Genomic DNA, 57,231 nt, shown 5'->3' on the forward strand with positions numbered 1-57,231 from the left:
CACTTCACAACCGGAGGCCCTCACCCCAGCACAAGCTCAGCCCCGTGTCGGGAAACAACGTCCCTGGACATCACAGCTAGTCGCGGTGCCTTAGGCGCAAGCGCGCCGTCGGCGCAAGAGGTGGACGGCCGGGAGGACGACGGCCAGGATGGGAGCACACGACGCCCCGCGCGGAGGAGGACTGCATGCTGTGGAGGAGACGCGCGCCCCAGGTGAGGGTGGAGGCGCCGGCGCAGCCGACCCCGCCGCCCGCCGCCCGGACGCTCTGGACCGACAGCCTGGGCACGTTGGCGACCCGCGCGATACAGATCATCGCGGTCGTCGTGCTCGCCGCGGGTGTGATCTGGGGTCTGCGCAACCTGACGCTCGTCGTGATCCCGGTCCTGTTGGCGCTCATCTTCGCCAGCGCGTTCGAGCCCGTCATGTCCAGGCTGCGCAGCCGGCTGCCGGCCGTGCTCGCCACCATCATCGTCCTGCTCGCGATCGTGCTCGCGCTGGGTGCGGTCGGATGGCTCATCGTCTGGGCCGTGCGAGACCAGTGGGACGAGCTGTACACGCAGGCCCAGGACGGCGTCATGCAGGTGCTCGAATGGGTCAACACCCTTCCCTTCGCGCCGACGCAGGAGCAGATCGACGAGTGGCTGGGCGCGCTCACCGACTTCCTGACCAGCGCACAGTTCGGCAGCGGCGCCGTCGCCGGAGTCAGCGCCGTGGCGAGCTTCGTCACCGGCTTCGTGCTGATGGTGGTCGTGCTCTTCTTCTTCCTCAAGGACGGCCCCGCGATCTGGGAGTTCCTGCGCCGCCCCTTCACGGGCGAGTGGTACGACCGGGCCACCCGCGCGGGTCGCAAGACGGTCGACACGCTCGGCTCGTATGTCCGGGGCACGGCGACGGTTGCGGCGGTCGACGCGATCGGCATCGGCATCGGCCTCTGGATCCTGCAGGTGCCTCTGTGGCCCGCCCTGGCGGTGCTGGTGTTCCTGCTCGCGTTCATCCCCATCGTCGGCGCGACCCTCGCCGGGACGCTCGCCGCGCTCGTCGCGCTGGTCGCGAGCGGTCCGGTCATCGCCCTCGTCGTGGTCGGCATCGTGATCGCGGTGAACCAGCTCGAGGGCAACCTGCTCCAGCCCGTCGTGATGGGCAGGGCGCTCAAGCTGAACGCCCTGGTCGTCCTGATCGCCCTGACGATCGGCACCGTGCTCAGCGGCGTCATCGGGGCCGTGCTCGCGGTGCCGCTCACCGCGGTCGCCTGGGGCATCGTGCAGGTCTGGGACGGCCCCGACCGCCCCGCCCGCTGGGCGCGGCGCAAGGACTCCGCCCGCGCCTGAGGACGATCCGCCGTCCGCCCTGAGCGATCCGGTGGATACCCGGGAGGGGGAGGGCACCGCCCCCCGCAAGCCCCTTGCCGCCCGCCCGGCACTGCGGTCGCATGGAGGCATGACGCTCTTCGGATACCACTGTTCCCACGAGCAGATCGCGCCGTCCCGCCTGCTCCGGCACGTCGTCCGCGCACACGAGGCGGGATTCGATGCCGCCATGAGCTCGGATCACCTGGCGCCGTGGACCCCGCAGCAGGGGCACAGCGGGCACGCGTGGACCTGGCTCGGCGCCGCGCTGGCCGCCACGCCGCTGCCGTTCGGGGTCGTGACCGCTCCCGGGTATCTCACCCACCCGGTCACGACCGCGCATGCGATCGCCACGCTCGGCGAGATGTTCCCCGGACGGTTCTGGGCGGCGCTCGGGTCGGGCGAGGCGCTCAACGAGCACGTCACGGGCGAGCCCTGGCCCGAGAAGGAGGCGCGGGAGGTGAGGCTGCGGGAGTGCGCCGAGGTGATCCGCGCGCTGCTCTCGGGAGAGGAGGTCACGCACGACGGCGAGGTGCGTGTGAGCCGCGCCAAGCTGTGGTCGCTGCCGGAGCAGGCCCCGCCGCTCGTCGCGGCGGCCGTCTCCCCGCAGTCCGCCGCCCGGCATGCCGAATGGGCGGACGGGCTGATCACCGTCGGCTCGGACCCGCGCGCGCTGCGGGAGGTCGTCCACGCGTACCGCGAGGCGGGCGGACGCGGTCCGCTGCGCCTGCAGGTGCACCTCGCCTGGGGGCGGGACGACCGGCAATCGCTCGAGATGGCGCGTCGCGACTGGCCGAACGGGGCGCTGCCGCCGCACCAGACGTGGGACATCCCGACGCCCGAGGACTTCCTCACGCACACCGCCGACATCACGGACGAGGACCTGAGGGCCGCCATGATCGTCTCGGGCGACCCGTCCGTGCACCGCGACCGCATCGCGGAGCTCGCCGACGTCGGGTTCGACGAGGTCATGCTGCACCAGGTGGGTGCAGACGCCGATGCCCAGGAGTCGTTCATCGACACGTTCGGCGAACGCGTCCTCCCCGAGCTGAGGAGCGTCGCATGAGCCGCCCCGCACCGATCGACACGGCCGACCTCTGGTGGCGGCACGCCGTCTACTACTGCCTGGATGTCGAGATCTTTCAGGACTCCGACGGCGACGGCGTGGGCGACATCCCCGGCCTCATCTCGCGCGTGCCCTACCTGGCTGACCTCGGCATCACGTGCCTGTGGCTCATGCCGTTCTTCCCGACCGAGCACAAGGACGACGGCTACGACGTCACCGACTACTTCACGGTCGATCCGCGGGTCGGCTCGCTGGGGGACCTCGTCGAGCTCATCCGCGTCGCCCGGTCGCACGGCATCCGCATCATCATCGACTTCGTCATGAACCACACGTCGGACAAGCACCCGTGGTTCGAGCAGGCCCGTCGGTCGAAGGACGACCCGAAGCGGCACTGGTACGTGTGGCGCGACGAGCCGCCCGAGGATCCGCATCCGCCGTTCTTCCCGGACCAGGAGGACAGCACGTGGTCGCTCGACGAGAAGACCGGCCAGTACTACCTCCACCACTTCCTGCGCTACCAGCCCGACCTCAACGTGGAGCACCCGCAGGTGCGGCGGGAGATCGAGAAGAACCTGGGTCTGTGGCTGGAGATCGGGGTCGCCGGCTTCCGCTTCGACTCGGTGCCGTTCCTGTTCAGCAGCAGCCCGACCGAATCGGGGGCGGGTGACGAGGACGGCGAGGTCGCCGAGTACGACGGCCTGGAGCACCTCGCCCGCGTGCGCGGCTTCGTGTCGCGACGCAGCGGGGAGGCCGTGCTGCTCGGTGAGGTCAACGTCACGCACGAGCGGCAGATGGACTGGTTCGGCGACCCCAACGAGGGCCTGCACCTGCAGTTCGACTTCCCCTCCATGCAGCGCCTGTACCTCGCGCTGGCGCGCGGCGAGGCCGCCCCGCTCGCCGAGATGCTGCGCTCGCGCCCGCCCGCGGACGCGTCGCACCAGTGGGCGAGCTTCGTGCGCAACCACGACGAGCTCACGCTCGACCAGCTCTCGGACGAGGAGCGGGACGAGGTCTTCGAGGCGTTCGCCCCCGACGAGGACATGCGCGTGTACGGCCGCGGCATCCGTCGCCGCCTGCCCCCGATGCTCGGCGACGAGCGCGCGGTGCGCATGGTCTACGCGTTCATGTTCTCGCTGCCGGACGCCCCCGTCCTGTTCTACGGCGAGGAGATCGGGATGGGCGAGAACCTGGACCTGCACGGACGCCTTGCCGTTCGCACCCCGATGCAGTGGTCGCGCGAGGGCGGGTTCTCCACCGCGCCGCCCGAGGACTGGGTGCGCGCCGAGGTGCAGGGCGAGTACGGCCGGGAGCACGTGAACGTCGCGGACCAGCGCGCCGACCCGGGATCGCTCTGGTCCCACATCCGCCGGCTGAGCCGCCTCTATCGCGACACGCCCCAGCAGGCGTGGTCGAGCCTCGAGATGCTCGACGGCGGACCCGCGGGGCTGCTCTCCCACGTGTGCCGCGGCGCGGAGTGGTCGATGCTGGCGCTGCACGACCTGTCGGGCGAGGGCGGGACCGTGCGGGTCACGCTCGACGCTGACCGGTCCGCCGATGCGTTCCTGACCGACCGGCTCACGGGCGAGCGCATCGACGCGTCGGCGTCGGTCACGTTCGACCTCGAGCCGTACGGATGGCGCTGGCTGCTGCTGGACCCGGCCGACGCGGGCGTCCGTATCGGCTGACGCCTGTCCCACACGCGCGAACGCCCCGCGGCCCCTTCCGGAGCCGGGGGGCGTTCGCGCGCGGGGATCAGGCGCGGGTCACCTGGATGACCGCGGGGCGCGGCCCGCCCCACTTGCCGCCCGCGAGGCTGCCCGGGGTCACGTAGTCGGGGAAGAACGAGTGCTGCGCGTCCCACGATCCGTCCTCGCCCGGGTGCTGCACGGCGACGAAGACGCTGCCGTCAGTGTCGTGGATCACGGGGCCGCAGGTCTCCGCCTCGCGCGGCACGGAGAGGAACTGCTGCACGCGCCCGCGCTCGGGGCCCTCGAGCGGCACGCGGAACAGGCCGTCGTTGTAGCCGATCGTGCCCGGGGCGCCGTCGGTGGAGATCCACAGGTCGCCCGCCGAGTCGAACGCGACGTTGTCGGGGCACGAGATCGGCGAGACGCGGTCGGCCGGGAAGCCGGCGAAGTACGTGTACGCGTTGGTCGCGGGATCGCCGCACAGCAGCAGGATGCTCCATCCGAAGGTCGTGGCGCGCGCGTCGCCGCCCGCCTCGGTGATCTCGATCACGTGGCCGTCGCGATTGTCGTTGCGCGGGTTGGCCTCCGTCGCGCCCTCGTTCGAGCCGGTGCCGCGGGCGGTGTTGTTGGTGCACGCGACGTACACGCGGCCCGTGCGCGGGTTGGGCTCGACGTCCTCGCAGCGATCCATCTTCGTGGCGCCGACGGCGTCGGCGGCCAGGCGGGTGTGCACCAGCACCTCCTCGACCGTGAAGCCGGGGACCGCGCTGGCTCCGTCGATCATGAGCGGCACCCACTCGCCCGTGCCGTCGAACTTCCCGTCCGACGGCAGCGCGCCCGTGCCGGTGATCTCCTCGATGGGAGAGTCGCCGGAGAAGCGCGCGACGTACAGCGATCCGGCCGATAGCAGGGTCTTGTTGTGCGCGCGCGCCTTCGCGCTCTTTCCGGAGCGGAACGTGTCCTTCGACACGAACTTGTACAGGTAGTCGAAGCGCTCGTCGTCGCCCATGTACGCCGCCACGTGACCCGTCCGGCCGACGATGACGTTGGCACCCTCGTGCTTCATGCGCCCGAGCGCGGTGTGCTTCACGGGCGGCTCGTCCGGGTGGTCGGGATCGACCTCGACGATCCACCCGAAGCGGTTCGGCTCGTTCTCGTAGCCGGGCCGGCGCGCGTCGAAGCGGGGGTCGACAGCCTCCCAGCCGTAGCTCGACTCCGAGGGGCTCAGGCCGTAGCGGCGCTCGGAGGCCGAGGTCCCGGCCGAGCGGAAGTAGCCGTTGAAGTTCTCCTCGCCCGACAGCACCGTGCCCCACGGCGTCGTGCCGCCGGCGCAGTTCCCGAGGGTGCCGCGCACCCAGCGGCCCGTCGGGTCCTCGACCGTCCGCAGCAGGTCGGATCCGGCGGCGGGACCGTCGAGAGCCATGGGGGTGTCGGCCGTGATGCGGCGGTTGCGGCGGCCGCCCACGACGTAGGTCCACGGCTCGCCCCTGTGGCGGCGCTCGAGCTCGACGACCGCCATGCCGTGGGCCGCCTTCGTCACGCGCAGCTGCTCGAGCCGCTCCTCCTCGCTCCGGGCGGGCGGGAACATGATCCCGAAGTTCGTGTACTCCTGGTTCGCCACGAGCACGGCGCGCTTGCCGTTCGGCTCCACGATGATGTCGAGGTAGTCGTTGTTGTATCCGAACTGCCGCGCCTGCTTCTCGGCGGTCTGGCGCTCGGGGTCGAAGACGTCTGCGGGATCGAACAGCGGATCGCCCCAGCGGATGACCGGATGCCAGCGGAAGCCCGCCGGCACCGTGACCTCGTCGACGTCCGCGGGCACGGGCGCGATGGGCTGGAATCCGAAGGCCCGCCCGCCGCCCTTGCCGACCGCCTGCGCCGTGGTGGCGGACGCGGAGTCCGCCCCGCCGACGACGGTGCCCGCGATCACGAGGGCGCCCGCGGCGGCACCGCCGGCCAGCACCGCGCGGCGGCTGAGCGCGGCGCTCGCGATGTCGCGGAAGTACGGATTGTCGGAGGTGTTCGGGACAGGGTGGAAACAGGCGTTGTCGCACTTGTAAAGGCAGGTCACAGGGCTGCGCTTGCCGTGTGTGCGTCCCGCCATGAGGAGGTTCAGCAGGGGGCGGCGTCCCGGTCGGGACGCGTCTTCGTGAATCTGCGTGCTCATGCGTCCACGTTGCGCCCGCGCCGGTGAGATCCGAGCGACCGGCAGGTGAACGGCGCGTGACCGGCGGCGTGTCACGGTGGGGAGAACTCCCCACCCCCACACGCGGCGCACGCGGACAGTCAGCGGCTGACGACGCGACGTACGAAGTCGCGCGGCGTCATCATGAGCCGCCCGTTCCACGCGGGGCCGAGGTCAAGGAGGTGCCGGTCGCGGCTGACGACGATGAGCGCGTCCACGCTCGGGTCCGCGGCCAGGGACAGGATGTGGTTGTCCTCGTGATCGCCGATCGCGCGATCTCGGACATCGGGGTCGAGCACGGCCCCGCCGGAGAAGGCACACATCTCCGCGATCGCCTCCGCGAATCGCACCGTGGTTCGGGAGGATTGTCCGGCCGCCATCATCACGCGGGCGACGTTGCGCAGGATGTGGGGAGAAGCGTAGAGACGGAAGGTCCCTGCAAACGCCAGCGAGACCGCGTCGGCGGCGGCGTTGTCCGTCGTCGGGGGGATCTCGGGCAGCAGCGGCCAGGAGCCGTCGCCCGCGAGGATGTAGTCGAGGTAGACGTTGATGTCGAAGACGACGGGAGTGCCAGGCTGGATCACGACTGGTCGCGGGTGAGGGCGCTCTCGATCAGCGCAGTGACCTCATCCGGGGAGTAGATGCGGCCATCCCGCTCGGAGCGCGCCGTGTCGCGGAGCGCGTGCAGCTGTTCCAGCCGGAGGCGGGCCTGGAACTCGCGAACCGCGAGCCGTAGGAACTCGCTACGGTTGCCGTGCGCGAAGTGCGTCACGACCTCGTCGAGCGCCGGACGCAGCTCGTCATCGACGGCGATTCCCACAGTCTTGGCGGCCATCTTTCCTCCGGTTGATTATTCGTAGGCAAGTCTATCGTCTCGGGACGTAAGCGCTCCAGGGGGTCCGCGCGCACATCCCGTGCGATCAGGGGTCGACCGCGGCCGCGTGAGTCCGGCGAGCTCCTCCACGCCCGTCGACAGATCGGCGATGCCGCCGGGACGCATCCGGGGATCCAGGAAGCGCAGGCGCATCCACTCCGGCGAGTCGATGAGACCCAGGGAGGGACGCCCGGTGATCGCCGAGTGGAAGGCCTCGACCAGGCTCTCCGTGTGCGGTGGCGCGGCGGTCAGCCCTCCAGCGCGGCCGTGACCACCGCGCGGGCCTCGTCCTGTACCTGGCGGAGGTGCTCCTCGCCGCGCAGCGACTCCGCGTAGAGCTTGTAGACGTCCTCGGTGCCGGAGGGGCGGGCGGCGAACCACGCGCTCGCGGTCTGCACCTTGAGGCCGCCGATCGCCGCGTCGTTGCCGGGCGCGTGCGAGAGCTTGGCGGTGATCTCCTCGCCCGCGAGCGTGGAGGCGGTCACGGCATCCGGTCCGAGTTTCGCGAGCGCTGCTTTCTGCTCGGGCGTCGCCGCGGCGTCCACGCGCTGGTAGGCGGGTGCACCGTACTCGGCCTCGAGCTCGGCATACCGCTGTGACGGCGTCTTGCCCGTGACGGCGAGGATCTCGGCGGCCAGCAGGCACAGCAGGATGCCGTCCTTGTCGGTCGTCCAGACGGTCCCGTCCTTGCGCAGGAAAGAGGCCCCGGCCGACTCCTCGCCGCCGAACGCGACCGAGCCGTCCAGCAGCCCCGGCACGAACCACTTGAAGCCCACGGGCACCTCGAGCAGGCGGCGACCGAGCGCCGCCGTGACCTTGTCGATCATCATCGACGACACCAGCGTCTTGCCCACGGCGGCGTCGGCGGCCCAGCCGGGGCGGTGCGAGAAGAGGTAGTCGACCGCGACCGCGAGGTAGTGGTTCGGGTTCATGAGCCCGGCATCGGGGGTCACGATGCCGTGCCGGTCGGCGTCGGCGTCGTTCCCGGTGAGGAGGTCGAACTCGGCGCGCCGGGCGACGAGTGCCGCCATCGCCGAGGGCGAGGACGGGTCCATGCGGATCTTCTCGTCCCAGTCCAGCGTCATGAACCGCCATGTCGGATCCACGTCCGGGTTCACCACGGTGAGGTCGAGGCCGTAGAGCTCGGCGATCAGCGCCCAGTACTCGACCGACGCGCCGCCCAGCGGGTCCGCACCGATCCGCACGCCCGCGGCCCGGATGGCGTCGATGTCGATGATCGAGGCGAGGTCGCGCACGTAGGCGTCTCGGAAGTCGTGGGTGGCCAGCGCGTCGGCGTCGAGGTCCGCGAAGCGTACGCGTCGCACGCCCTCCAGCCCCGCCTCCATGAGGTCGTTGGCGCGGGCCGCGATCCACGAGGTCGCATCGGTGTCGGCAGGGCCGCCGTGCGGAGGGTTGTACTTGAAGCCGCCGTCGGAGGGCGGGTTGTGGCTCGGCGTGACGACGATGCCGTCGGCGCGCTCGGGGGCCGCAGCGTCGAGGCCGCGGTTGTGCGTGAGGATCGCGTGGCTGAGCGCCGGCGTCGGCACCCACGAGTCGCGCGCGTCGATGCGCACGTCCACCCCGTTGCCCACGAGCACCTCGATCGCGTTGCGCTCCGCGGGCAGCGAGAGGGCGTGCGTGTCGCGGCCGAGGAACAGCGGGCCCCGGATGCCCTGGGCCGTGCGGTAGTCGACGATCGCCTGCGTCGTGGCGAGGATGTGGTGCTCGTTGAAGCTGCCGTTGAGGCTCGAGCCGCGGTGGCCGCTCGTGCCGAACGAGACCCGCTCGGCCGGCTTCGACGGGTCGGGCGTCCGGTCGTAGTACGCGCCGATCAGCGCGTCGACGTCGGTGAGATCGGTTGCTTCGGCGGGAAGTCCGGCTCGGCTCGTCATGCCGACAGTGTGCCACGCCGACGCCCGATTCTCGTGCGAGGGGCACCCGGCGACGAGGCTCCCGGGCCGAAGCCCGCACCGCATCGGCGGTCTCGGGCGGAGGATCCCGCCATGGCGTCGGCGCCCGCGGGCGGCTAGCGTGGAGGCACTGGCGCGAGGGCGCGCCGGATCGGACGGCGCCGTCCCGCGAGGAAAGACACGATGCATCCCGGAGTAACCGCGCAAGCGAACAGCGGAGCGGGCGTGCGCGCCCTCCAGACCCGGACCCTCACGGCATGACCTCGGTCACGATCTTCGGCGCGGCGGGAGGCATCGGAGCGAGCATCGCGAGCGAGCTGGTCGGGCAGCGGCTGTTCGACGAGTTGCGGCTCGTCGACCCTCGCGTGAATGTGCTGGAGGCGGATCGCATCGATCTGATCGAGGCCGCGCTCGTGGCGGGTGGCCCGGCGCTGCGCGTCGTCGTCGACGACGGCACAGCGTCGCCCGAGGCGCCGAGCGAGCTGGTGATCTGCGCCGCGACGCGCGGCGAGCGGCTGGGCGAGTCGCGCAGCGCCGCGGCGGCGGCCAACTGGGCGCTGCTGCGCTCGCTCGCGCCCGCGCTGGCGGCAGCGGCCGGCGACACCGGCCTCATCCTGCTCGTCACGAACCCCGTCGACGCGATGGCCGCGTTGCTGTCGCGTGAGCCCGGGATCGGCGGACCGGGTCGCGTGCTGGGGTACTCCCTGAACGACACCACGCGGCTGCGCGCCGCCATCGGCCGCGAGCTCAGCGTGGACCCCGCGCGCGTGGACGCGCTCGCGCTGGGACTGCACGGCGAGCAGGTCGTCCCCCTCTTCAGCCGCGTGCGCGTGGACGATGAGCCGGTCGCGCTCGACGCCGGGCAGCGGGCGCGCATCGTCGCGGACTTCGAGGGCTGGTTCGGGCGCTGGCACCGGCTCGACAGCGGACGCACGTCCGCGCGCGCGACGGCCGCGGGCGTCGCCGAGCTCGTCCGGCGGCTGCGGGACGGCCGGTCGTTCCCGACCTCGACGGCCACGGATCCCGTGGCCTCCCTGCCGGGCGGGTCCTTCGTCGCCCTGCCCGTCACGGTGGCGGGAGGATCGGCCGTGCCCGACGATCTCGACTGCGACGAGGACGAGCACGCGGCGCTGGCCGAGGCCGCGCTCACCGTCAAGCGGCTCGTGGCCGAGCTGACCGCCGAGGCCGCGAGCGGACCGGTGAGCGGCGCGGTCGAGGAACTCGGCGCGCTCTAAGCTGGTGGGCATGCCGTCGGATGCCGCTTCTCGTCGCACGTACAGCTATCTCGGCCCCGCCGGTACCTTCACGGAGGCGGCGCTCGAGCAGGTGCCGGAGGCGAGGGGCCAGATCTGGCGCCCCGTCCACAACGTGGGGGAGGCGCTCGCCGACGTCGCGGAGGGGCGCAGCGATGCCGCGATGATCGCGATCGAGAACTCGATCGACGGCGGCGTGTCGACGGCGCAGGACGCGCTCGCGCGGATCCCGAACCTCCGCATCGTGGGCGAGTATCTCGTGCCGGTGAGTTTCGTCCTGGTCGGCAAGCCCGGTCAGCGTCTCGAGGACGTGCAGCTGGTGAGCGCGCACCCGGTCGCGTACGCCCAGTGCCATCGCTGGCTCGTCGAGCACCTGCCCGGCCACCAGCACGTCCCCGCCGCGAGCAACGTCGCCAGCGCGGTCGGGATCCTCGACGGCTCGAGCTCGGCGGAGGCCGCGATCGCGCCGCCCGGAATCACGGCCCACCATCACGTGGACGTGCTCGCGGAGAACATCGGCGACAACACGAACGCCGTCACGAGGTTCGTCCTCGTGACGGGACCCGGCGTGCCCCCGGCCCCCACGGGCGCCGACAAGACGAGCGTCATCGTCGAGCTGCCGGAGGACCGCGCCGGCACGCTGCTGGAGCTGCTCGAGCAGTTCTCGACGCGCGGGATCAACCTGAGCCTGATCCAGTCCCGTCCGATCGGCGACGCGCTCGGCCGCTACCGCTTTGTGATCGACGCGGACGGCCACATCCGGGACGAGCGGATGGCCGATGCGCTGATGGGCCTGCGCCGCTTCAGCCCCAACGTCGTGTACCTCGGCTCCTACCCGCGGGCCGATCGCGCGATCGTCCACTACTCGAACCGCTACTCCGACGAGGTCTTCGTCGAGGCCCGCGACTGGGTGAGGGGCCTGCTTTCGGGCGAACCGGACGCCTGAGGGGCGGCTTACGAGGTCTTCTCCGTGAGCCGAGGCGGCCGAACCGCAAACACCGGGCCGCCGGATTGCGTCTTCCGGCGCGAGACACGCTGCCCGCGCCCCCGCGTTCGTAGAGTGGTGGCGACATGATGCCCGAGATCACCCCACCGACGGTTCCGGCCACCCGTGAGGTGCGGGCCCTGGACCTGGCGCAGATCCGCTCGACACTCGGAGACGCGTCGGACGCGGCGTACGCGAAGATCACGGATCGTCTCGACGAGAACTGCATGCGCTTCCTCGCGCACTCGCCGTTCTGCTGCCTGTCGACGTCGGACGCCGCGGGCAACTGCGACTGCTCGCCGCGGGGCGATTACCCGGGCTTCGTCCGGCCGCTGGACCCGCAGACGCTCGTGATCCCCGAGCGGCCCGGCAACAGGATCGCGGACTCGATGCGCAATATCGTCGAGAACGGCCACGTTGGACTGCTCTGCTTCGTCCCGGGCATGACGGAGACGCTGCGGATCAACGGTGCGGCGTTCGTCACGGACGATGCGCGGATCCTGTCGATGCTGGAGCAGGATCACTCGGTCCCCGACCTGGCCATCGTGATCCGCACCGAGCAGGTGTACCTGCACTGCGGCCGAGCCCTGCTGCGGGCCGGCCTCTGGGACCCCGAGATGCAGGACCTGGCGCTGGAGGTCCCGGACGCGGGCCGGATCTGGGCGAGCACGTCCGGTCTCGACGAGGCGGTTGGCGACACGATCAACCGCAGCGTGAACGCCGCCTATCGGGAGCTGTACTGAATGCGCGGCAGGGACGGCATGCTGCCCCTGATCGTCCGGGAGATCGCTCCCCAGACCCCGTCGATCGTCAGCATCCGACTAGAGGACCCGGCGGGAGCGCCACTGCCTGCATGGGAAGCCGGAGCGCACATCGACGTGCAGCTGGTGACGCGCCACGAGCGCCAGTACTCGCTCTGCGGTGACCCCGCCGACGCGAGCGGGTACCGCATCGCCGTCCTTCGGGAGGAGCTCTCGCGCGGCGCCTCGCACTACATCCACTCCTTCCTCCGGGTCGGTGCGCGGGTGTACGTGCGCTCGCCGCGGAACATGTTCCCGCTCGCGGACGCGCGGTCGTACCTGCTGCTGGCGGGCGGCATCGGGATCACCCCGATGCTCGCGATGGCGCGCGAGCTGGCCGCCCGGAACGCGGACTGGCGGCTGCTCTATCTGGTGCGCACGCGCAACGACGTCGCGTTCGCCGAGGAGCTGGCGGGGTTCGGCGAGCGCGTGCAGGTCCATGTCAGTGGCGAGTCGTCGCGCATCGACATCGCGGAAGTGCTCGGGAGCCTCGCCGCGGGCACAGACGTCTATGCCTGCGGGCCGGCGCGCCTGGTGGACGCGCTCGAAGAGCGGGCGGCACTGCTCCCACGAGGGTCGGCACTGCACGTGGAACGGTTCGAGCCCGCCCTGCGTCAGTTCCGTCCGAACGTCCCCTTCACGCTCGTCTGCGCAGCCTCGGACGTCACGGTCGAAGTGCCTGCGGAATCGAGCATGCTCCACGCCCTCGGCGGCGCCGGGATCGAGCTCCCCGCGTCCTGCCTCCGCGGGGTGTGCGGCTCCTGTGCCGTCCCGCTGCTGGAGGGACAGGCCGAGCACCGCGATTCCCTCGGTGCCGACGACGCCAGCGGCATCGTCTATCCGTGCGTCTCCCGCGCCCTCGGCCCCACCCTCGTCATCGACGCCTGATCCGCGCGTCCGGTCGTCGCCCTCGTAACGACCTCCTCTCGAAGAACCGAAACTCCTGGGCGGCGGTACGAGCCTTCCCGACATCGGCGGCTGGCGTTTCCTGGGAGGCCGCGTCAGTCAGGAGGGGAACTTGGGTCCTCTGCCGTAGCGCACCCCCGGTCCACGGGCCTGTCCTTCCAGCTTGACGATGACCGCGCGGGCTTGCAGATCGCGGAGCATGTCGCGTGCGGGGAACATCTCGAGGTCGAAGAGACGTCGGAGCGTCTGGTTGGTGATGTACCCGTACTCGCGGATATGCTCGATGACCTTGTCGTCGGCGTCGTCGGCATTGCGGCGATGGTACGTCACGGCCAGGCCGAGTCCAGTGAGCGTCGAGCTGGCGAGCACGTAGTTGGGGAATGCCCTGCTTGCGGTTCTCCGCGTCGGTTCCAGAAGCCCGCTGGCTCGCATCCGTTCCAGAGTGCTCTGCGCCTCAGCGACGGATCTCTGCAGGAGTGGCGCGATGGCCTCGGCCTGAGCAGCTCGTTGGTTGCAGAGTGCGTCGAGGACCAGCAGCACTTCGATATCGCCGGCGAGCGCGTCAGGGAGGTGCCCATTCACATAACGCGCGAAAGCGTCGTTGCCCGCGCCCCCGGGAACCCGTGCTTCCACGGCCTGGCCGGAATCAGTGAACGTCGGCGGCTTCTTCCCTGCCCGCAGAAGATAGCGGTAGGCGCGGTCGATGCCCTGACCTGCACGTTCGGCCACATGCAGTGCGGTCACCGTCTCGAGAAGCAGGCGGTTCCGCGGAGTTGAGGGATGGCTGAGAATGTTCTCTGCCGTCACGCCGAAGACGAGGCCGCCGGGGCTGACGATACGCAGTTGCTCAGGAGACTGCTCGATATCGGCGCTTCCGGCGACCTCGAAGTCGCGGTGGACGAAAGCATTGACGACGAGTTCTCGCACGGCCTCTTGCGGGTAGTCCTGGAGTTGCAACTGCACACCGCCTGCGAGATTGAGAGGGCGCATCTGTCGTCGTGCCTCGATCGCATTGATGAGCTGCTCGATCGCGGCGAGGATGGGTCGCCTGCCCCGGAAGCGGTCGACCGCCTCGGCGCCGGGAGAGGGGCGGTACTGATAGGAGTATCCGTAGGCGGGAAGCAGTTCGCGGATGTCGTCCTCGTGCCCGGCGATGAGCAGCCCGGCACGGTTGAGTTGTCCATCGGAGGTGAGGAGCCTGAGGTCCGTGAGAATGGCCTGGTCGCTCTGGTCCGCCAGCTCTCGGCGGTCGGCGGCTCGCAGCAGCCGTCGCACGCGCACCATCTCCTCCTCGGACACGCGCCGGGCACCGGACGGCTGCTCCGACCAGTCATACAGACCTCGTGCCGCGAGTGCCTGGCGCTGCTGCTCCGGCGGAAACGGCTGGCACTGAGTGCCGATGCGTCGGGTCGAGGTCCCCTTGGCGTTGGCATAGAAGGTCGCCCCCGCCGGGACGGTGATCTCGATGAGTCGTTTGCCGTCGACGGTGTGCTCGGTGATGGGCACGGAGAGGCCGGGGCGGGTGCGCTCATAGATGCCGAGGACGATGCTCCGACTGTCGAGGCGTGAGGAGACGCCGCTGATGGCAGCCGCGCCGGCTACGTTGTCGGCGATGCCGAGAACGATCGAGCCACCGTTCGCGTTCGCGAAGCAGACGACCGCATCTGCGATGACTTCGAGCGTCTTCTTGACATTCGGGTCTTCTTGTTTGAAGTCCAGCGCCTCGTTCTCAAGTTGCCCCCCTGTGGCGCCGGCTTTGAGCGCTGTGATGATGTCAGCGAGGTTCAGCACAAGATTGATCTTAGTTTGATTGAGCGCAATTATGAAGCGCCCCCTCAGACTCTTGCAAACTCATGATCGTGCGTGTGATAGCAACCCCGTCCGTGTGACAGTTCGGATGCGGTGCCTCGGCCGAAGGCTCGGCATGCAAGAATCCCGGCGCTTCGATGCCGTTCGCGGTGCGGTGCGGAAGCTGTCACGGTCCTCCCCTACGCTCTGCGCAGAGGGTTGCCGTCCGCCGGACCGAAGAGCAGGATCAGCTCCGCGGGCTCCGCGGACTCGTTCTTCACGCCGTGGGGCACTCCTTGCGGGGCGTACACGGCGTCGCCGGGGCGCAGTATCGAGCGCTCGCCGGCGAGCGTCACGACGACCTCGCCGGTGACGACGATGTACATCTCGTCCTGGCTCACCACGGAGCAGCTTCTGGGGTCGCCCTCAAGATGGAAGTGCTCACCCTCCTCGGCGCCCGCCTCGAGGCGGTACAGCATGGCGGACGTGGGCAGCTCGGTGGTGTGGCGGAAGTACCACTCCACGCCGATGCGGCCCTCGCCGTCGTAGAGCTTCCAGTCGTAGTGGCCCTCGCCGCGCCGCTGGATCTGCATGTCGTCTCCTTCCGCTCTTCCCGCAGGCGGGCGGTGTCACTCGATCGCGGCGGCGGCACCGCCGCCGGTCGTCGGCCGCGCCGCCGCCGCGAGCGCGTCGGCGAAGGTGAACGAGGAGATGTCGTCGCTGGTGGTGCCGTCCACGGCGCGCTCGGCGACGATCCGCCCGATTGCGGGCGTGAACTTGAAGGCGTGCCCGGCGCCGAGGGCGAGGATCACGTCGGGGTGCTCGTCGAGGGGCCCCAGGACGAACCGGCGGTCCGGGGTGAGCGCGTACTGGCACGTGACGGTGCGCAGCACCTCGCCGCTGTCCGGGATCGTCGTGCCCATGAACGATGACAGCTCCGCGAGCAGCTCCCCGGAGGGGACGAACGTGCGCTGCTCCGGCGTCATGTAGTTGTTGCCGACGTCGCGGGCGGCCTTGATCGTCGGCTCGCCGTAGGTCGGGAAGCCGTAGAAGCACGACTCGTCCTCCCAGATCCACACGGGGAAGGCGGACGGATCGAACGCGTCGGGGTCCTTCGGCTTGAAGTACGTCACCTGCTCCTGCATCGTCACGAGCGGGATGTGCGCTCCCAGAGGCTCGAGCAGTGCGTTCGTCCAGGCGTCGGTCGCGAGGATCACCTTGCCGGCGCGGACGTCGCCGTCCGGGGTGTGCACGACGACGCCCCGGTCGTCGGGGGTGATCCGCTCGACGGGGGTGCGGGGTCGGATCACAGCGCCGTGCACGCGCGCCTGCATCTGGAACGCGGTCACCGACCGGGCGGCGTGGACGATCCCGGAGTCGGGGGTGTAGACGGTCTCCACGCCCTCGGGGATCGAGAACTGCGGCCACCGGTCGTGCACCTCGGCGGGTGAGAGCAGCTCATACGGAATGCCGACGTCTCCGAGGCTGTGGGCGAAGTCGTCGGCCGAGTACGGGCCGTCCTCCGGGATGAAGACGAGGCCGCCGGTGATGCTCGTGAACCGCTCGCCCGCGACCTCCTCGAACTCGGCCCAGTCGCGGTAGGCCGACTCGGCCAGGCGCACGTACGCGGCGTTGCCGTACGACGTGCGGATGATGCGGGACGTGTCGTGCGAGGCGCCGCGGACGTGCCCGAGCTCGAACTGCTCGAACGCGACGACGTTCACCCCCTTGCGGGCGAGGTGGTAGGCGGCGGCGCTGCCGAGCGCGCCCATTCCGACGACGGCGACGTCGAATGTCTCCATGTGCTGAATCGCTCTTCTTCCGGTTGTGCGGTGGGACGACGGACTGCGGCGTCAGCACTCGACGGCAGGGGCGGGACAGGTGCGGGACGCCTCGTCGCGTCGGGCACTGGGAGCTGTAGTCCGGTTGTTGGCCCATTATTGGGAGGCCCGTTCCCCGCTCTGTTACAGTCCGCATCACGGGCAATCACGTCGACGGGGGATTGCTCGTTCTGGGAACCGAGGAACGAGGTGAGCGGGATGACGATGCGCGTCGCGGCGGGCCTGAGGATCGTCCGTGCGGTGGCCGAGCGACCGGACCCCACTGCCCCGGTGTCCGTCGGCGAGCTGGCGCGCCGCCTCGGGCTGCCGCTCAGCGGGGCGTCCCGACTGTGCGCGGAGCTCCACCGCCTCGGGTTCCTCGAGCGCGGGGACGCGTACGGCTCCTATCGGATCGGGGATGCGGCGATCGCCCTGTCGGGCCTGGCCGCGCGGCCCGTGGCGCAGACGGTGCGCGCCGCGTTGACGATCGCCGGGCAGACGACCGGTGAGACGGTCTGCCTGGCGGCGCGTGCAGAGGGCGGTATGAGGATCGTCGCCGCGGTCGTCTCGCCCTGGACGCTCTTTTCCGCGGCCGAGGTCGGCGAGCTCGTGCACGATCCCGAGAGTGCCATCGTGCGCGCCGCGCAGGGCACGGGCGGCGATGAGGACGACCCCCGGCACTTCCGGTCGACGATCGGACGCAGCGTCGAACTCGCCACGCCCGTGTTCGACCCCGCCGGCGAGTGCCTCGCGGTGCTCGCCGTGAGGCTGCCCGTGAACCGCGCCCGCCGCGGCGTCCCGGCGGCGCGCCGAGCGCTCGCCGCAGCGCGCCGCGCGCTCGAGCGGCGCGTCGAAGACGTGCTCGGCTCCGTCGGCGATCCTGCCCCCCGCGCCGCGGCGGGAGGGGACGCGCAGGGCGCTCCGTCGGCTCTGCAAGCGGCGATGCGTATGCTCCGGCACCTCGCCGAGGGCCCCGACGGCCTCGCCGGTATCGCCCGCGCGGCCGGAGTGCGGCGCGACCGCGCCCAGCGCATCGTGGACTCCTGCCGCGCGGTGGGCGTCGTCATGGACGACATCGATCGCGGCGGCTACCGGCTCGCTTGGGGCATTCACGGATGGCATCGTGCGGCCGCGGCGCCGATCATGGCGACGCGAGGCGCGCCCCTGGTGGCCGCGGCCGCCGATGCGACGGGGGCGTGCGCATTCATCACCGTCCTGAAGGGCATGCGCAGCGTCACGCTCGTCGAAGAGCTCGAGATCCAGGGCGAGGGGCTGCGGATGACCCCGTGGCTCGGACGGCCCTGTCCCCTCATGAGCGCGGACGGGGGGCCGACGCTCGTCATGGACTTCGGGGTCGACGAGGTCGCACCGCTCCTTCCGCGGCGCGAGCCACAGGCGGAGCGGGACGAGTTCCTCGCCCGGATGCGGCAGGTGACGCAGGACGGGGTGATCGCCAAGGAGTCCTTCGAGGAGGCGGGGCTGCTGTCGGTCTCCGCGCCGATCCGGGACTCCAGCGGGAGCGTGGCGGCCGCGGCGTGCATCGTCGCCGCGACCGACCAGGCGCGCTCGCGCGTCCGAGCGCTCAGACAGGCCGCGCTGGAGCTCGCCGCGGGCGTGACGGCCCTTCTCGGAGGTCCGGACGCCGACGGGACCCCCGCGGCCGCGACCTGATTCCTCAGCCGCCCCAGACGCGCTCGCCGGCGATCCAGGTCTCCAGCACCGCGGTCTCGCCGATCTGCTCGGACGGCACCGTGAAGACGTCCCGGTCGAGCACCGCGAAGCTGCCCTCGTACCCCACCTCGATCCGACCCACGCGGCCGATGTCGGTCAGGCTCGCCGCGCGGTCGGTGTAGAGCAGCAGCGCCTGCGCGGCAGACACGGAGGCGCCCTGTCCGATGTCGGCGCCGTTGTACGCGCGCCGGCGCACCGCGGCCTCGACCGACACGAACACGTTGTCGGCCTCGCCCCACGCCGTCGCCGGGCAGTCCGAGGACAGTGCGAGCGCCGGCAGCTCGTGGTACAGCGAGCGGATCGGGTACGCGTGGTCGCGCAGCTCCGGGCGGAGGTTGCGCTCGTAGCCGTCGTACTCGGCGTAGAGGAACACCGTGTGCGTGGCCACGCCGAACCTCATCCGGGCGGCGCGAAGGCGGGCGATCGTCGCGGGAGCCAGGAGGGTCGCGTGCTCGATGCGGATCGAGGGGGTCTCCTCGAGCCACGGCTCCTGGTGCTCGAACAGGTCGAGCACCTGCGCGATCGCCCTGTCGCCCATGGCGTGCACCGCGAGCTGCACGCGGTTGCGCCGCGCCCATTCGCCGGCGGCGAGCGCGTCCTCGTCACTGAGGGTGCGGAGGCCGTGGTCGTCGTCCGAGCCCGGGTAGGGCCGGCACACCCACGCCGTGCGGTTTGAGTAGGCGCCGTCCATGATCACCTTCAGCCCGGACACGCGCGCTCGGCCCGTGCGGTCCTCGTCGGTGAGGTCGGCCGGCGGATCGGCCGGATCCCATCCGTAGAAGAGCCCGGCGCGGGGCATCGCGGCGCCGTCCTCGGCGGCCCGATAGGTGCTCAGCGGGTCGGCGATCCGCGTCGCCAGCAGATCGCAGACGCCCACGATGCCCCGGGACAGGAGCCGCTGGCCGACCTGCCGGAGCCGCGCGGCGCGCTCGGCCGGTCCCGCCTCCGGGATGTGCGAGGCCACGGCCTGCGCCGCAGCGATCTCGGTGAGGACCCCCGTGGGCGCGCCGTCGGCGTCGCGTTCGAAGCGCGCGCCCGGCGGATCCGGGGTGGTCGCGGTGATCCCCGCGATCTCGAGCGCTCGCGAGTTGCAGACGGCGGAGTGGCGGTCGCAGCGCCAGACCAGCACGGGCTGCGTCGTGGAGACCGCGTCGAGGTCCCGCGCCGTCGGCGCCCGCCCCTCCGGGTACTTCGTCTCGTCATAGCCGTTCCCGACGATCCAGGCGTCGCGATCCGAGCCGAGGGCCTCGTGCGTGCGCAGGGCGTCGATGAGTTGCGGCAGCGACGTGACGGCCGGCGGAAGGCAGTCCACGGCGTCGATCGTCGTCGTCATGAGCGCCGGGTGCACGTGCATGTCGAGCAATCCCGGCACCACGACGCGTCCGCCGAGGTCGTGCGCGGCGGCGCCGTCGACCCCGGACGCGTCGCCGACCCAGTCGATGACGCCGTCCGTGACGCGGAACGCGCTGACGAAGTCGGTCTCGCCGCGCCCCGTGAAGACGCGTCCGCCCGTGAAGATCCGTGATGTCATGCGGGTGCTCCTTCGTGCTCAGCCGACCGGCGCGAGCGAGCCGCACATGCCGAACAGATCCTTGGGGTCGTCCGGCTCGGCCACGAGGTCGATGTCGTCGACGAACGGCGTGCCGGCGACCGCATCGCGAACATAGCGCAGCGCGGACAGATCTTCGATCGCGAAGCCGACCGAGTCGAACAGCGTGATCTGCTCGGCGGAGGTGCGCCCGGTGGCCCGGCCCGTCAGCACCTCCCACAGCTCCGTGACGGGGAACTCCGGGCCCCGGGCCTGGATCTCCCCCTCGATGCGGGTCTGGGGCGTGTACTCGACGAAGACGCTGGAGCGGTCGAGGATGGCGGGATCGAGCTCGGTCTTGCCGGGGCAGTCGCCGCCGATCGCGTTCAGATGCATCCCGGGTGCGACGTCCGCGTCGCGCAGCACGGTGGCGAGTGCCTTGTCGGCCGTGCAGGTCGTGACGATGTCGGCGCCCTCGCACGCCTCCCCGGCGTCGCCGGCGACCGTGATCCGGAAGCCGAGCGGCGCGAGGTTGCGGACGAACTTCGCGATCGCGTCGGGATCGACGTCGTAGACGGTCAGGTCGCTGAGCCCGAGGGCGCCGCGCATCGCGATGGCCTGGAACTCGGATTGGCTGCCCGCGCCGATCATCGCCATCCGCGTCGAGTCGGGTCGGGCGAGCGCGCGCGCCGCCAGCGCCGACGTGGCAGCGGTCCGCAGGGCGGTCAGCACGGTCATCTCGGCGAGGAACGTGGGGTAGCCGTTGTGCACATCGGCCAGCACGCCGAACGCCGTGACCGTCTGGTAGCCCCGCGCGGGGTTGGAGGGATGGCCGTTCACGTACTTGAACCCGTAGGTCTCCCGGTCGCTCGCGGGCATGAGCTCGATCACGCCGAACGGGGTATGGCTGGCGATACGCGGGGTCTTCTCGAACTGCTCCCATCGCGCGAAGTCGTCGGCGAGGTACTCGACGATCCCGGCGATCACCCGTTCCGTTCCGCTCTGCGCCAGCCAGCGCACCATATTGTTCACACCCACGAAAGCCGTCATTCCTGTCACGTTAGGACTGGGCGATATGTGCAGACAATCATCCAGATGCCCAAGTTGTGGGTCTCGAGTGCGCATTGTGCTCTAACCTGGTGCGCATATGGACGGAATCAAGCTGGATGAGCTGGATCGCGCGCTGCTGGCGGCGCTGCGCGCGGACGGCCGTGCGCCCGTCGCCGTGCTCGCCCGCGAGCTGAAGGTGACGCGGGCCACGGTCACGAGCCGCATCGACCGGCTGATCTCGTCCGGCGTCATCGTCGGCTTCACGGTGCGGGTGCGCGACGAAGTCGATCCGCTCGAGATCCGGGCGATCTCTCTCATCGAGGTCGAGGGACGCAACACGGACGCCGTCATCCGGCGGCTGCGCGGGCTCCCCGAGATCACCGCGCTTCATTCGACGAACGGCGGCTGGGACCTCGTGGCCGAGTTGCGCGCGGCGTCGCTGGGCGACTTCGACCGCGTGCTCGGGCGCATCCGCTCGATCGACGGCGTCGTCAACAGCGAGACGAGTCTGCTCCTGAGCTCCGTCCTGCGGTGATGCGCGGGGAGGCGCTCGCGCTCATCTCCGAGTGGACAGCAGGCGCACGCGACAGGCCAGCTCGACGGCGAAGCGGTGATCCGGGTCCGACAGGTCGAGCTGCAGCGCCTGCTCGGCACGGCGCACGCGGTAGTTCACGGCGTTGGGGTGCAGGTTGAGGGCCTCGGCCGCGCGTGCGAGGGAGTTGCGGTTGCTGAGGTAGGCCTGCAGCGTGCGCACCGCGACCTCGGAACGCTCGGGGCCGAGCGCGTCGAGCGGGGCGAGGACGTCGTCGAGCAGCTGCCGGCTGAGCGGCGAGGCGTAGAAGTCGAGGAGGACTCGGCGCAGGCCCGTGACGTCGGTGGCCTCGATGGACCCGGTGCGTCCGCTGGCGATCGCCGTCTCGACGGCGATGCGCGCCTCGGCGGCCGACTGCCGGAGTCCGGATGCGCCCAGCTGCGGCGTGCCGAGGCCGAGGGTGCACAGCCAGTCGGAGCCGCCCAGGGCGGCGACGTGGTGGATGAGCTGCGAGCCCACCTCGCGCAGGCGGCGCTGATGGTCCCCGGCGCCGAGCTGCTCCGACGAGACCAGCACGAGGTCGTCGTGCATCGAGGCGAAGTGCCACAGCTCGCTGCGTGGCTCCACCAGCTGGAGCGCGAAGAGCTCGAGCGCCGCGACCATCGTGCGCGGCGGCCGATGCGACGGGTCGGCACGGTGCGACACGCGCAGCCAGCCGACCACGTGGGAGAGCTGCAGCGGCAGGCCGAGGCGGGTGGCGTCCGCTGCGAACGCGTCGACGCGCGAGGAGTCGGCGAGGATCAGCTCGACGATGAGATCCGCGCGGGACTGCGTCGGCGCGAACCGCTCGTTCAGGTCGCGCTGCATGGCCCGCGAGACGAGCGAGGCGATCACGGGCGTCGCGAGAGCCACGGCCGCGTCGGAACTGTCGGCCTGCAGGCGCCCGACGGCGGTCTCGCCGATGCACACGGCGTCGGGATCGGTCCAGCGCGCGCCCGGATCGGGCACGATCGTCAGTGAGACGCCCAGTGCCTCGCCGGCGGCGGCGAGGATCTGCTCGCCGCTGCCGTCGCGCTCCTGCATGGCGATGGCCCCGGCGCGATCGATCGCGTATTCCGCGCGGGCGAGTGCCCCGATGGCGTCGCCGCGGACGATGCGGTCGATGCCCATCGCGATGTCCGGTGGGGAGCCGCTCGTGCAGGTCAGCACGCGCATCCGGGCCCGCTCGGCGAGCGCTCGGGCGGTCTCGGCGAGCACGAGCTCGCCGATGAACAGCAGACCGCTGAAGTCGCGGGCGATCGCCTGGCGGATGGCGACGTCGACCTGATAGGGCGACGGCGGATTCCCGTCGCGCGTCGTGGCGATGACGAGGCTTCCCGGCGGAGCGGCGAGCGCGTCGATCGGGGCCATGACGACGCGCTGCAGGGCCGGCCCGACGGGCGGCCCCGCGAGCAGGGACAACCCGAGGTGCTTGGCGGAGCCGAGCAGTTCACGCACATCCGACTGGGGCATGAGCACAGTATGCAGCGAGACCCTGTGCTGAGGGAACATTGAGCCGCCTGGTCCCCATCCCTACTCTCGATGCATGCCACACGACGCGTCCCCTCCCACCGCCCCCGACCGGCGCTCGACGCCGGTCGTCACGGCCGACGACATCCCGGCGCTCGCCGTGGGCGCGGCCGTCTTCGGGACGGGGGGCGGCGGCGCGGTCCACACCGTCCGGTACGCGGCGCAGTACGCACTCGAGGAGCACGGACCCGTCCCGCTGCTGTCGGTCTCCGACCTGACCGACGACGACCTCGTCATCTCGATGTCGGGCGTCGGCGCCCCCTTCGCGGGCATCGAGATGCTGCCGGCCGATCACCAGCCGGAGACGCTTCGCGACGAGGTCGAGATCCTCGCCGGTCGTCCGGTGACGGCCGTCCTGGCGACCGAGATCGGCGGGAGCAACGGAGTCGGCCCGGCCGCCTGGGCGGCCCGGCTCGGCGTGGCCCTGCTCGACGCCGACACGATGGGACGGGCCTTCCCCGAGGCGACGATGACGTCGACGAACGTCGCCGGACTCCCGCGGGGCCCCGTCGTCATGAGCGACGTCGTCGGCAACGTGTCGGTACTGCGCACCGTCTCGCCCGGTTGGCTCGAGCGTCACGTGCGCGCGAACGTCGTCGCCAGCGGCGCGATCGCGCTGGGCGCGAGCTACCTGACGGCCTCGGACGCCCGAGGCGCCCTCATCGAGGGCTCGGTCAGCCGTGCCATCTCCGTGGGACGCAGGCTCCTCGGCTCGACCGACCCCGTCGACGACCTCGCCGACGAACTCGGGGCGCGCGTGCTCGTGGCCGGCAAGGTGATCGACGTGGAGCGGCGCAACGAGGGCGGCTTCACCCGCGGCTCCGTGACGATCGCCGGCGTCGGGGAGGACCGGGACCGGCTCGTGCGAGTGGAGATCCAGAACGAGAACCTCGTGGTGCTCGAGGACGGCCGGGTGCTCGTGAGCGTGCCCGACCTCATCACGATCGTCGACAGCGAGACGGGCGAGGCCATCTCGACGGAGCTGCTGCGGTTCGGGCAGCGGGTGTCGGTGCTCGCCTGGGCATGCGACCCGCTGTGGCGCACACCCCGGGGGCTGGAGCTGACCGGGCCGCGCGCGTTCGGCTACGAGATCGACTACACACCTTTCAGCGCCGAGAAGGAGACCGTTCGATGAGCCGCCGGGACCTGTCCGTGGGCATCGACGTCGGCGGCACGAACACCGATGCCGTCGTGCTCGATGACGAACGCCGCGTGATCGCGTGGACGAAGCAGCCCACCACGGCGGACGTCACCGGTGGCATCCGCGCGAGCCTGAGCGACGTGCTCGGGCAGCTGGGCGAGGAGCGCCATCGCGTGTCCCGCATCATGCTCGGGACGACGCACGCAACCAACGCGATCGTGCGTCGCCGGGACCTGTCGCGCGTGGCGGTGCTTCGGCTGGGCGCCCCCGCGTCGACGGCCTACCCGCCGCTCGTCGGCTGGCCCAGCGCTCTGCGCGAGGCGGCGCTCGCCGGCTCCGCGGTGCTCCCCGGCGGTCATCTCGTCGACGGCTACCCCATCGGACGGATCGACGCGGACGGCATCCGCCGTTTCCTCGACGGGCTGGAGCGGATCGATGCCGTGGCCATCTCGGGCATCTTCAGCCCCTCGTTCCCCGACCAGGAGCTCGAAGCAGAGGCGATCGTGCATCAGCACCTCGGGGTCGACGTGCCGGTCTCGCTCAGCCACGACATCGGCGAGCTCGGCCTGCTCGAGCGCGAGAACGCGACGGTCCTCAACGCCTCGCTGTACGGCGTCGCCCGCGACGTGACGCGGGCCCTGCTCACCGCGGTCGACGAGGAGCGCCTCGACGCCGAGACGTTCTTCGCGCAGAACGACGGCACGCTGATGGCCGTCGAGTACGCCGCCCGCTACCCCGTCTTGACGATCGGTTCGGGTCCCGCCAACTCGATCCGCGGCGCCGCCGCGCTCTCCGGCCTGGACGGGGCGATCGTCGTCGACGTCGGCGGAACGACGAGCGACCTCGGCGTGCTCGTCGACGGCTTCCCGCGCGAGTCCACCATGCCCCGCGAGATCGGCGGCGTGCGCACCAACTTCCGAATGCCCGACGTGCTCAGCATCGGCATCGGCGGCGGCACCATCGTCGACCTCGACGCCGGCGTCCCCGTGCCCGACTCGGTGGGCTACCGCCTCACGTCCGAGGCGCTGGTCTTCGGCGGCACGACGGCCACGCTCACCGACGCGGCCGTCGCGGCCGCGGAGCTCGAGATCCCCGGTCGCAGCCTGCCGCCGCTCGACAACGCGACCCGCCGCGGCCTGAGCTCCGCGCTCGCCCGCGCGCGCGAGCGGATCGAGGCCGCCGTCGAGCGGATGTCGCTCGGGCGCGGCCTTCCCCTTGTCGTCGTGGGCGGCGGTGGCTTCCTCGTCCCGGACGACCTCCCGGGCGTCGCCACGGTGCATCGCCCCGAGCAGGCGGGCGTCGCGAACGCGGTGGGCGCCGCGATCGCGCTCGCCGGCGGTCGCGCGGACCAGTTCGCCGACCTCGCGGACCGCGCGGCGGCGACCGAGGCGGCGTCCGCCGCGGCGCTGGACAGGGCGATCCAGGCCGGCGCCGACCCGCTGCACGTCGCCGTCGTCGACGTGCAGGAGACCCCCGTCTCGTACACGACCAAGCCGGCACTGCGCGTGTCGGTGAAGGCGGCCGGCCCGCTCGCGAGCATCGGCCGAGCTCCATCCCCGCATCATCTACCCGAAAGAGAGGCATCATGATCACTCGCAGGAAGGCGGTGACGATGGCTGCCGCCGGTATGATCGGCGCGCTGGTCCTCACCGCGTGCAGCGGCGGAGACTCCCCGAACGACCCCGGCAACGACGCCGGGTACGTGTCGGGCGGTACTTTCCGTCACGCCGTGTTCCCCGAGGTCGGCAGCATCAACCCGATGACCGCCGCGCAACCGCAGGAGATCCAGGTGATCACCTACGCCTACGAATCCCTCCTCTACACCGACGGAGAGGGCGAGCAGCTGCCGTGGCTCGCCGAGTCGTGGGAGCTGGGCGACGAAGGCACCTCCGTGACGTTCCAGCTCAAGGACGGCGTGACGTTCCACGACGGCTCCGCGTTCGACGCGAGCGTCGCCGCCGAGAACATCAACTACCACGCGAACCCGGACAACGCGACCACGCTCGGCGACGTGCTCCCCGCCGGCCTCGAGGCGAGCGGCGACGGACTCACGCTCGAGGTCACCACGGATGTCGCCGACCCGTTCCTCGCGAACATCGTCGGCAGCATCCGCATGGTCGGCGCCGCCGGTCTGTCGGACCCCGCCCCGCTGGAGACGGCCTCGAACGGCACCGGGCTGTACGCGCTCACGAGCGTTCAGGCCGACCGTTACATGTTCGAGCGGCGCGACGACTACACGTGGGGTCCCGACGGTCTCACGTCCGAGACGGAGGGCCTTCCCGACGCCCTCGAGATCAGCGTCGTCACAGACACCTCGACGCGGGCCAACCTGCTCATCTCGGGCGACCTCAACGCCGCGGCGGTGGAGGGCCCCGACCAGGACCGCCTCGACGGCGCCGGCTACGAGTTCGTCGGCACGATCAACCCGATCGGTCAGATGCTCTTCAACGAGCGCGAGGACCGCCCCACGCACGACCCGCTGGTCCGCGAGGCGCTGATTCTGGGCTTCAACCACGAGGACGCGCGCGAGGTCGTGACGGGCGGCCGGCCGATCGACCTGACGTCGTGGATCACCGAGGCACCCTTCACCTGCTTCAACGAGGAGCCGGTCTGGGAGCGCCCCTCGGCCGACCCCGCCCGCGCCGCCGAGCTGCTCGACGAGGCAGGGTGGACGGAGGGCTCCGACGGGATGCGCTCCAAGGACGGCGAGCAGCTGTCGATCAACTTCATCTACGACGCGACGTCCGCGGCGCACGCCTCCGCCGCGGAGCTCGTCGCGGAGGACTGGGCTGAGCTCGGGATCGTCACGAATCTGATCGCGATGGACGGCGCCGCATGGTCCGAGTACCTGTATGAGACGTTCGACTACGACACCGGATGGATCCAGATCGGCGTGGGCAGCCCGGTCACGCAGAACCTCTTCTACGGCGGGGCATGGCCGGAGGAGGGCGGCCTGAACTTCATGGGCGTCCGCGACGAGGAGTACCTCGCGCTCGCCGAGCAGGCCGGCGCGGCCGCGGATGCCGAGGAGGCGTGCGGCTACTGGGAGCAGGCCGAGAAGCTCGTCGTCGAGAACTTCCACACCTTCCTGCTCGCGGGCACGATCCGGCCGACGTACATGTCGGGCACGACCTTCGAGATCACCGACTACATCCAGCCGGTGACGATCCGCATGACCGAGTGAGCCACGCGCGATGACAACGACGGACACACGGCTGGACGGACTCGTCCAGGACGGGCCCCCAGCGGGTCGGCTGCAGCGGCTCCGGCAGCTGCGGGGACGGCTCTCGCCCCGCGCCGACTTCGCGATCCGCAGGATCGGGCGGCTCGTCGTCAGCCTGGCCGTCGTGGTCCTCGCCGCGTTCTTCCTCGTCCACCTGGTGCCGGGCGATCCCGTCCGGGCGGCACTGGGGCCCACCGCTCCCGCCTCCCTGGTGGAGGCCACGCGGGTGGCTCTGGGGCTCGACCAGTCCGTCCCGCAGCAGCTCCTGAACTACCTCTCGGGGCTGCTGCGGGGCGACCTGGGCACGTCGATCCAGAGCGGACGTTCGGTGGGCGACACGATCGCCGCCCGCTTCCCCACGACGCTGACCCTCGCGGCCCTCGGCTTCGTGGTCGCCGTGATCGGCGCGCTGCCCATCGGCATGGGGGCGGCGCTCGCCGCGCGCACCGGCCGGGGACGCACGATCAACAGCGGTGTCGCCGGGTTCCTCGGCGTGCTCATCGCGATTCCGGACTTCGTGCTCTCGGTCGGCCTGATCTCGCTCTTCAGCATGTGGCTGGGGCTCTTCCCTCCCGCGGGCTGGGGCGAGGGGCGCAACGCGGTGCTGCCCGTTCTCGGACTGTCGCTCGGCGCGATGGCATACCTGGCCCGGATCGTGCAGGTCGAGATGATCAAGGTGCTCGACTCCACGTACATCGCCACCGCCCGAGCCAAGCGTCTCCCGCAGCGCGTGATCCTGCTCCGCCACGCGCTGCCCAACATCATCACCGCCACGCTGACGGTGGGCGGCCTGCTGCTGTCGGGCCTCGTCGCGGGAACGGTGATCATCGAGACGGTGTTCGCCGTCCCGGGCGCGGGCAACACCCTGGTCTCCGCGGTGGGCAGCAAGGACTACCCGATGATCCAGGGCATGGTCCTGGTCTACGCGTTCCTGGTTCTCGCGGTGAACCTCGTCGTGGATCTGATCCTCATCACCCTCGACCCCCGAACGACGATCGCAGAAGGGTGAGCGCGCCATCATGACGACCTCGGTCCCCGGTCTCCTGGACGCCCCGCTCGTCGCGGAGCCCCCGTCGAAGCGTCGCCTTCGATCCCGCTGGATCAGCGCATCCGGCATCGCCGCTCTGATCGGCATCGCGGTGCTGCTGACCATCGCGGTCGTCGGCCCCGCGATCTGGACGGAGGCGGCCACGGCGCGCAACATCGCCGAGCGATGGGCTCAGGCGGGCGCCGAGCATCCCTTCGGCACAGACGACATCGGGCGCGACATCTTCGCGCGAGTGATGGTGGCCACGCGCACATCCCTGCTGTTGACCGCGGGCGCGACCGCCATGCTCATCAGCGGCGGACTCATCATCGGCCTCACCGCCGCGATGCTCCCGCGCCGCCCGCGCCGGGCGTTGATCTGGGTGATGGACATGCTCCTGGCGTTCCCGTGGCTGCTGCTCGTGCTGTTCTTCACCGTGATCTGGGACGCGTCGGCGACCGGCGCGATGCTGGCCATCGGCCTCGCCGGGATCCCGAACGTGACGCGGCTCGTCTACAACATGGCCTCGTCCGTGACCGAGCGCGACTACGTGCGCGCCGCCCGCGTCGTCGGTGTCGGGCCCCTGGGGATCATGGCGAAGCACGTGCTGCCGAACATCGCCAACCCGCTGCTGGTGCAGTCCGCCGCCGCAGCGAGCACCACTCTCCTGGCTTTCGCCGGTCTGTCGTTCCTCGGCCTCGGCGTCCAGGCGCCCGAGTACGACTGGGGCCGCCTGCTGAACGAGGGACTCGCGCATCTCTACACGAACCCCATGGCGGCGCTCGGCCCCGGTCTTGCCGTGGTGTTCGCCGGCCTCGTGTTCACGATGATCGCCGAGACGGTCGGCGATCAGCCGGGGCAGGGCCTGCGGGCGTTCGCGCAGTCGAGCCGGATCGCCGTGCTCGCGCGTCGCCGTGTCCAGGCGCCGGCGTCCCCGGCGCCCCGCGGGGACGGCGGCTCTCCCCTCGCCGAGGTGCGCGGGCTGCGCGTGTCGTTTCCCGACGGGCAGGGAGGCGTCGTCGAGCGCGTGCACGGCGTGGACCTGCACGTCGCCCCGGGCGAGGTGGTCGGAATCGTGGGGGAGTCGGGCTCGGGCAAGTCGCTCACGGCCATGGCCATGGCCGGCCTGCTCGACGCGCCGGCGATCGTCGAGGCGGAGACTCGCCGCTTCGACGACATCGACCTCGACTCGAAGCTCAGCCTCGCGGAGCGCCGACGCCTCGGTGTGGAGCTCGGAGTCATCTTCCAGGACCCGCTCACGTCGCTCAACCCGGCGCTGACGATCGGTCGGCAGCTCACGGAGGTGCCCCGACAGCATCTGGGCATGAGCAGGACGCAGGCGCGGCAGCGCGCGGTGGAGGGGCTGGACGCCGTGGGCATCGCCGAGCCCGAGACGAGGCTCGGCGACTACCCGCACCAGTTCTCGGGCGGGATGCGACAGCGCGCGATGATCGGCATGGCGCTCACCGGCCGGCCCCGCCTCATCATCGCCGACGAGCCGACGACGGCGCTCGACGTGACCGTGCAGCGCCAGGTGCTCAGCGTGCTGAGGCGCGCGCAGGAGGCCACCGGCGCCGGCATCGTGTTCATCTCCCACGACATCGCCCTCGTCTCCGGCTTCTGCGACCGCGTGGTCGTGATGAAGGACGGAGAGGTCGTGGAGGAGCTGGATGCCCGCACCATCAAGCAGCAGGCGTCGCATCCGTACACCCAGGGGCTGATCGCGTGCCTGCCCGACATGAGCTCCGATCGCACGCAGCCCCTTCCGGTGATCGGAGACCACCTGCGGGCCCGCGAGCTCGCGGAGGGCGGCGGTGACGAGGAGGAGGGGCCCGCGGCGGACCGCGCCGAGCGGGGCGGCACCCGACGGAACAGAGCGGAGGCGGTCCTGTGAGCGGCGCGCTGGAGATCGAGGACCTGCGGATCCGGTACGGCGCCCGGGAGGTGGTCTCCGGCGTCTCGCTCGAGATCCCGCCCGGCACCACGCTCGGGCTGGTGGGCGAGTCGGGCTCGGGGAAGTCGACGATCGCCAACGCGGCCGTGGGGCTGACGGCCGTCTCCGGGGGTGACATCCGGGTCCACGGGACCAGCACCGTGGGCCGCGGCCGACAGGCCACGGCGGCCCGCCGCCGGATCCAGATGGTCTTCCAGGACCCGTTCTCCTCTCTCGACCCGCAGATGCCGGTCGGCGCGTCGATCGCGGAGGGTCTCAGGGCCACCGGTCGACGTCTGTCGCGAGCGGCCCGCCGGGAGCGCGTCGCCGAGCTGCTGCGTCAGGTGGACCTCGATCCGGCGCGCGCGGATCAGCTGCCGCGAGCGTTCTCGGGCGGTCAGAGACAGCGGATCACGATCGCGCGGGCCCTCGCCGGAGAGCCGGAGATCCTCATCGCGGACGAGGTCACGAGCGCCCTGGACGTCTCCGTGCAGTCGACCGTGCTGAACCTGCTGCGCGGCCTGCAGCGGCAGCTGGGGCTGACGATGCTCTTCATCTCGCACAACCTCGCCGTCGTCCGCTACATCAGCGACGACATCGCGGTGATGCGGCACGGGCGGCTCGTCGAGCGCGGGGAGACGGAGTCGCTGCTGCGCGACCCCGCCGATCCCTATACGCGCGAACTCCTCGCAGCCGTGCCCGTGCTGGGGCGCCCCTTCGAGACGGTCTAGGGAGTGTCTGGCGCGTGCTGATCGTCACGCAGCACGGCCGGCACGTGACAGACACCACCTGGGCGCAGGTCCGAACGACGTCCCGCGGACTTCACACCTCAGCGGGGGCCGGCTCACCGGCCTCACGTCGCAGCGTCTCGGGGAGGAACGCGATCCCGACGAGCCCGATCACACTGAGGACGACCAGGTACGCGGCGACCAGCCACGGGGTGCCGCCTCCGGCCTGCACGAGCCACGTGGCGACGAACGGTGCGGTGCCGCCGACGAGTGCCGCGGGAATCTCGCGGCAGATCGCGATGCCGGTCCAGCGCGTCGACGTGGTGAAGACTTCTGCGAGCATGGCGGCCGAGACGCCGATCGTCGCGCCCTGAACCACCGCGAGACCGAGCACGAGGCCGACGCCCACCAGCAGCGACGACTCGGTGAGGAACAGCAGGAACATCGGGTATGCGAAGAGGATTCCGAACACCGCGGCGAACACGAGTACCGGCTTACGTCCGATCCGATCGGCGATGAGGCCCGCGCCCAGGGTCACCGGGATCGTCAGCACCTCTGCGGCGATCAGGCCGATCAGGGCGTGCGTCGGATCGACCGTGAGCGTCTGCGTCGTGTAGTTGATCGCGAAGGTCTGGACGATGTACACCCACGGCAGCGCGAAGACGAACAGGGCCATTCCGGGCACGAGGACCCGCCAATGCCGGCGCACGGCTTCCGCGAGGGGAGCGCGCGCAACCGTTCCGGCGCTCTCGGCCGCCTCGAACGCGGCCGTCTCCTTGACGCGCAACCGGAAGTACAGGGCGAACAGCACGATCACGACACTCGCGACGAACGGGATCCGCCAGCCGAAAGCAAGGAACTCCTCCTCGGACATGGCGCCGCGCAACGCGGCGAAGGCACCGGTCGCGATCGCCATGCCGACGTACACGGCGGCACCGGGGAATCCGGCGGTGAAGGCGCGTCCCCGGGTGCCCGACGACTCGCTCGCCATGGTCATCGCCCCGGCGAACTCGGCGCCTGCCCCGGCCCCCTGGAACAAGCGCAGCACCACGAGCAGCACGGGCGCCCACAGGCCGATCGCCTCCGCGGTGGGCAGAAGCCCGATGATGGTGGTCGCCACACCCATGATCAGCAGCGTGACGAGCAGCGTGGTCTTGCGGCCGACCCGGTCGCCGAAGTGGGCGAACACGAGGCCGCCGAGGGGACGGGCGGCGAACCCCACCGCGAAGGTGGCGAACGAGCCCAGCATGCCGGCGACCCCGGAGTCTCCGAAGAACAAGGGGGCGAAGACGAGGGCGCTCGCGAGCCCGTAGAGCGTGAAGTCATACCATTCGATGACCGTTCCCACGCTGCTGCCGATGACTGCGCGGCGCCGGTGGTCGCGCGAGTCGAGTCCGTTGCGGTCGATGTCGATCGCGGGTTCCATGAACACTCCTTCGTGTCGGGGATCACCGTGAGCAACGCCCTCCGGGCGGGCACGGCCGAGGTGGAAGCCTGCTCGTGTCGCGGTGCCGAGGCCACGGTAGTTCCGTGATCGCTGCAGAGGTCATGTGGTTTCCGCACACGGTCGGCGCGAGTTGATGAGTCTTTGCCACATGACGCATGCTGGAACGGGCGTAGCGACGCGCCGACCACGCCGAAGGGACTGAAGGAATGAGCGATGAGGCTCGGATGGCGGTGAGCGCGCTGCTCGACGCGGTCGCCACGGACACGGAGCCTCGCGTCGAGCAGGTGATGTCGGCGCTCGGGGCCCTGGGCATCGCGGGCTCCGACGCGGAGGCGATCGCCGGACACGCCTTCCGCCTGCGCGCCGACGCGGCACGCCTCCGGCGGCGCTCGCGCGAGCTGGGCGAGCTCTATTCCAGTGCCCGCGAGCTCGCGGAGCTTCGCGACTCGTCGGCCGTGCTGGACCGGCTCGTGACGCGCGCGCACGGCATGCTCGGCGGCGACATCGCGTACCTGTCCGAGTTCGACAGCGCCCGGCGCGACCTGCGCGTGCGCACCACGGCCGGATCCGTCAGCTCCGTGTTCAAGTCGCTCCGCGTGCCTCCCGGCCGGGGCCTCGCGAGCGAGGTCGTGGAGACGCGACAGCCGCAGTGGGCCACTCGGTACGATCAGTACCGCTCGGATCGTCACGAGCCGGGAATCGACGACGCCGTCGCCGCCGAGGGCATCGTGTCGCTCCTCGGGGTGCCGATGCTCGGCGACGGCGAGGTGCTGGGCGTGGTGTTCGTCGCGTACAGGGACGAACACGAGTTCGCGCCGGACGAGGTCGCACTCCTCTCGGCCCTCGCCGACCACGCCGCCGTCGTGCTGCAGACCGCGCGCATGCTGCGCACGCTGCAGCGATCCGAGGACGAGACGCGCGAGGCCCTCGCGGCGCTGCGCGATCACGTCGCGGAACGCGAGCGCGCAAGTCTCGTGCACCGTGAGCTCGTGCAGGCGGTCCTGGCCGGAGGGGGATATGCACCCGTGGTCCAGACCCTGGCCGAGGCGTTGCACCGCCCCGTGGCGATCGTCGACGAACGCCGTGTGCTGCTGGCCGCGGCGGGTCTGCCGCTGTCGCCCGCGATGTCCGATCCGGGTGAGGCGGTGCGGGAGGCGATCGATCGCAGCCGGCGGTCGGCGCAGTGCGTCCCGGTCGAGGATCCCGGGGTGTCCGCGGTCGCGGCGCTTGCCGCAGGGGCGCAGTACTTCGGGGCGATCCTGCTGGGGCCGGGGCCGACGCTCGGTGCGGTCGACCTGCGCACGGTCGAGCGCGCCGCGCAGGTGGGCGCGCTGTTGGCCCTGCAGCAGGAGGCCGTCGCCCTCACCGAACGGCGGACGAGGACCGATCTGGTCACGGACCTCCTGGACGACGTCCCGGAGCGCCGCGCGGACGTCGAGCGCCGTGCGCGACGCGCGGGCATCGTCGTCGACGAGCTCGACACCCTCGTGCTGTTCGCGGTCGAGGGGGAGCACCGGGCATCGGCGGCCCGCGTCGTTGCCGACGCCCTCCGCGAGAGCGCGCTGACGGGTGAGTATCGCGGGTATGTGATCGCCGTGCTCGCACGGGCCGATATCGATCTGGTGGGTCTTCGCGCCCACGTGGCGCAGGCGACGGGGAGTACCGTGCTCGCGGTGCGCGCCGACGGGTGCGCCGGGGCGCTGGGCGCGCGCTTCGCCGAGGCGGCGCGCACCGCACGGCTGGCGGCTGCGCTGGGCGCGCACGAGAGCGTCGTGACGGTGCAGGAGTACCTGCCGTACTCGGCGGTGCTCGACGCGGACGGCCCCGGGATCGGGGGTTTCCTGGACGCGCTCATCGGTCCGGTGCGGCGCTACGACGCCGACCGCGGGACGGATCTGCTCGGCACGCTGCGCGCGTTCGTGCGCAGCGGCGCGAGCCCGACCCGGACGGCCAGAATGCTCCGCTTCCACCCCAACACGATCCTGCAACGCCTCGAGCGGCTCGATTCCGTCCTGGGGCCGGGCTGGAGGGAGGAGGAGCGACTGTTCCGGCTCGGACTCGCGGTGCGCCTCGACGAGATGCGCGAACGCCTCACGGCCGCTCCCGGTCGCTCCGACGGATGATCGTCACACTGATCCGCGTTCGACGTGGGCGAAAGCTCCATAGGCCGCGGGCGGGGGCGGTTCCTAGTGTGGCTGTGGGCGTCGCCGCGCGCTGCATGCGCGGGCGCCGACGAACTGCTCGAGGAGGATCAGTGGTGGTCAACAGTCGTCTGTCCGGATTGCGCGACAGGGAGCCCGCCGATCGGCGTCGCCTCGTGGCCGAGAGCGCGGGAATCGACGAGGACGTCCTCGCGCCGCTGGAACCGGCCGACGGGCTCACCGTGGCACAGGCGGACCACCTCATCGAGAACGTCATCGGCGTGATCGGGATCCCGGTCGGGGTCGCGACGAACTTCACGATCGACGACCGCGACTATCTGATCCCCATGGCGACGGAGGAGCCGAGTGTCGTCGCCGCGGCCTCCAACGCCGCCCGCATGGCACGCGGCCACGGCGGGTTCCGCACCTCCACCACGGGAACCGTGATGATCGCGCAGATCCAGGTGGTCGATGTCGTCGACCCCGAGGGCGCGCGGGCGCGGATCCTGGAGGCGCGGGAGGAGCTGCTCGCGATGGCGAACGCGCAGGACCCCGTGCTGGTGAGCCTGGGCGGAGGAGCGATCGACGTGTCCGTGAGGGTGCTCGCCACCGCCACGGGCGCGCACGTCGTCGCGCACCTCCACGTCGATGTGCGCGACGCGATGGGAGCCAACGCCGTGAACACCATGGCGGAGGCCGTCGCGCCGCGGGTGTCGGAGATCTCCGGCGGTCGTGCGCTCCTGCGCATCCTCAGCAACAAGGCCGATCTGCGGATCACCCGTGCGCGAGCCGTCTTCGATGCCGAGCTGCTGGGCGGCGCCGAGGTCGTCCGCGACATCGCCCACGCCTCCGCCTTCGCCACGGCGGATCCGTACCGGGCGGCGACGCACAACAAGGGCATCATGAACGGCATCACCGCCGTCGTGCTGGCCACCGGCAACGACACCCGCGCGGTCGAGTCGGGGGCGCATTCCCACGCCGTACGGGACGGCCGGTACTCGGCGCTGTCGAGGTTCGAGGTCGGGGCCGACGGGCATCTGGTGGGCACGCTCGAGCTGCCCCTCGCCGTCGGCCTGGTCGGCGGGGCGACCCGCGCGCACCCCGTCGCGCAGGCGGCCGTGAAGCTGCTCGGCGTGCAGACGGCGACGGAGCTCGCGGCAGTGATCGCCGCCGTCGGCCTCGCTCAGAACCTCGCCGCCCTGCGAGCACTCGCGGCGGAAGGCATCCAGCGCGGTCACATGGCGCTCCATGCCCGTACGATCGCGGCCTCGGCCGGGGCGAGATCCGACGAGATCGGTCAGGTCGCCCAGCGCATCGTCGCGGACGGCCGCATCCGGATCGAGCACGCCCAGGCGGTCCTGGAGGAACTGCGGTCCGCACGATGACCGATCCGATCGGGGGGACCAGGCCCGCGGACGCGCTGCCCGACACGTGGCACCCCGCGCCGCAGCCCGTGCGTGACGCGTCGTTGCCCGCCCGCGTGCGGGTGTATGAAGTCGGGCCCCGAGACGGGCTCCAGGCCGAGCCGGAGATCCTGCCGGCCGCCGTGAAGGCGGAGTTCTGCCGCCGGCTGCTCGACGCGGGCGTCAGCGCGCTGGAGGTGACCAGCTTCGTTCCGCCGCGCTGGGTCCCCCAGCTCGCCGACGCCGAGGAGGTCGTCGCGCAGGTCGGCGACGTGCCGGGTCGTCGGCTCGTGTCGCTCGTGCCGAACCTGCGCGGCCTCGAGCGGGCGCTCGCCGCGGGCGTGACCGAGGTCGCGGTGGTGGTCAGCGCCACCGAGAGCTTCGCGCGCGCGAACCTGAACAACACGGTGCGCGGCGCGATCGACGCCGCCTCCGACGTCGCGGCGGCGGCAGCGGATCGGGGTGTGCCCGTGCGCGGGTACGTCTCCATGTCGTTCGGCGATCCGTGGGAGGGCCCCGTGCCCCACGAGCGCGTGGCGACCATCGCGGCCGAGCTCGCGGGCGCCGGGGCGGCGGCCATTGCGCTGGGCGACACGATCGGTACCGCGACACCCTCCCACATCGAACGCGTCGTGAACCTCACCGCAGACGCGGGAGTGCCGCGCGAAGCCCTCGCGCTGCATCTGCATGACACGTACGGGCAGGCGCTGGGCAACGTACAGGCGGGCCTGCGGGCCGGCGTGACGGAGTTCGACGCGTCCACGGGAGGGCTGGGCCGCTGTCCGTACGCCAAGGGCGCGACGGGCAATCTCGCCACCGAGGACCTCGTCTGGCTGCTGCACGGCCTCGGCATCGAGACCGGGCTCGACCTGGAGCAGCTCGTGCGCACCACACAGTGGATGTCGCGTCGCCTCGGACGGCCCCTGCCCTCGCGCGTGGCGGCGGCGCTGACGGCAGCGGGCGTCGCCTGACAGCATCATCGGAACGAACCAGGAGCACCACCATGGCAGAACACCCTCTCCTCGCCCAGCAGGCCGGATCCCTCGGCGGGGTCGTCGTGCTCGACCTGTCGCGCGTGCTCGCCGGTCCCTACGCGGCGCAGTTCCTGGCCGACCTCGGTGCGACCGTGGTGAAGATCGAGAACCCGGCCGACCCGGACGTCTCGCGGGGCTTCCCGCCGTACCTGCGCCACGGTGACGAGGAGTTCAGCGGCTACTACGCGCAGTACAACCGAGGCAAGCTCGGCCTCGCTCTCGACCTGCGCAGCGAGGAGGGCAAGGGCGTGCTGCGCGACCTCGTGGCGCAGGCCGATGTGCTGGTCGAGAACTTCCGGCCCGGCACGATGGACAAGCTCGGACTCGGCTACGATTCGCTGCGCGAGATCAATCCGCGCCTGGTCTACACGGCGATCTCCGGCTACGGCCAGACCGGGTCCCGCAGCCGCCGTCCCGCGTTCGACAACACCGCCCAGGCCGCCGGCGGACTGTGGTCGATGAACGGCTACCCGGATCAGCCGCCCGTCCGCGTCGGGGTCACCATCGGCGACCTCTCCGCGACGCTGTTCGGCGTGATCGGGACGCTCGCGGCTCTGCGGCACGCGGAGCGAACGGGCGAGGGGCAGCTGGTCGACGTGGCGCAGGTCGACAGCATCATGGCGATGACCGAGACGGCCGTCGTCGACTACACGGTGGACGGGAAGGTCGCCTCCCCGTCCGGCAACGAGCACGCCTGGGTCCGCCCGTACGAGCTGTTCCCGTGTGCCGACGGGCAGGTGTTCTTCGGCGGCTACACCGACAAACTGTGGCGGGCCAGCTGCGAGCTGTTCGGCACGCCGGAAGTGGCGGAGGATCCGGAGATCGACACGATGCGCAAGCGCTTCGATCGCGAGACGTACGAGCGCCGGGTGAAGCCGATCATCCTGGAGTGGTTCGCCGGCCGCACGCGCGCCGAGCTGGAGGAGCTGGCGGGCGATGTCATTCCGCTCACCGCCGTGCGCGACATCGGCGAGGTCGTCGACGACCCCGGCACGGCCGAGCGCGAGATGATCGTCGAGGCGGACTACGGCGACTTCGGCACGTTGCGCATGTTCGGACAGCCGATCAAGCTGTCGGCGACGCCGGCGAACCCGGCCCGCGTGGCGAACCGGATGGGCGAGCACGCCGACGTCGTGCTCGCCGGGATCGCCGGCTACGACGAGCAGCGGATCGCCGCGCTGCGCGAGGCGGGGGTCATCTGACATGGTGGCCGAGCCGGCCGGCCCCGAGGCCGGCGTGACGCGCGAACAGCGCCTGGAGCCGTTCCCCGCCGAGGCGTACCGCGGGACGTTCGCGCCGGACGACGAGTCCGCGGCCCCGGGGGCGGCGCTGCCGCCCGGATGGGAGGGCGTCTACTTCCCGTACGACGCCCCGCTCGCCGACCTCCGCGAGGACGGCTCGCCGGCCCGCGACGGCGTGTTGCCCGAGTTCGACCTGCCCCGCCGGATGTATGCGGGCGAGGACGCGGTGTACCACCGACCGCTGCGGATCGGCGACGTCGTCGAGCAGACGGCGCGGGCCGGGTCGGTGGTGGAGAAGACGGGCCGCAGCGGGCGCCTCGTCTTCGCGGACGTCGTGCGCGAGTTCCGGGTCGGCGGAGAGCTCGCGGCGGAGAGCGTCTGGCACGACGTGTTCCTCGAGGGCGGCAGCGGCGGCGCAGCCGGCCCGGCCCCTGCGGACGTGCCGGACGGCGCCTGGGCGGAGCCGCTCACGCTCGACGAGCGTCAGCTGTTCCGCTTCTCGGCGCTGACCTTCAACACCCACCGGGTGCACTACGACCTGGCCTGGGCGCGGGAGCGGGAGGGCCTGGACGGGCTGCTCGTGCACGGCCCGCTCATCCGGATCCTGCTCCTGGACGCGGTGCGCCGGCACGAGATCGGTGCCCGGATCTCGGCCTTCCGCTTCCGCGCGCGGGCGCCGTTCCTCGTCGGGACCACCGCGACGATCCGTGGGTGGCGCGACGGCGAACAGACACGGGTCGCGCTCGTGGACGCCGACGGCGGCCTGCTCGCGCAGGGCGACGTCTCCTGGGCCTAGGGATTCGGCGGGCAGGACTCGGCTGGCCGCCGAGGCGCAGCTCTGTTCTGGCATCGGCGCGCGTGACGGCGATCCGAACCGGCACCGCGGGATCGGGTGAAGGGCGTGAGCGGCGAGCCGGCGGATGCCAGGATGGGGGGATGAGCGATCCGGGGCGTCGGCGTGAGCGCAACCCGATCGCTTCGGCGACGCGGGTGCTGTCGGCGCTGGCGGAGGCCCCGGACGCGGTCGGCGTGCGCGAGCTGGCGCGGCTGCTCGGCTCCCCCGCCAGTTCGGTGCAGCGCACGCTCGAGGCCGCCGCGGACAGCGGGCTCGTCCGGTCCGTCGACGGTCGATGGGAACTCGGGTGGGAGTTCCACCGGCTTGCGGCGCTGAGCCAGCAACGGCAGCCCTTCCGCATCGCCGGGCCGGTGCTGCGGGCGTTGAGCGACCGCACGGGCGAGACGGCGCTGCTCGCGGTGTACGACCCCGGTCGGCGGCGGCGGATGTTCGTCGCCCAGGCGGAGGCGGAAGGGCACGCCGTGCGCTTCGTGCCGGAGCTGTATGCGTGGCTGCCGATGCACGCGGGCGCGTCGGCTCTGGCGATCCTCGCCTACCTGCCCGCCGAGGAGCGTCGGCGTGTCGCCGAGAGTGGGCTACCGGCCCTCACCGACACCACGATCACGTCGGTCGGTGCGCTCGAGATCGCGCTCGAGCGAGTGCGCGCCGAGGGCGTCGCGGTGAGTCGGGATCAGGTGAACCTGGGCGCGAGCGGGGTCGCGGCTCCGCTGCGGACGCGCGGTGGGGTCGCCGCGAGCCTCGCCGTGATCGTGCCGAACCAGCGTTTCGACGACGCGACCGAGGCGGCGCTTCGCGTCGCCGTCGCGGAGTCCGCCGAGACACTGAGTCGCACGATGGCGGGGGCGGAGTCGCGCGGGGGCGATTGAGCGTCGTCGTGCCGGAGCGTCGCGCGAAGCCGGAGCGCGCCGTCCCCGCGGACCCTCGTCCGGATCAGCCCGCGGCGGCGAGCACCCGCCGCGCCTGGCGCAGGAGGGGCTCGTCGATCATCTCGCCGCCGACGCGCTGGGCGCCGCTGTGCGCCGCCGCGTCGAGCACCGCGCGCGCCCAAGCGACGCGAACCTCGTCCGGTCGGAACGCCTCGCGGATCACGGGCACCTGGCGCGGGTGCAGCGCCACCTTGCCGGCGAACCCGGAGCGCGCGGCGTCCGCGGCCTCGACGCGCAGGCCGTCGAGGTCCTCGAGCGCCGGATACACGGCGTCGAGGGCCGGGACGCCCGCGGCGCCGGCCGCAATCAGCACGCGCGAACGGGCGTACCGCACCACGTCGAGCCACGAGCCGTCGGGGGCGCGGCTGGACATGCCGCCGAGCCCGGCCATCAGGTCCTCGGCTCCCCACATCACGGCGGCTGCAGCGGCGGCGATCTCGTCCGCCCGCGCGACGCCGAGCGGCGTCTCGCACAGCGCGACGACCTCGAGCCCGGCGAGCGCGGCGAGCTGATCCGCGGACTCGGTCTTGGCGAGCATGATGCGCGCGAGGCCGGTTCCCTCGAGCGCCGACAGATCGCGCGCTTGCTCGGGGGTGCCGTGCGGGTTGATGCGCACGATCGTGGTCGCGGGGTCCAGCCCGGGCGCCCGCGCGCGCAGCGCCGCGCGCGCCTCGTCCCGCCGCTCGGGAGCGACGCCGTCCTCGAGGTCGAGGATCACCGCGTCGGCCGCGGCGGCGGCCTTGGCGTACCGCTCGGGCCGGTCGGCGGGGCAGAACAGCCAGGCCACGGTCTTCGTGGGGCTCTCCTCGCCGGTCACGTCGGAGCGCTCGCGGCTCATCTCGTCTCCTGTTCGTCGGCTCCGCGTCCGTCGCCCCCGGGCTCGGCGGCCGGGCGCATCCGCACGAGGGTCGTCCGGGCCGCGGTGACGACCACGTCGCCGTGCTGGTTCACACCGCGATGCAGGAGGGACACGATGCCCTCTCCTGGCCGCGAGCGCGAGGGGCGCTTCCCGGTGACAGCGGTCTCCGCGAGGAGCGTATCGCCGATCCGCACCGGCTGCGGGAACGCGATGTCGGTCAACCCCAGGTTCGCCACGAGCGTGCCCTGCGTGAGCTGTGCGACGGAGAGCCCCACGACGGTCGAGAGGGTGAGCATGCTGTTGACCAGGCGCTCGCCGAACTCGGTGCCGGCGCTCCACGCGGCGTCCAGGTGGAGGGCCTGGGGATTCATGGTGAGGGTCGTGAACAGCACATTGTCGGCCTCGGTCACCGTGCGGCCGGGCGAGTGCGCGTAGACGACGTCCGTGCGGAACTCCTCGTACCACAGACCGCGCGAGACGACGCGTTCCCGTCGGGCGAAGGGGTCGTCGTCGGTCATCCGGCCTCCTGCGGCAGTGCGGCTCGCGTGCGCGAGCGAGTTGCTTTTAGCGTACACGTGTGCGTCAATAGCGGTTAGTAGGAGGAGCAAGATGACGGATCCGGAGGGTCGCGGCCCGCTCGACGGCGTGCGCGTGCTCGATCTCACCCGCAATCTCGCCGGACCGTTCTGCACCATGGCCCTGGCCGACCTCGGCGCGGACGTGATCAAGATCGAGTCCCCGGCGGGTGACGACACCCGCCGCTGGCACCCGCCCTCGTGGAACGGCGAGAGCGCCACCTTCCTCTCCGCCAATCGGGGCAAGCGCGCGGTCGTACTCGACCTGGACGACCCGGCCGGTCAGGACGCGGCGCGCCGGCTCGCGGCGACCGCCGACGTGGTGGTGGAGTCCTTCCGCCCGGGCGCGCTGGGCCGCCGTGGCCTCGACCACGCCGCGGTCGCGGCGCTGAACCCCGGAGTGATCTACTGCTCGATCAGCGCCTACGGGGCCGCGGGGCCCAAGAGCGGGCTGCCCGGCTACGATCCCGTGATCCAGGCGGACACCGGCATCATGGCGCTCACGGGCGAGCCGGACGGACCGGCCGTCCGGCTCGGGATCGGGGCGATCGACCTGGGCACGGCCCTGTGGGCCACCATCGGCATCCAGGGGGCGCTGATCGAGCGCGCCCGCACCGGCAAGGGCGCCCGCATAGAGACGAGCCTGTACGAGACGGGCGCGTGGTGGCTGTCGTACCACCTCATGGGTTACCTCGGGTCGGGCGGCGCGCCCTCGCGGCAGGGCACCGGCACCCCGTTCATCGCCCCGTATGAGGTCTTCGAGGCCCGCGACCGGGGGATCCTCGTCGCCGCCGCGAACGATCGCCTCTTCGCGGCGTTGGCAGCCGAGCTCGGCGTGCCCGAGGCGGTGAGCGACCCGCGCTTCGCCGGAAACGCCGACCGAGTGGCGCACAAGGCCGAGCTGCGCGCGGTGCTGGCCCCACGCTTTGCGGCGGACGACGCCGAGTCGTGGGAACGGCGGCTGCGGGCCCGCTCCGTGCCGTGCTCTGTGGTGCGCACGGTCGCCGACCTCGCCGCCGACCCCCAGCTGGAGGCCCTCGGACTGCTCCGCCCCCTGCCGCACCCGGCGGTCCCGGACCTGCGCGTCGTGGACATGCCGATGGCCATCGATGGCGTCCGCGGACGCGCGGCGTCCGCGCCCCCTCTGCTCGGCGAGCACGACGCCGAGGTCCTGGGCTCGGACGACCCCTGGACCTCGGGCGGAGACTGACAGGGCTCGCGCCCGAAGACCGACGCGCCGGCGGGCGCTCAGCGCCCGTGCACGCGCCGCATCCAGGCGGCCAGGCGCGGGTTCTCGTAGGGGCCGGGGCTGTCCAGCGCCTCGATCACCCGGTCGACGACCTCCGCCGGCTTGTCCTGGCTCATCTTGTCCTTCGCGACGAAACGCTCGACGCGCATACGGAAGCCGACCGTGCCGCGAACGATGCGCTCGGCGTACTCGGCGTTCAGCTCGTCGCGGCGCATCCGGAACGGCTCGGGCAGCGGATCCTCGAAGTGGTCCACGAGCCGCTCGAGCACCGCGAGGTTCTCCTCGTCGCTCAGCAGCTCGGGCGTTCCGTACGCGTGCACGACCGCGAAGTTCCAGGTGGGCACGGCGGGGCTGACGCCGTACCAACCGGGGGAGATGTAGCCGTACGGGCCCTCGAAGATCACGAGCAGCTCGCGCGTGCCGAGCCGGTGCAGGCGCTCGTCGGGTCGGCCGACGTGACTGACGACGACGATGTCGTCCTCGTCCGACGCGCCCTCGTCCAGGATGAAGGGATAGTGCGACGCGACCAGGCCGTCCTCGGTGGCGCTGACCATCGTCGCCCAGGGGGACACGCGGATCAGCTCCCGCACCGCCGCGGTGTCGGTCAGGGCGTAGTCGGGGTTCTCACGCACGGCGGCCTCGCCTCGCGGTGCGGACGATCGCCGAGACGTAGTCGGGCCACAGCTCCGGAACGAGCACGTGGCCCATGCCGGCGTACACCTGCAGCTCGGAGTCCTCGATCGCCAGCGCCATGTCGACGGCCGCGCGCCACGCGCACGTCCGGTCCTCGCGACCGTGCAGGATCAGCACCGGCAGGTCCAGTCCGCGCAGCCGCTCCAGCCGTTCGGTGGCCCGGGCCAGCGCCGCCCACTGCCGCGGCAGTCCGTCGGGCCAGTACCCGCGGTCGTACGCCAGCCCGGCCAGCTGCCGCGCGGTGTCCGCGTCGAACGGGTAGGCCGAGCCGGCGTAGTGGGCCTGCACGGCCACGGACAGCTCCACGACCTCCTCGCGCGAGCGGCGCTCCTGCGGACGCGTGAAGATCTCGGGCACGCCGGGGGTGACGACCCAGGCGGGATCGTGACCGGGGATGGTCGAGGCGAGCGTCGCGCTCAGCACTCGAGACGGGTGGTCGAGCGCGAGGTACTGGGCCACGATCCCGCCCATCGAGTGCCCGACCATGTGTGCCGCAGCGATCCCCTCGGTATCGAGCACGCGGATCACGTCGAGCGCCAGGTCGTCCATCTCGTACCCGCCGTCGAGGTCTTCGGGCCCGCCGAAGCGCTGCGAGAGCCCGGTATCGCGATTGTCGAAGCGCACCACGCGATACCCGGCCTCGACCAGCGAGTGGCAGAACGGGTCCTGCCAGGCGATCAGCTGGGCGCCGCCGCCGGCGATGAGGACGATCGCCTCGTCCTCCGGCGAGCCGATCGTCTCGTACCAGATCTGCACGTCATCTGTCGTGGTGTAGGGCATCGGAGCTCCAGACGGGCGTCGGGGGGATCTCGGGGATGATCCCTCCAGGGTGGCAGAGAGGTCGCGGCGCGTCGCCGGAGGAGGGCACAGGATCCGGGCCGCGGTTTGGGGCGGGGGACCAGGGCCGTCGGGCGCTCGCGCGGCGGGCCCGGTCGGTCGGGCCGTCGAGGCGGCGCCAGGCCAGCTCGGCGAGCGTCGAGGCCTGCAGCGGAAGGACGGCGTCGTCGAACAGCGTGAGCTCGGAGTGCATGGGGGCCGCGTCGACGGCGCCCTCCGGCCGGGCCCCGAGGAACAGCAGCGTGCCCGGCACCTCCTCCAGCACGTACGCGAAGTCCTCGGAGGCCATCGACGGGGCCGGCAGCCGGGTGACCCGGTCCTGTCCGTGCCGCGCCTCCAGATGCGCGAGCACGGCCTCCGTCTCGTGAGGGTCGTTGTGCGTGACGGGGTACGAGTCGACGAACTCGGCCTCGGCACGGCAGCCGTGCACGGCCGCCACCCGCTCGGCGAGCACGGGCAGCTCCTCCCGCACCAGGCGGAGAGTCTCCCGCGCGAGCGTGCGGATGTTCAGCTGGATGTCCACGCGCCCCGGGAGCACGTTCGGCGCCTCGGAGTCGGAGGCGAGCCTCACGACCGACACGACGGCCGGCTCGGCCACCGGCACCCGCCGCGCGACGAACGACTGCAGGGCCAGCACGGTCTCGGCGGCCGCGGGCACGGGATCGACCGCCAGGTGGGGGAACGCCGCGTGGCCGCCCGCCCCGACGATCGAGAGGCGCATCCCGCTCGCGCTCGCCATGATCGGCCCCGGACGGCTCACGAACTGCCCGAAGGGCGTCGTGCTGTCGACGTGGATGGCGTACGCGGCGACCGGGCGCGACCCGGCGGCGTCGAGCACACCCTCCTCGATCATGAGGCGCCCGCCCGCGTGCCCCTCCTCCCCGGGCTGGAACATGAACACGACGGTGCCCGGGAGGTCGGCTCGCCGGGCGGCGAGGATGTGCGCGGCGCCGACCAGCCCGGCGACGTGCAGGTCGTGGCCGCACGCGTGCATGGCTCCGTTCGCCGACGCGAAGTCGAGCCCCGTCGCCTCCGTGATCGGCAGCCCGTCCATGTCGGCGCGCAGGAGCACGACGGGCCCGGGCCTTCCTCCCCGCAGCACCGCCGTGACGGAGGAGAGCCCCCGGCCGGTCGTCGTCTCGAGGTCCAGGCCGTCGAGCGACTCCAGCACCGCGGCCTGCGTCGCCGGGAGGTCGAGCCCCAGCTCGGGCCGCGCGTGGAGCCGGCGCCGCAGGGCGATCATGTCGGCGCGCACGGCGTCCGTCGGCGTCAGGGGGGCGGTGGGGAAGGGGGGCATGCTGCTCCGATCGCGCTCGCGGACAGGGGGCGATTCCACCCTGCCTGTTCGGGTGTGTCGTCGGATTGTGTTCGGGGCACCGGAAAGCGGGACGTCGCTGTGCCAGCGGTACGTGGGCGACGCCGCGCGGCTGGCATAGCGTCGGAAGGGTGAGCCACGACCTCCTCCTCCACAACGCCCGCCTCGGCGGCGGCGCGCCGTCCGACGTCCTGATCCGCGACGGCATCGTCGCTCGCGTGGCTCCGGCCGGGACGGTGCGGGAGCGCGTCGAGACGATCGATCTCGACGGCCGGATCGCGCTCCCGGGCCTCTGGGACGGTCACGTGCACTTCACGCAGGCGGCGATCAGGCGCAGCCGGTTCGACCTCTCGCCCGCGCGGAGTGCGGCCGAGGCGCTGGACATCGTGCGAGAGATCGTCGCCGCGCGCCGCCCGGCGACGGGCGAGCTGTTGGTGGGCTACGGTTTCCGCGACGCGCTCTGGCCCGACGTGCCGTCGCGTCACGGGCTCGACGAGGCCGGCGGTGGTGCGGCGGTCGTGCTCGTCAGCGGCGACCTGCACACCGGCTGGATCAGTTCCGCCGCCGCGGAGCGACTGGGTCGCCAGACGGACGAGACCGGATTGCTGAAGGAGGGCGCCTGGATCGGCACCCTCGACAGCGTCCAGGGACTGTCGGAGCCGTCGATCGCGGACTACCGGGAGACCGCCGAGCAAGCCGCTCGGCGGGGCGTGACGGGGATCATCGAGTTCGAGAACGCCGACAACCTGCACGAGTGGCCCGAGCGCGTGGCCGCGGGCGTCGACTCCCTGCGCGTCGTGGCCTCGATGTGGCCACACCGCCTCGAGGCCGCGATCGGCGCGGGTCACCGCACGGGCGCGACGCTCGACGAGGCGGGTCTGGTGACGGTCGGCCCGCTGAAGGTGGTCGTCGACGGATCCCTGAACACGCGCACGGCGCTGTGCTGGGACCCGTACGACGGGGTCGACCCGTCCTCTCCGGAGGCTCACGGTGTGGAGACCGTGGGCCCGGAGACCCTGCGCGAGCTCGTGGAGCGCGCCGTCGGGGCCGGCATCGGGCTGGCGATCCACGCGATCGGCGACCGCGCCAACACGATGGTCCTCGACGAGTTCGAGCGGGCCGGGGCCCGCGGGTCGATCGAGCACGCCCAGCTGCTGCGGGAGGAGGACATCCCCCGTTTCGCGCGCCTCGGCGTCGTCGCGAGCGTCCAACCCGAGCACGCGCTCGACGACCGCGACGTGGCCGACCGCATCTGGGCGGGGCGAACGCACCGGTCGTTCGCCTTCGGCTCGCTGCACGCCGCGGGGGCGACGCTGCGACTCGGCTCGGATGCGCCGGTCGCCCCGCTCGACCCGTGGCGGGCGATCGCGGCGGCCGTGACCCGTACCGGGGACGAGCGCGCGCCCTGGCACCCCGAGCAGCGGCTGCCGCTGGACGTCGCGATCGCCAGCAGCACGCTGGGTCGGGACGGGATCCGCGAGGGTGCCGCCGCCGACATCGCGGTGCTCGACGACGACCCCGCGACGGTGTCGCCCGAGCGCCTCCGCGCTCTGCCCGTCGCCGCGACCCTGCTGGCCGGGCGCCGCACCTGGTGGGCGCTCTGACGGCGCCCGCGCGCACGATTCGCGCGCGCCGTCGTGTCCGGACCGCCGCTCGTTCTCCCATGCGAAGGCACGGGAGAGCGAGCGGGGCTCAGCGGCCGGCGATCACCGGGATGTCGTAGCGGCGCGGGTTCCCGAAACGGTGCGCGGTGATCGACACCGCCTGCTCGCGAAGGAAGGCGAGCAGCTCCACGCGGCCCGCAGACACGACCGGTCCGGCGTACACCGCGACGTTCGGGGCGCCGCCGGTGGCCGCGGCGACGGCCCGGGCGTCACCGCCGACGAGACGGATGCGGCCGCCGACCTCGGCGAGGGCCGCGGCACGAGCCGACCAAGCGGCCGCGTCCTCGACGACGGGCGTGACGCCGGCCTCCGCGAGGTAACGGTGGGCCTCGGCCGGCAGGGCCGCAGAGGTGCTGACGGTGAGCGCCGATCCGGCGCGGAGGCCCGCGGCGGCGACGCGGATCAGCTCCGCGGTCCGCTCGCCCTCGAACCGGATGGTCACGGGCACCGGCGCGTAGCGCAGTACGTTCTGCTCGAGCTGCAGGGCCTGCACGTCTCGCGCGAGCCCGAACTCGTCCGCCCAGGCCGCGACGTCCGTGCGCAGCGCGTCGGCGAGCCAGCGGGCGTCGGCGGTGTCGGCCCCTCCCGGGAGCGCGGCGGTCGCCCGGCGGGCCGCCGCATCGAGCTCGCCCGCGCCGCGGACGGCGGCGTCCTGCCAGGCGCCGAGGCCGTAGAGGTAGCTCGGACCCCCCGCCTTGGTGCCGGCGCCCACCGCCGACTTCTTCCAGCCGCCGAACGGCTGGCGCTGCACGATCGCGCCCGTCGTGGCGCGGTTGACGTAGAGGTTGCCCGCCTCGACCCGCTCGAGCCAGGTGGCGATCTCCCCGGGGTCGAGCGCGTGCAGCCCGGACGTGAGCCCGTAGTCCACCGCGTTGACGATCTCGATCGCCTCGTCGAGCGTCCGGGCCGTCATGATCCCCAGCACCGGGCCGAAGTACTCCGTGAGATGGAACTCGGAGCCGGGCCGCACGCCGTCGCGGATGCCGGGGCGCCACAGGGCACCAGCCTCGTCGAGCCGTTCGGGCGCGCGCAGCCAGCGCTGCCCAGGCTCGAGACTCGTCAGCGCCCGGGCGAGCTTGCCCTCGGCCGGCCCGATCAGGGGGCCGATCCGCGCGCCCTCCTGCCACGGCATGCCGACCTCGTAGCCCTCGACGGCGTCGAGCAGCTGGCGCCGGAAACGGTCGCTGGAGGCGACCGCTCCCACGAGCACGACCAGGGACGCGGCCGAGCACTTCTGTCCGGCGTGGCCGAACGCCGAGTACGCGACATCCTTCGCGGCCAGGTCGAGGTCGGCGCTCGGAGTGACGATGATGGCGTTCTTGCCGCTGGTCTCCGCGAGCAGCGGCAGATCCGGCCGCACGGAGCGGAACAGCTCGGCGGTCTCGTAGCCGCCCGTGAGGATCACGCGCTCGACCTGCTCGTGCGCCACCAGTCGGCTGCTCAGCTCGCGACCCTCGACCTGCACATAGCGCAGCACGTCGCGCGGCACACCGGCCTCCCACAGCGCCTCGGCGAGCACGGCGCCGCTGCGGCGAGCCGCGCGCGCGGGCTTGAGGATCACGGGCGACCCCGCCGCGAGCGCGGCGAGCGTCGATCCGGCCGGGATGGCGACCGGGAAGTTCCACGGCGGCGTCACCACGGTCAGCCGGGCGGGCTCGAACTCGGCGCCGTCGACGTCGGCGAGCTTCACGGCGCTCTCGGCGTAGTAGTGAGCGAAGTCGATCGCCTCCGAGACCTCCGGGTCTCCCTGCTCGATGACCTTGCCGCACTCGGATCCCATCACCTCGAGCAGGTCGGCGCGACGAGCCTCCAGCGCGTCGCCGGCGCGGTGCAGGATCTCCGCCCGCCCGGCCGCGCCGAGCGCGCGCCAGGCGTCTCCCGCGGCGACGGTCTCGTCGATCAGGCCCTCGAGAGCGGCGGCGCTGCGCATGGTGTGGGCGTCGACCGTGTCGCGTCCGAGCGCGGAGGTCTGCATCCTCTCGCGGATCGCCGCCGCCCAGGTCCGGTTCGCCGCGAGGCTCGGATCGGTGTCGGGGGTGTTGACGAAGCCGTCGCGGGGTCCGGGGGGCTGCGGCGTCGTGCGGTCCTGCACGCGGTTCGGCGAGGGCACGTCCTCGGGCATGAGCGCGATCGACGCGAGGAAGCGGTCCCTCTCGCGCTCGAACAGCGCCGGGTCGTCGCCGAGGTCGAACACGGCGGACATGAAGTTCTCCGCGCTGGCGCCCTCCTCCAGGCGACGGATGAGGTAGGCGATCGCGACGTCGAACTCGTCGGGGTGCACGACCGGCGTGTAGAGCAGCAGCGAACCGACGTCCCGGCGCACGACCGCGGCCTGCGCCGTGGCCATGCCCAGCAGCATCTCGAACTCGACGCCCGGCTTCCCTCCCGCGGCGGACGCGTCGGTCTCGATGCCCCGACGCTGCGCGAGCAGCCAGGCGAGCGCGATGTCGAACAGGTTGTGGCCCGCGACGCCGATGCGCACGTTGCGCACGCGCTCGGGGTGGAGGGCGTAGTCGAGCACCGCCTTGTACGACGCGTCGCTGTGCTGCTTGGTGGGCCAGGTGGCCAGCGGCCAGCCATGGGTCTCGGCGTCGACCTGCTCCATCGGCAGGTTGGCGCCCTTCACGACGCGCACCTTGATCGGCGCTCCCCCGCGCGCGACCCGCGCGGCGGCCCATTCCTGCAGCCCGATCATGGCGCCCAGCGCATCGGGGAGGTACGCCTGCAGCACGATGCCCGCGTCGACGTCGCGGAACTCGGGGCGGTCGAGGATCGCGGTGAAGACCGCGATCGTCAGGTCCAGGTCCTTGTACTCCTCCATGTCGAGGTTGAGGAACGTGCCGTGGCGTCGCGCGGTCTCGTAGAGCGGCACCAGCGCGTCCACCGCGTGCGCCACCGCCTGGTCGAAGGCCCACGGGCTGTGGGGCGCCACGGTCGAAGACACCTTGACCGAGACGTAGTCGACATCCGATCGCTCGATCAGTCGTCGAGTTCCCGCCAGACGCCGCCGCGCTTCCTCCGCGCCGAGGATCGCCTCGCCGAGGAGGTTGACGTTGAGTCGCACACCCTCGCCGCGGATCGCGCGCAGCGCGGCGCCCAGCCGGTCGTCGCGTGCGTCGACGATGAGGTGGCGCACCATGCGGCGCAGCACCCTGCGGGCGATCGGGACGACGACGCCGGGCAGTGCGGGGGCCAGTGTGCCTCCGACGCGGATCAGGCCGCGCAGCGGCGCGGGCAGGAAGCGCGGCACGATGGGGGTCAGGTCGCGCAGGCTGCGAGCGGCGACGCGGAGATCCTCCGGCCGCACCACGCCGTCGACGAACCCCACCGCGAACGCGAGGCCGTCGGGGTCCCGCAGCACGCCCGCGAGGTTCCGGGCCGACGCGTCGACCTTCTCCTTCCGCGCGGCCGCGAGCCACGTGCGGACCTGCGCGATGGCGCTTTCGGCGAGCTCGGCATCGATGCCGGGAGTCTGCCGCTTGAGGGGAGCGGCCTCCGAGTCGGAGGGATCGGTCTGGTGGAGGGTCATCATGCGCCTTTCGCCGGGACGAACTCAGTGTGCGACGACGCGACTGGTCGTGAAAAGCGCATAAAAACGCGAGGAACCGCTCGTTATCATCGAACAATGGGTCGGGAGTGGAACGCGCATCGGCTGCGACTGCTGCGGGAGCTGCAGTTGCGTGGGACGGTCACGGCGGTGGCGGCGGCGCTGAACTACAGCTCGTCGACGGTCTCGCAGCAGCTGGCGCGGCTCGAGGAGGAGGTCGGGGTTGCGCTCACGGAGGCGGACGGTCGTCGCGTGCGCCTCACGTCGCTCGGCGAGGTCGTCGCGGCGCACGCCGGTCGGGTCCTCGCGCTGGAGGAGGAGACGCGCGGACTGCTCGATGCGGCCGCTCCGAGCCCGGGGACGCTCCGGATCGCAGCGATGCAGACGGCCGCGCTGGCCCTGATCCCCGCCGCACTCTCACGGCTGTCGGAGTGGCGTCCCGACCTGCGGGTCGAGGTCGCCCTGCTGCCGCCGGAGCGCGGTCTGTTCGAGGTGGAGGCGCACGCGTTCGATCTCGTGATCGCCGAGCAGTATCCGGGCCGCAGCCGCCCCCATCCCGCGGGCCTGCAGCGTGCGCTGCTCGGAAGCGATCCGATCTCGCTCGTCGTGGCGGAGCACAGCACCGTCGGCTCTCTCGGGGAGGCGCGCGACGCGGCATGGGTGATGGAGCCCGAGGGCACGGCGGCACGGTCGTGGGCGGTCGAACAGTGCCGCGCCGCCGGCTTCGAGCCGGATGTCCGCTACGAGGCCGCCGACCTGGTGGCGCACTTGAGACTCATCGCGTCGGGGCACGCTGTCGGCTTCGTGCCGGGCCTGGCGATGGGAGGAGAGGCGCAGCCGGTGCGACGGATCGATCCCGTGCCCGCGCCGTCCCGCGAGGTGTTCGTGTCGTTCCGTCGGGCCTCGAGCGCCGTCCCGGTCAACGTGGTGGCGCGTCAGGCGCTCGCCGAGGCCTTCCGCGAGCTGCGCGGGCCGTAGCGCCCGTCCTCCGCGACGCGTTCCGCCGCGTCCGTCCCGACCTCGGGATCCGTTGACTAGCGCCCGTGCCGTTCACTAGCGCGGGGAGCGCAAGTCAACTACCCCGACGCTAGTGAACGGGGGATAGCTGGGCCGCCAGGAGCTCGAGTGTCTCGGTGCGGCCGGGGCTGGCGTCGAGGGGATCGGACGCGTAGGAGCCGGATGCGGGGGACAGCATGACCTCGTCGACCTCGTGCCGGGCGGCGAAGTCGCGCAGCGCGGCCGCCACCTCCTCGCCCGTGCCGACGAACGAGCGGGCGCGGTTCTGCTCGATGAGGCTCTGCTCGAGCGGGTCGGACGGGTTCTCGAGGGCCTCCTCGATCGTCTCGAGCGCGCGCATGGGCTTGTTCGTGCGCAGCCGCGCGAACTGGCGCAGCTGCGGCAGGGCCCTGCGCTCGGCCTCCTCCGCCGTGCGTGCCGCCACGACGTTGGCGGTGACGAACGTGCGCGGGTGTGGATGCTGCTCGCTCGACTGGAACTGCGAGCGGTAGAGGGCGAGGGCCCGCTCGAGGCCCTCGCCGGCGAAGTGGTTGGCGAACACGTACGGCAGACCGTAGGCCGCGGCCAGCTGCGCCGAGTAGTCGCTCGAGCCGAGCAGCCACACCTCCGGCACGCCCGTCGCCGCGGGCGTCGCGCGCACGCCGTACTCGCCGCCGCTCGTGAAGTGGATCGTCGCCCCGTCGGCGCGAACGAGGGCCATGATGTCGGTGATGTGCTGGGGGAACTGGTCGACCTCGCTCGTGGTGCCGGATCGCCTCAGCAGCTGCGTGATGACGGGGTCGCTGCCCGGGGCTCGTCCGAGCCCGAGGTCGACGCGTCCCGGCGCGATCGCCTCGAGCGCGGCGAACTGCTCCGCGACGATGAGCGGCGCATGGTTCGGCAGCATCACGCCACCCGAGCCGACGCGGATGCGCGACGTCTGCGCCGCGGCGGCAGCGATCAGCACGGGCGGCGACGTCGACGCCACCGCGGGCATGTTGTGGTGCTCGGCGAACCAGTACCGCCGGTACCCGAGCTCGTCGGCGCGGCGGGCGAGCGCCATCGACGCGGTCACCGCCTGCGCGCTGGACTGGCCGGTCCGCACAGGTACCAGGTCGAGCACGGACAGGGCGGGGTTCGTGACGTCGCTCATCCCCACTGCCAACCGGCGCCGCGCGCATCCCATTCCCGCAGGCGTTCTCGCCGCGTCACTCGGCGCGCACGAGCAGCTCGCCGATCTCGCAGTCGAGCGCGTCGCAGATCGCCGCGAGGGTGGAGAACCGGATGGCCCGGGCCCGGTCGTTCTTGAGGACCGAGAGGTTCACGATGCTGATGCCCACCAGCTCGCTCAGCCGCGTGAGCGTCATGTCGCGCTCGGCGAGCAGCTCGTCCAGCCGGCAGTGGACGCCGGTGGGCCCGCTGTCGGTCGCCGGTGTCATACGAGACCCTCGGTGTCGCGCTGCAGGCGCTGACCGACCGTGAAGGCGAGGCACGCGACCGCCACGACGAAGGCCGCGAGGATGTACGGCCCGATTTCGACCTGGAGTATGACGTTGTCGAACGTTCCGGCGGAGATCTGCGCGAACGCGCCGTTGGCACCCATGTTCCCGAAGAAGGGGACGAGGAACGCGCCGGCGAGGCCCGCGAAGCCGGCGACCGCCACCAGGACGGTGTTGGTCGGCGAGAAGACGCGCTGACGGATGATGTTGATGCTCAGCCACAGCAGCGCGCCCACCACGAGGGTGACCGCGGCGACGAGGACGAGTTGCTGGATGACGAGGGCGCCGACGGATGCCGCCGGCAGCGTGGGCGCGATCAGGGTGGCGCTCTCCAGCTCCACGATCACGGCGTCGCCGCCGGGGCCGATCGGCGCCTCGGCCGGCGTGCCGTTGAACACCGCGTGGACGGGCACGTTGGTTCCCGGCAGCACCTCCCCGATGCGGATGACGGCGCCGATGATCGTCGTGATGACGATGGCGGCACCGGCGAGGGCGAACAGCGCGAGCGCGGCCGCGTCCCAGCGCGACACCGTCGGCTTTTCCTGGCGGGAGGACGACATGACTGCTCCTTATCGATGATTGTTATTATCGATGATCGTTCTTATCGACTATCGTTGTATCGACTATCGATAAGATAACGACTGTCGATATACCTGTCAAGCGAGGCCGGCCCGAGATGGCCGGCCCGCTATGCCCAGGGCGAACACCGGACCACGGGCACCGTGCGCTGACTACCGTGGAACCACCGGCGTCGGAAGGCGTCGCCACTGGCCGTAGCGCCCGGAGGAGTGACATGTTCGAGAGATTCACCGACCGTGCCCGTCGTGTGGTCGTCCTCGCCCAGGAAGAGGCGAAGATGCTCAACCACAACTACATCGGCACCGAGCACATCCTGCTCGGGCTGATCCACGAGGGCGAGGGCGTCGCCGCGAAGGCGCTCGAGTCGCTCGGGATCTCGCTCGACGCCGTGCGCGAGCAGGTCCAGGACATCATCGGCCAGGGTCAGCAGCAGCCGACCGGCCACATCCCGTTCACGCCGCGCGCCAAGAAGGTGCTCGAACTGTCCCTGCGCGAGGCGCTGCAGCTCGGCCACAACTACATCGGCACCGAGCACATCCTCCTCGGGCTCATCCGGGAGGGCGAGGGCGTCGCCGCCCAGGTGCTGGTCAAGCTCGGCGCCGACCTCAACAAGGTGCGCCAGCAGGTCATCCAGCTGCTCTCGGGCTACCAGGGCAAGGAGCCCGTGGGCGTCGCCCCCAGCGGCCAGGAGTCCAGCTCGCAGGCGCAGGGCGGTTCGCAGGTGCTCGACCAGTTCGGCCGCAACCTCACGCAGGCCGCGCGCGACAACAAGCTCGACCCGGTCATCGGGCGCGAGAAGGAGATCGAGCGCGTCATGCAGATCCTGTCGCGCCGCTCCAAGAACAACCCGGTGCTGATCGGTGAGCCCGGCGTCGGCAAGACCGCGGTCGTCGAGGGCCTCGCCCAGGCGATCGTCAAGGGCGACGTGCCGGAGACGCTCAAGGACAAGCAGCTGTACTCGCTCGACCTCGGCTCGCTCATCGCCGGATCGCGCTACCGCGGCGACTTCGAGGAGCGCCTGAAGAAGGTCACCAAGGAGATCCGCACCCGCGGCGACATCATCGTCTTCATCGACGAGATCCACACGCTCGTGGGCGCGGGGGCCGCGGAGGGCGCGATCGACGCCGCCTCCATCCTGAAGCCGCTGCTCGCGCGCGGCGAGCTGCAGACGATCGGCGCGACCACGCTCGACGAGTACCGCAAGCACTTCGAGAAGGACGCCGCGCTCGAGCGCCGCTTCCAGCCGATCCAGGTCGCCGAGCCGTCGCTGCCGCACGCCATCAACATCCTGAAGGGCCTGCGCGACCGGTACGAGGCGCACCACAAGGTGCAGATCACGGACGGCGCGATCGTCGCCGCCGCGAACCTCGCCGACCGCTACGTCAGCGACCGCTTCCTGCCGGACAAGGCCATCGACCTGATCGACGAGGCCGGCGCCCGCCTCCGCCTGTCGATCCTGTCGTCGCCGCCGGAACTGCGCGAGTTCGACGAGAAGATCGCGAAGGTCCGCGAGGCCAAGGAAGCCGCGTCGGAGGAGCAGGACTTCGAGAAGGCCGCGGCGCTGCGCGACGAGGAGAAGTCGCTGCTGGCCGAGCGCCTGCGTCTCGAGAAGCAGTGGCGCAGCGGCGACGTCGGATCGCACGCGATCGTCGACGAGGGCCTGATCGCCGAGGTGCTGGCCCAGGCCACGGGCATCCCGGTGTTCAAGCTGACCGAGGAGGAGACCAGCCGTCTCGTCTTCATGGAGAAGGCGCTGCACCAGCGGGTCATCGGCCAGGAGGAGGCGATCTCGGCCCTGTCGAAGACGATCCGCCGTCAGCGTGCGGGCCTGAAGGACCCCAAGCGTCCGTCGGGATCGTTCATCTTCGCCGGCCCCACGGGCGTCGGCAAGACCGAGCTCGCCAAGGCGCTCGCGGAGTTCCTCTTCGACGACGAGGGCGCGCTCATCTCGCTCGACATGTCGGAGTTCGGGGAGAAGCACACCGTCTCGCGGCTGTTCGGAGCCCCTCCCGGCTTCGTCGGCTTCGAGGAGGGTGGCCAGCTCACGGAGAAGGTGCGCCGCAAGCCGTTCTCGGTCGTGCTGTTCGACGAGATCGAGAAGGCCCACCCGGACATCTTCAACTCGCTGCTGCAGATCCTCGAGGAGGGTCGCCTGACCGACGGTCAGGGCCGCATCATCGACTTCAAGAACACCGTGATCATCATGACGACGAACCTCGGCTCGTCGGCGATCGCGGGCGGTCCGGTCGGCTTCCAGGTCGAGGGCGACACCACCACGTCGTACGAGCGCATGAAGGGCAAGGTCGACGAGGAGCTCAAGCGGCACTTCAAGCCCGAGTTCCTCAACCGCGTCGACGACGTGATCGTGTTCCCGCAGCTGTCGAAGGACGAGCTGCTGCAGATCGTGGACCTGTTCACGAAGCGCCTGAGCGAGCGCCTGCTCGACCGGGACATGACGATCGAGCTGTCGCAGGCCGCGAAGGAGCGTCTCATCGAGATCGGCTTCGACCCGGCGCTCGGCGCGCGTCCGCTGCGTCGCGCGATGCAGCACGAGGTCGAGGACCGGCTGTCCGAGCGGATCCTCAACGGCGAGCTCGAGTCGGGTCACCACATCAAGGTGGACGTCGAGGACGGCCGCTTCGTGTTCGAGAACGCCCCGCGCGGCGAGCGTGTCGCGGTCGGCGTCAACACCGGCGGCGGGATCTCCGGCACCCCGGACCTCGCGCTCGGCAACTGATCCGATCCGCATCACGACGGGGCGGGCGCCATGTGCGCCCGCCCCGTCGTCGTCGTCCGTCCCCGTCGTCGTCCCGTTGACTAGCTTCGGGGTAGTTCACTAGCGCGGGGAACGCTAGTGAACGCGACGAACGCTAGTCAACGGGTGGGATGGGACGCCTTAGGCTGAGGGGATGACCGTGGCCAGGGACGAGCAGGCCTTCGTCGTGCGGCCGGCGCGCGCTGCCGACATGCAGCACGTACACCGGATGCTGGACCCGTACGTGCAGCAGCGGATTCTGCTGGGCAAGGACCTCGTCGTGCTGTACGAGTCCACGCAGGAGTTCCTGGTGGCGGAGGTCGACGGCACGATCATCGGCTGCGGTGCCCTCCACGTCATGTGGGAGGACCTCGGCGAAGTGCGCACGCTCCTGGTCGACCCGTCCTGGTTGCGCCGCGGCGTCGGCCGCGCGATCGTCGAGGGGCTGGAGCGCAAGGCCCGCGAGCTGGGGCTCAAGCGCCTGTTCTGCCTCACGTTCGAGGTCGAGTTCTTCACGCGCCGCGGCTTCGCG

Annotated in this window: 46 protein-coding genes (1 of these 46 only partly in view); 26 read left to right on the forward strand and 20 right to left on the reverse strand. The window is 71.7% G+C overall.

Going from position 1 to position 57,231, the window contains the following annotated elements; genetic code table 11:
• Positions 1 to 185 precede the first annotated feature (185 nt).
• From IEX37_RS11685 to IEX37_RS11695, 3 genes are all read left to right on the forward strand, one after another.
• Positions 186 to 1,328 (forward strand): AI-2E family transporter, encoded by a 1,143-nt coding sequence (locus tag IEX37_RS11685; RefSeq protein ID WP_188756458.1) that lies wholly within the window; start codon positions 186 to 188, stop codon positions 1,326 to 1,328.
• Between the two features lie 109 nt (positions 1,329 to 1,437).
• Positions 1,438 to 2,412 carry a TIGR03885 family FMN-dependent LLM class oxidoreductase gene (locus tag IEX37_RS11690; RefSeq protein ID WP_188756459.1) on the forward strand — a complete coding sequence of 325 codons (975 nt, stop codon included), beginning with the start codon at positions 1,438 to 1,440 and terminating at the stop codon, positions 2,410 to 2,412.
• Positions 2,409 to 4,097, forward strand: a complete 1,689-nt coding sequence (locus IEX37_RS11695; RefSeq protein WP_188756460.1) for an alpha-amylase family glycosyl hydrolase — start codon at positions 2,409 to 2,411, stop codon at positions 4,095 to 4,097. Before IEX37_RS11690 ends, IEX37_RS11695 begins: the two co-directional genes overlap by 4 nt.
• Before the next feature lie 67 nt (positions 4,098 to 4,164).
• Here IEX37_RS11695 and IEX37_RS11700 read toward each other — a convergent pair whose 3' ends face one another.
• The 4 genes from IEX37_RS11700 to pgm all read right to left on the reverse strand — a co-directional run bounded on the left by IEX37_RS11700 (position 4,165) and on the right by pgm (position 9,051).
• Positions 4,165 to 6,267, reverse strand: coding sequence for a PhoX family protein (locus tag IEX37_RS11700; protein ID WP_188756461.1), 2,103 nt, complete (start codon positions 6,265 to 6,267; stop codon positions 4,165 to 4,167).
• A gap of 119 nt (positions 6,268 to 6,386) precedes the next feature.
• A complete protein-coding gene (locus IEX37_RS11705; RefSeq protein ID WP_188756462.1) occupies positions 6,387 to 6,869 on the reverse strand; it encodes a PIN domain-containing protein in 483 nt (160 codons plus the stop codon).
• Complete coding sequence (locus IEX37_RS11710; RefSeq protein ID WP_188756463.1) at positions 6,866 to 7,120, reverse strand: ribbon-helix-helix domain-containing protein; 255 nt, start codon at positions 7,118 to 7,120, stop codon at positions 6,866 to 6,868. The genes IEX37_RS11705 and IEX37_RS11710 overlap by 4 nt, the downstream gene beginning before the upstream one ends.
• A gap of 287 nt (positions 7,121 to 7,407) precedes the next feature.
• Entirely contained in the window at positions 7,408 to 9,051 is a 1,644-nt protein-coding gene (gene pgm, locus IEX37_RS11715) for a phosphoglucomutase (alpha-D-glucose-1,6-bisphosphate-dependent) (RefSeq protein ID WP_188756464.1), read from the reverse strand.
• 275 nt (positions 9,052 to 9,326) lie between these two features.
• Between pgm and IEX37_RS11720 the strand changes: the two genes are divergently transcribed.
• The 4 genes from IEX37_RS11720 (at position 9,327) to IEX37_RS11735 (ending at position 12,995) form a co-directional block, all read left to right on the forward strand.
• The gene (locus IEX37_RS11720; RefSeq protein WP_188756465.1) at positions 9,327 to 10,304 is read left to right on the forward strand and encodes a lactate/malate family dehydrogenase; all 978 of its coding nucleotides are present in this window, start codon (positions 9,327 to 9,329) and stop codon (positions 10,302 to 10,304) included.
• 10 nt (positions 10,305 to 10,314) lie between these two features.
• Positions 10,315 to 11,268, forward strand: coding sequence for a prephenate dehydratase (gene pheA / locus IEX37_RS11725; RefSeq protein WP_188756466.1), 954 nt, complete (start codon positions 10,315 to 10,317; stop codon positions 11,266 to 11,268).
• 125 nt (positions 11,269 to 11,393) lie between these two features.
• A complete protein-coding gene (locus tag IEX37_RS11730; protein WP_229663230.1) occupies positions 11,394 to 12,050 on the forward strand; it encodes an MSMEG_1061 family FMN-dependent PPOX-type flavoprotein in 657 nt (218 codons plus the stop codon).
• Entirely contained in the window at positions 12,051 to 12,995 is a 945-nt protein-coding gene (locus tag IEX37_RS11735; protein WP_229663231.1) for a PDR/VanB family oxidoreductase, read from the forward strand.
• Positions 12,996 to 13,112: 117 nt separating this feature from the next.
• On the opposite strand, the gene IEX37_RS11740 is transcribed toward IEX37_RS11735, so the two are convergent.
• The 3 genes from IEX37_RS11740 to solA all read right to left on the reverse strand — a co-directional run bounded on the left by IEX37_RS11740 (position 13,113) and on the right by solA (position 16,603).
• Positions 13,113 to 14,804: an RNA/DNA-binding domain-containing protein gene (locus tag IEX37_RS11740; protein WP_188756467.1), complete on the reverse strand. Its 1,692-nt coding sequence runs from the start codon at positions 14,802 to 14,804 to the stop codon at positions 13,113 to 13,115.
• A 197-nt stretch (positions 14,805 to 15,001) separates the two neighbouring features.
• On the reverse strand, positions 15,002 to 15,394 hold the full coding sequence (locus IEX37_RS11745; protein ID WP_188756468.1) for a cupin domain-containing protein: 393 nt from the start codon (positions 15,392 to 15,394) through the stop codon (positions 15,002 to 15,004).
• Between the two features lie 36 nt (positions 15,395 to 15,430).
• The gene (solA, locus tag IEX37_RS11750) at positions 15,431 to 16,603 is read right to left on the reverse strand and encodes an N-methyl-L-tryptophan oxidase (protein WP_188756469.1); all 1,173 of its coding nucleotides are present in this window, start codon (positions 16,601 to 16,603) and stop codon (positions 15,431 to 15,433) included.
• A gap of 237 nt (positions 16,604 to 16,840) precedes the next feature.
• Here solA and IEX37_RS11755 point away from each other — a divergent pair, with 237 nt between their 5' ends.
• On the forward strand, positions 16,841 to 18,292 hold the full coding sequence (locus tag IEX37_RS11755; protein WP_188756470.1) for a MarR family transcriptional regulator: 1,452 nt from the start codon (positions 16,841 to 16,843) through the stop codon (positions 18,290 to 18,292).
• 4 nt (positions 18,293 to 18,296) lie between these two features.
• Here the strand turns inward: IEX37_RS11755 and IEX37_RS11760 are convergent, their stop codons facing one another.
• Positions 18,297 to 19,883, reverse strand: coding sequence for an amidohydrolase (locus IEX37_RS11760; RefSeq protein ID WP_188756471.1), 1,587 nt, complete (start codon positions 19,881 to 19,883; stop codon positions 18,297 to 18,299).
• Positions 19,884 to 19,901: 18 nt separating this feature from the next.
• Complete coding sequence (gene ocd, locus IEX37_RS11765) at positions 19,902 to 20,930, reverse strand: ornithine cyclodeaminase (RefSeq protein ID WP_188756472.1); 1,029 nt, start codon at positions 20,928 to 20,930, stop codon at positions 19,902 to 19,904.
• A gap of 97 nt (positions 20,931 to 21,027) precedes the next feature.
• On the opposite strand from ocd, the gene IEX37_RS11770 reads away from it, so the two are divergent.
• Complete coding sequence (locus IEX37_RS11770; protein WP_188756473.1) at positions 21,028 to 21,465, forward strand: Lrp/AsnC family transcriptional regulator; 438 nt, start codon at positions 21,028 to 21,030, stop codon at positions 21,463 to 21,465.
• Positions 21,466 to 21,486: 21 nt separating this feature from the next.
• Here IEX37_RS11770 and IEX37_RS11775 read toward each other — a convergent pair whose 3' ends face one another.
• A complete protein-coding gene (locus IEX37_RS11775; protein WP_188756474.1) occupies positions 21,487 to 22,974 on the reverse strand; it encodes a PucR family transcriptional regulator in 1,488 nt (495 codons plus the stop codon).
• 73 nt (positions 22,975 to 23,047) lie between these two features.
• On the opposite strand from IEX37_RS11775, the gene IEX37_RS11780 reads away from it, so the two are divergent.
• Genes IEX37_RS11780 through IEX37_RS11805 form a run of 6 tightly spaced genes read left to right on the forward strand, consistent with a single transcriptional unit; the run spans position 23,048 to position 31,086 of the window.
• Complete coding sequence (locus tag IEX37_RS11780) at positions 23,048 to 24,166, forward strand: S-methyl thiohydantoin desulfurase family protein (protein ID WP_188756475.1); 1,119 nt, start codon at positions 23,048 to 23,050, stop codon at positions 24,164 to 24,166.
• Entirely contained in the window at positions 24,163 to 25,761 is a 1,599-nt protein-coding gene (locus IEX37_RS11785; RefSeq protein ID WP_188756476.1) for a hydantoinase/oxoprolinase N-terminal domain-containing protein, read from the forward strand. The genes IEX37_RS11780 and IEX37_RS11785 overlap by 4 nt, the downstream gene beginning before the upstream one ends.
• Positions 25,758 to 27,356 (forward strand): ABC transporter substrate-binding protein, encoded by a 1,599-nt coding sequence (locus tag IEX37_RS11790; RefSeq protein WP_188756477.1) that lies wholly within the window; start codon positions 25,758 to 25,760, stop codon positions 27,354 to 27,356. The genes IEX37_RS11785 and IEX37_RS11790 overlap by 4 nt, the downstream gene beginning before the upstream one ends.
• A 10-nt stretch (positions 27,357 to 27,366) precedes the next feature.
• Positions 27,367 to 28,404 carry an ABC transporter permease gene (locus IEX37_RS11795; RefSeq protein ID WP_188756478.1) on the forward strand — a complete coding sequence of 346 codons (1,038 nt, stop codon included), beginning with the start codon at positions 27,367 to 27,369 and terminating at the stop codon, positions 28,402 to 28,404.
• Positions 28,405 to 28,414: 10 nt separating this feature from the next.
• A complete protein-coding gene (locus IEX37_RS11800; RefSeq protein ID WP_188756479.1) occupies positions 28,415 to 30,316 on the forward strand; it encodes a dipeptide/oligopeptide/nickel ABC transporter permease/ATP-binding protein in 1,902 nt (633 codons plus the stop codon).
• Entirely contained in the window at positions 30,313 to 31,086 is a 774-nt protein-coding gene (locus IEX37_RS11805; protein WP_188756480.1) for an ABC transporter ATP-binding protein, read from the forward strand. The genes IEX37_RS11800 and IEX37_RS11805 overlap by 4 nt, the downstream gene beginning before the upstream one ends.
• 91 nt (positions 31,087 to 31,177) lie before the next feature.
• Here the strand turns inward: IEX37_RS11805 and IEX37_RS11810 are convergent, their stop codons facing one another.
• Entirely contained in the window at positions 31,178 to 32,509 is a 1,332-nt protein-coding gene (locus IEX37_RS11810; RefSeq protein WP_188756481.1) for an MFS transporter, read from the reverse strand.
• A gap of 227 nt (positions 32,510 to 32,736) precedes the next feature.
• Here IEX37_RS11810 and IEX37_RS11815 point away from each other — a divergent pair, with 227 nt between their 5' ends.
• The 6 genes from IEX37_RS11815 (at position 32,737) to IEX37_RS11840 (ending at position 40,071) form a co-directional block, all read left to right on the forward strand.
• Positions 32,737 to 34,653 (forward strand): helix-turn-helix domain-containing protein, encoded by a 1,917-nt coding sequence (locus IEX37_RS11815; RefSeq protein WP_188756482.1) that lies wholly within the window; start codon positions 32,737 to 32,739, stop codon positions 34,651 to 34,653.
• Between the two features lie 134 nt (positions 34,654 to 34,787).
• Positions 34,788 to 36,056, forward strand: a complete 1,269-nt coding sequence (locus IEX37_RS11820) for a hydroxymethylglutaryl-CoA reductase, degradative (RefSeq protein WP_229663232.1) — start codon at positions 34,788 to 34,790, stop codon at positions 36,054 to 36,056.
• Entirely contained in the window at positions 36,053 to 37,045 is a 993-nt protein-coding gene (locus IEX37_RS11825) for a hydroxymethylglutaryl-CoA lyase (protein WP_188756484.1), read from the forward strand. The genes IEX37_RS11820 and IEX37_RS11825 overlap by 4 nt, the downstream gene beginning before the upstream one ends.
• Positions 37,046 to 37,077: 32 nt before the next feature.
• Entirely contained in the window at positions 37,078 to 38,310 is a 1,233-nt protein-coding gene (locus IEX37_RS11830; protein ID WP_188756485.1) for a CaiB/BaiF CoA transferase family protein, read from the forward strand.
• Position 38,311: 1 nt separating this feature from the next.
• On the forward strand, positions 38,312 to 39,145 hold the full coding sequence (locus IEX37_RS11835; RefSeq protein ID WP_188756486.1) for an HTD2 family dehydratase: 834 nt from the start codon (positions 38,312 to 38,314) through the stop codon (positions 39,143 to 39,145).
• A gap of 140 nt (positions 39,146 to 39,285) precedes the next feature.
• A complete protein-coding gene (locus IEX37_RS11840; protein ID WP_188756487.1) occupies positions 39,286 to 40,071 on the forward strand; it encodes an IclR family transcriptional regulator in 786 nt (261 codons plus the stop codon).
• A gap of 64 nt (positions 40,072 to 40,135) precedes the next feature.
• Here the strand turns inward: IEX37_RS11840 and IEX37_RS11845 are convergent, their stop codons facing one another.
• Both IEX37_RS11845 and IEX37_RS11850 read right to left on the reverse strand, forming a co-directional pair.
• Positions 40,136 to 40,969, reverse strand: coding sequence for an HpcH/HpaI aldolase/citrate lyase family protein (locus IEX37_RS11845; RefSeq protein ID WP_188756488.1), 834 nt, complete (start codon positions 40,967 to 40,969; stop codon positions 40,136 to 40,138).
• Positions 40,966 to 41,508 carry a MaoC family dehydratase gene (locus tag IEX37_RS11850; RefSeq protein WP_188756489.1) on the reverse strand — a complete coding sequence of 181 codons (543 nt, stop codon included), beginning with the start codon at positions 41,506 to 41,508 and terminating at the stop codon, positions 40,966 to 40,968. Before IEX37_RS11850 ends, IEX37_RS11845 begins: the two co-directional genes overlap by 4 nt.
• 91 nt (positions 41,509 to 41,599) lie before the next feature.
• Between IEX37_RS11850 and IEX37_RS11855 the strand changes: the two genes are divergently transcribed.
• The gene (locus IEX37_RS11855) at positions 41,600 to 42,775 is read left to right on the forward strand and encodes a CaiB/BaiF CoA transferase family protein (RefSeq protein WP_188756490.1); all 1,176 of its coding nucleotides are present in this window, start codon (positions 41,600 to 41,602) and stop codon (positions 42,773 to 42,775) included.
• Between the two features lie 38 nt (positions 42,776 to 42,813).
• Here IEX37_RS11855 and IEX37_RS11860 read toward each other — a convergent pair whose 3' ends face one another.
• Genes IEX37_RS11860 through IEX37_RS11870 form a run of 3 tightly spaced genes read right to left on the reverse strand, consistent with a single transcriptional unit; the run spans position 42,814 to position 45,641 of the window.
• On the reverse strand, positions 42,814 to 43,446 hold the full coding sequence (locus tag IEX37_RS11860; protein ID WP_188756491.1) for an FMN-binding negative transcriptional regulator: 633 nt from the start codon (positions 43,444 to 43,446) through the stop codon (positions 42,814 to 42,816).
• A complete protein-coding gene (locus tag IEX37_RS11865) occupies positions 43,439 to 44,287 on the reverse strand; it encodes an alpha/beta hydrolase (protein WP_188756492.1) in 849 nt (282 codons plus the stop codon). The genes IEX37_RS11860 and IEX37_RS11865 overlap by 8 nt, the downstream gene beginning before the upstream one ends.
• Positions 44,265 to 45,641, reverse strand: coding sequence for a M20 metallopeptidase family protein (locus tag IEX37_RS11870; RefSeq protein ID WP_188756493.1), 1,377 nt, complete (start codon positions 45,639 to 45,641; stop codon positions 44,265 to 44,267). The genes IEX37_RS11865 and IEX37_RS11870 overlap by 23 nt, the downstream gene beginning before the upstream one ends.
• Before the next feature lie 149 nt (positions 45,642 to 45,790).
• Between IEX37_RS11870 and IEX37_RS11875 the strand changes: the two genes are divergently transcribed.
• Positions 45,791 to 47,263, forward strand: a complete 1,473-nt coding sequence (locus tag IEX37_RS11875; RefSeq protein ID WP_188756494.1) for an amidohydrolase — start codon at positions 45,791 to 45,793, stop codon at positions 47,261 to 47,263.
• Positions 47,264 to 47,351: 88 nt separating this feature from the next.
• Here the strand turns inward: IEX37_RS11875 and IEX37_RS11880 are convergent, their stop codons facing one another.
• The gene (locus tag IEX37_RS11880) at positions 47,352 to 50,855 is read right to left on the reverse strand and encodes a bifunctional proline dehydrogenase/L-glutamate gamma-semialdehyde dehydrogenase (RefSeq protein ID WP_229663233.1); all 3,504 of its coding nucleotides are present in this window, start codon (positions 50,853 to 50,855) and stop codon (positions 47,352 to 47,354) included.
• A 93-nt stretch (positions 50,856 to 50,948) separates the two neighbouring features.
• Between IEX37_RS11880 and IEX37_RS11885 the strand changes: the two genes are divergently transcribed.
• The gene (locus IEX37_RS11885; RefSeq protein WP_188756496.1) at positions 50,949 to 51,848 is read left to right on the forward strand and encodes a LysR substrate-binding domain-containing protein; all 900 of its coding nucleotides are present in this window, start codon (positions 50,949 to 50,951) and stop codon (positions 51,846 to 51,848) included.
• 109 nt (positions 51,849 to 51,957) lie between these two features.
• Here the strand turns inward: IEX37_RS11885 and IEX37_RS11890 are convergent, their stop codons facing one another.
• From IEX37_RS11890 to IEX37_RS11900, 3 genes are read right to left on the reverse strand one after another with little or no spacing between them, the layout of a single operon-like run.
• Positions 51,958 to 53,019 carry an LLM class flavin-dependent oxidoreductase gene (locus IEX37_RS11890; protein ID WP_188756497.1) on the reverse strand — a complete coding sequence of 354 codons (1,062 nt, stop codon included), beginning with the start codon at positions 53,017 to 53,019 and terminating at the stop codon, positions 51,958 to 51,960.
• A 55-nt stretch (positions 53,020 to 53,074) separates the two neighbouring features.
• Positions 53,075 to 53,305 carry a helix-turn-helix domain-containing protein gene (locus tag IEX37_RS11895; RefSeq protein ID WP_188756498.1) on the reverse strand — a complete coding sequence of 77 codons (231 nt, stop codon included), beginning with the start codon at positions 53,303 to 53,305 and terminating at the stop codon, positions 53,075 to 53,077.
• Complete coding sequence (locus tag IEX37_RS11900) at positions 53,302 to 53,925, reverse strand: hypothetical protein (RefSeq protein ID WP_188756499.1); 624 nt, start codon at positions 53,923 to 53,925, stop codon at positions 53,302 to 53,304. Before IEX37_RS11900 ends, IEX37_RS11895 begins: the two co-directional genes overlap by 4 nt.
• A 233-nt stretch (positions 53,926 to 54,158) precedes the next feature.
• Here IEX37_RS11900 and IEX37_RS11905 point away from each other — a divergent pair, with 233 nt between their 5' ends.
• On the forward strand, positions 54,159 to 56,681 hold the full coding sequence (locus tag IEX37_RS11905; RefSeq protein WP_188756500.1) for an ATP-dependent Clp protease ATP-binding subunit: 2,523 nt from the start codon (positions 54,159 to 54,161) through the stop codon (positions 56,679 to 56,681).
• A 172-nt stretch (positions 56,682 to 56,853) separates the two neighbouring features.
• Positions 56,854 to 57,231, forward strand: partial view of an amino-acid N-acetyltransferase gene (locus tag IEX37_RS11910; protein ID WP_188756501.1) — the 5' portion only. It continues 141 nt past the right edge of the window; 378 of the gene's 519 nt are visible here — the first part of the coding sequence; the start codon lies at positions 56,854 to 56,856; its stop codon lies beyond the right edge, outside the window.

Origin of the sequence: Microbacterium album (assembly GCF_014643695.1) — a bacterium.
GTDB lineage: Bacteria > Actinomycetota > Actinomycetes > Actinomycetales > Microbacteriaceae > Microbacterium > Microbacterium album.

Coding starts and splice junctions, on each gene's coding strand:
- solA (WP_188756469.1), bottom strand. CDS start 16,603: ATGGAGACATTCGACGTCGCCGTCGTCGGAATGGGCGCGCTCGGCAGC.
- IEX37_RS11830 (WP_188756485.1), top strand. CDS start 37,078: ATGGCAGAACACCCTCTCCTCGCCCAGCAGGCCGGATCCCTCGGCGGG.
- IEX37_RS11800 (WP_188756479.1), top strand. CDS start 28,415: ATGACGACCTCGGTCCCCGGTCTCCTGGACGCCCCGCTCGTCGCGGAG.
- ocd (WP_188756472.1), bottom strand. CDS start 20,930: ATGACGGCTTTCGTGGGTGTGAACAATATGGTGCGCTGGCTGGCGCAG.
- IEX37_RS11855 (WP_188756490.1), top strand. CDS start 41,600: ATGACGGATCCGGAGGGTCGCGGCCCGCTCGACGGCGTGCGCGTGCTC.
- IEX37_RS11700 (WP_188756461.1), bottom strand. CDS start 6,267: ATGAGCACGCAGATTCACGAAGACGCGTCCCGACCGGGACGCCGCCCC.
- IEX37_RS11785 (WP_188756476.1), top strand. CDS start 24,163: ATGAGCCGCCGGGACCTGTCCGTGGGCATCGACGTCGGCGGCACGAAC.
- IEX37_RS11720 (WP_188756465.1), top strand. CDS start 9,327: ATGACCTCGGTCACGATCTTCGGCGCGGCGGGAGGCATCGGAGCGAGC.
- IEX37_RS11695 (WP_188756460.1), top strand. CDS start 2,409: ATGAGCCGCCCCGCACCGATCGACACGGCCGACCTCTGGTGGCGGCAC.
- IEX37_RS11775 (WP_188756474.1), bottom strand. CDS start 22,974: ATGCCCCAGTCGGATGTGCGTGAACTGCTCGGCTCCGCCAAGCACCTC.
- IEX37_RS11880 (WP_229663233.1), bottom strand. CDS start 50,855: ATGATGACCCTCCACCAGACCGATCCCTCCGACTCGGAGGCCGCTCCC.
- IEX37_RS11870 (WP_188756493.1), bottom strand. CDS start 45,641: ATGCCCCCCTTCCCCACCGCCCCCCTGACGCCGACGGACGCCGTGCGC.
- IEX37_RS11735 (WP_229663231.1), top strand. CDS start 12,051: ATGCGCGGCAGGGACGGCATGCTGCCCCTGATCGTCCGGGAGATCGCT.
- IEX37_RS11730 (WP_229663230.1), top strand. CDS start 11,394: ATGATGCCCGAGATCACCCCACCGACGGTTCCGGCCACCCGTGAGGTG.
- IEX37_RS11710 (WP_188756463.1), bottom strand. CDS start 7,120: ATGGCCGCCAAGACTGTGGGAATCGCCGTCGATGACGAGCTGCGTCCG.
- IEX37_RS11900 (WP_188756499.1), bottom strand. CDS start 53,925: ATGTCGTCCTCCCGCCAGGAAAAGCCGACGGTGTCGCGCTGGGACGCG.
- IEX37_RS11795 (WP_188756478.1), top strand. CDS start 27,367: ATGACAACGACGGACACACGGCTGGACGGACTCGTCCAGGACGGGCCC.
- IEX37_RS11790 (WP_188756477.1), top strand. CDS start 25,758: ATGATCACTCGCAGGAAGGCGGTGACGATGGCTGCCGCCGGTATGATC.
- IEX37_RS11770 (WP_188756473.1), top strand. CDS start 21,028: ATGGACGGAATCAAGCTGGATGAGCTGGATCGCGCGCTGCTGGCGGCG.
- IEX37_RS11755 (WP_188756470.1), top strand. CDS start 16,841: ATGACGATGCGCGTCGCGGCGGGCCTGAGGATCGTCCGTGCGGTGGCC.
- IEX37_RS11815 (WP_188756482.1), top strand. CDS start 32,737: ATGAGCGATGAGGCTCGGATGGCGGTGAGCGCGCTGCTCGACGCGGTC.
- IEX37_RS11840 (WP_188756487.1), top strand. CDS start 39,286: ATGAGCGATCCGGGGCGTCGGCGTGAGCGCAACCCGATCGCTTCGGCG.
- IEX37_RS11845 (WP_188756488.1), bottom strand. CDS start 40,969: ATGAGCCGCGAGCGCTCCGACGTGACCGGCGAGGAGAGCCCCACGAAG.
- pgm (WP_188756464.1), bottom strand. CDS start 9,051: ATGACGAGCCGAGCCGGACTTCCCGCCGAAGCAACCGATCTCACCGAC.
- pheA (WP_188756466.1), top strand. CDS start 10,315: ATGCCGTCGGATGCCGCTTCTCGTCGCACGTACAGCTATCTCGGCCCC.
- IEX37_RS11780 (WP_188756475.1), top strand. CDS start 23,048: ATGCCACACGACGCGTCCCCTCCCACCGCCCCCGACCGGCGCTCGACG.
- IEX37_RS11850 (WP_188756489.1), bottom strand. CDS start 41,508: ATGACCGACGACGACCCCTTCGCCCGACGGGAACGCGTCGTCTCGCGC.
- IEX37_RS11865 (WP_188756492.1), bottom strand. CDS start 44,287: ATGCCCTACACCACGACAGATGACGTGCAGATCTGGTACGAGACGATC.
- IEX37_RS11885 (WP_188756496.1), top strand. CDS start 50,949: ATGGGTCGGGAGTGGAACGCGCATCGGCTGCGACTGCTGCGGGAGCTG.
- IEX37_RS11825 (WP_188756484.1), top strand. CDS start 36,053: ATGACCGATCCGATCGGGGGGACCAGGCCCGCGGACGCGCTGCCCGAC.
- IEX37_RS11760 (WP_188756471.1), bottom strand. CDS start 19,883: ATGACATCACGGATCTTCACGGGCGGACGCGTCTTCACGGGGCGCGGC.
- IEX37_RS11835 (WP_188756486.1), top strand. CDS start 38,312: ATGGTGGCCGAGCCGGCCGGCCCCGAGGCCGGCGTGACGCGCGAACAG.
- IEX37_RS11690 (WP_188756459.1), top strand. CDS start 1,438: ATGACGCTCTTCGGATACCACTGTTCCCACGAGCAGATCGCGCCGTCC.
- IEX37_RS11745 (WP_188756468.1), bottom strand. CDS start 15,394: ATGCAGATCCAGCGGCGCGGCGAGGGCCACTACGACTGGAAGCTCTAC.
- IEX37_RS11905 (WP_188756500.1), top strand. CDS start 54,159: ATGTTCGAGAGATTCACCGACCGTGCCCGTCGTGTGGTCGTCCTCGCC.
- IEX37_RS11810 (WP_188756481.1), bottom strand. CDS start 32,509: ATGGAACCCGCGATCGACATCGACCGCAACGGACTCGACTCGCGCGAC.
- IEX37_RS11890 (WP_188756497.1), bottom strand. CDS start 53,019: ATGAGCGACGTCACGAACCCCGCCCTGTCCGTGCTCGACCTGGTACCT.
- IEX37_RS11685 (WP_188756458.1), top strand. CDS start 186: ATGCTGTGGAGGAGACGCGCGCCCCAGGTGAGGGTGGAGGCGCCGGCG.
- IEX37_RS11895 (WP_188756498.1), bottom strand. CDS start 53,305: ATGACACCGGCGACCGACAGCGGGCCCACCGGCGTCCACTGCCGGCTG.